General features: G+C 35.8%; 45 protein-coding genes (1 of these 45 running past the window's edge). 14 read left to right on the top strand and 31 right to left on the bottom strand.

Annotated elements, in window-relative coordinates; all coding sequences use genetic code 11:
- Positions 1-3, top strand: the 3' end of a protein-coding gene (locus tag B0A67_RS22640; RefSeq protein ID WP_072961803.1) for a cytochrome-c peroxidase. 1779 nt of this gene lie to the left of the window's left edge; 3 of the gene's 1782 nt are visible here — the last part of the coding sequence; its start codon lies off the left edge, out of view; its stop codon occupies positions 1-3.
- 295 nt (positions 4-298) lie between these two features.
- On the opposite strand, the gene B0A67_RS22635 is transcribed toward B0A67_RS22640, so the two are convergent.
- Entirely contained in the window at positions 299-814 is a 516-nt protein-coding gene (locus B0A67_RS22635; protein ID WP_072961801.1) for a hypothetical protein, read from the bottom strand.
- 190 nt (positions 815-1004) lie between these two features.
- Here B0A67_RS22635 and B0A67_RS22630 point away from each other — a divergent pair, with 190 nt between their 5' ends.
- From B0A67_RS22630 to B0A67_RS22620, 3 genes are all read left to right on the top strand, one after another.
- The gene (locus tag B0A67_RS22630) at positions 1005-2390 is read left to right on the top strand and encodes an MATE family efflux transporter (protein ID WP_072961798.1); all 1386 of its coding nucleotides are present in this window, start codon (positions 1005-1007) and stop codon (positions 2388-2390) included.
- A 108-nt stretch (positions 2391-2498) separates the two neighbouring features.
- Complete coding sequence (locus B0A67_RS22625; RefSeq protein WP_072961795.1) at positions 2499-2726, top strand: hypothetical protein; 228 nt, start codon at positions 2499-2501, stop codon at positions 2724-2726.
- Between the two features lie 57 nt (positions 2727-2783).
- Positions 2784-4718, top strand: a complete 1935-nt coding sequence (locus B0A67_RS22620) for an LTA synthase family protein (RefSeq protein WP_072961790.1) — start codon at positions 2784-2786, stop codon at positions 4716-4718.
- A gap of 246 nt (positions 4719-4964) precedes the next feature.
- Here the strand turns inward: B0A67_RS22620 and meaB are convergent, their stop codons facing one another.
- The 3 genes from meaB to B0A67_RS22605 all read right to left on the bottom strand — a co-directional run bounded on the left by meaB (position 4965) and on the right by B0A67_RS22605 (position 7544).
- Positions 4965-6062: a methylmalonyl Co-A mutase-associated GTPase MeaB gene (gene meaB, locus B0A67_RS22615; protein WP_072961787.1), complete on the bottom strand. Its 1098-nt coding sequence runs from the start codon at positions 6060-6062 to the stop codon at positions 4965-4967.
- A 375-nt stretch (positions 6063-6437) separates the two neighbouring features.
- On the bottom strand, positions 6438-7079 hold the full coding sequence (locus B0A67_RS22610; RefSeq protein WP_072961784.1) for an NAD(P)-dependent oxidoreductase: 642 nt from the start codon (positions 7077-7079) through the stop codon (positions 6438-6440).
- Between the two features lie 57 nt (positions 7080-7136).
- Positions 7137-7544, bottom strand: a complete 408-nt coding sequence (locus tag B0A67_RS22605) for an Rrf2 family transcriptional regulator (protein WP_072961780.1) — start codon at positions 7542-7544, stop codon at positions 7137-7139.
- A 179-nt stretch (positions 7545-7723) separates the two neighbouring features.
- Between B0A67_RS22605 and B0A67_RS22600 the strand changes: the two genes are divergently transcribed.
- The 4 genes from B0A67_RS22600 to B0A67_RS22585 all read left to right on the top strand — a co-directional run bounded on the left by B0A67_RS22600 (position 7724) and on the right by B0A67_RS22585 (position 11847).
- On the top strand, positions 7724-8806 hold the full coding sequence (locus tag B0A67_RS22600; protein ID WP_072961776.1) for a serine hydrolase domain-containing protein: 1083 nt from the start codon (positions 7724-7726) through the stop codon (positions 8804-8806).
- A gap of 62 nt (positions 8807-8868) precedes the next feature.
- A complete protein-coding gene (locus B0A67_RS22595) occupies positions 8869-9783 on the top strand; it encodes an AEC family transporter (RefSeq protein WP_072961773.1) in 915 nt (304 codons plus the stop codon).
- Positions 9784-9800: 17 nt separating this feature from the next.
- Entirely contained in the window at positions 9801-11018 is a 1218-nt protein-coding gene (locus B0A67_RS22590; RefSeq protein WP_072961770.1) for an MFS transporter, read from the top strand.
- Between the two features lie 190 nt (positions 11019-11208).
- Positions 11209-11847: a peroxiredoxin gene (locus B0A67_RS22585; RefSeq protein WP_072961767.1), complete on the top strand. Its 639-nt coding sequence runs from the start codon at positions 11209-11211 to the stop codon at positions 11845-11847.
- Positions 11848-11946: 99 nt separating this feature from the next.
- Here the strand turns inward: B0A67_RS22585 and B0A67_RS22580 are convergent, their stop codons facing one another.
- The 4 genes from B0A67_RS22580 to B0A67_RS22565 form a co-directional block, all read right to left on the bottom strand.
- Positions 11947-14196, bottom strand: a complete 2250-nt coding sequence (locus B0A67_RS22580; RefSeq protein WP_072961764.1) for a cation:proton antiporter domain-containing protein — start codon at positions 14194-14196, stop codon at positions 11947-11949.
- Between the two features lie 233 nt (positions 14197-14429).
- Entirely contained in the window at positions 14430-15776 is a 1347-nt protein-coding gene (gene purB, locus B0A67_RS22575; RefSeq protein WP_072961761.1) for an adenylosuccinate lyase, read from the bottom strand.
- An 89-nt stretch (positions 15777-15865) separates the two neighbouring features.
- Entirely contained in the window at positions 15866-16474 is a 609-nt protein-coding gene (locus tag B0A67_RS22570; RefSeq protein ID WP_242671011.1) for a sterol desaturase family protein, read from the bottom strand.
- Between the two features lie 80 nt (positions 16475-16554).
- On the bottom strand, positions 16555-17256 hold the full coding sequence (locus B0A67_RS22565) for an SIR2 family NAD-dependent protein deacylase (RefSeq protein WP_072961754.1): 702 nt from the start codon (positions 17254-17256) through the stop codon (positions 16555-16557).
- A 404-nt stretch (positions 17257-17660) separates the two neighbouring features.
- Here B0A67_RS22565 and cysC point away from each other — a divergent pair, with 404 nt between their 5' ends.
- The 4 genes from cysC to B0A67_RS22545 all read left to right on the top strand — a co-directional run bounded on the left by cysC (position 17661) and on the right by B0A67_RS22545 (position 20594).
- Positions 17661-18188: an adenylyl-sulfate kinase gene (cysC, locus tag B0A67_RS22560; protein WP_072961752.1), complete on the top strand. Its 528-nt coding sequence runs from the start codon at positions 17661-17663 to the stop codon at positions 18186-18188.
- Between the two features lie 18 nt (positions 18189-18206).
- Positions 18207-18890: an aspartyl/asparaginyl beta-hydroxylase domain-containing protein gene (locus tag B0A67_RS22555; RefSeq protein ID WP_072961749.1), complete on the top strand. Its 684-nt coding sequence runs from the start codon at positions 18207-18209 to the stop codon at positions 18888-18890.
- Positions 18891-18899: 9 nt separating this feature from the next.
- Positions 18900-19859 carry a sulfotransferase family protein gene (locus B0A67_RS22550; protein WP_072961746.1) on the top strand — a complete coding sequence of 320 codons (960 nt, stop codon included), beginning with the start codon at positions 18900-18902 and terminating at the stop codon, positions 19857-19859.
- A 72-nt stretch (positions 19860-19931) separates the two neighbouring features.
- Positions 19932-20594 (top strand): TrmH family RNA methyltransferase, encoded by a 663-nt coding sequence (locus B0A67_RS22545; protein ID WP_072961743.1) that lies wholly within the window; start codon positions 19932-19934, stop codon positions 20592-20594.
- A gap of 172 nt (positions 20595-20766) precedes the next feature.
- On the opposite strand, the gene B0A67_RS22540 is transcribed toward B0A67_RS22545, so the two are convergent.
- The 13 genes from B0A67_RS22540 to B0A67_RS22480 form a co-directional block, all read right to left on the bottom strand.
- A complete protein-coding gene (locus B0A67_RS22540; RefSeq protein ID WP_207557379.1) occupies positions 20767-21630 on the bottom strand; it encodes a YARHG domain-containing protein in 864 nt (287 codons plus the stop codon).
- Entirely contained in the window at positions 21627-22193 is a 567-nt protein-coding gene (locus B0A67_RS22535; protein ID WP_084074575.1) for a DUF2306 domain-containing protein, read from the bottom strand. The genes B0A67_RS22540 and B0A67_RS22535 overlap by 4 nt, the downstream gene beginning before the upstream one ends.
- Before the next feature lie 154 nt (positions 22194-22347).
- Positions 22348-23946 (bottom strand): PepSY-associated TM helix domain-containing protein, encoded by a 1599-nt coding sequence (locus B0A67_RS22530; RefSeq protein WP_072961735.1) that lies wholly within the window; start codon positions 23944-23946, stop codon positions 22348-22350.
- A 118-nt stretch (positions 23947-24064) separates the two neighbouring features.
- On the bottom strand, positions 24065-26224 hold the full coding sequence (locus B0A67_RS22525) for a TonB-dependent receptor (protein WP_072961733.1): 2160 nt from the start codon (positions 26222-26224) through the stop codon (positions 24065-24067).
- A gap of 93 nt (positions 26225-26317) precedes the next feature.
- Positions 26318-26695, bottom strand: a complete 378-nt coding sequence (locus B0A67_RS22520; protein WP_242671010.1) for a hypothetical protein — start codon at positions 26693-26695, stop codon at positions 26318-26320.
- 33 nt (positions 26696-26728) lie between these two features.
- Positions 26729-27688, bottom strand: a complete 960-nt coding sequence (locus B0A67_RS22515; RefSeq protein WP_072961730.1) for a transporter family protein — start codon at positions 27686-27688, stop codon at positions 26729-26731.
- Between the two features lie 207 nt (positions 27689-27895).
- Positions 27896-28936 (bottom strand): cytochrome-c peroxidase, encoded by a 1041-nt coding sequence (locus tag B0A67_RS22510; RefSeq protein ID WP_072961978.1) that lies wholly within the window; start codon positions 28934-28936, stop codon positions 27896-27898.
- Between the two features lie 245 nt (positions 28937-29181).
- The gene (locus tag B0A67_RS22505) at positions 29182-29985 is read right to left on the bottom strand and encodes an MbnP family protein (protein ID WP_072961727.1); all 804 of its coding nucleotides are present in this window, start codon (positions 29983-29985) and stop codon (positions 29182-29184) included.
- Positions 29986-30096: 111 nt separating this feature from the next.
- Positions 30097-30474, bottom strand: a complete 378-nt coding sequence (locus tag B0A67_RS22500; RefSeq protein WP_242671009.1) for a hypothetical protein — start codon at positions 30472-30474, stop codon at positions 30097-30099.
- 183 nt (positions 30475-30657) lie between these two features.
- Entirely contained in the window at positions 30658-33999 is a 3342-nt protein-coding gene (gene secA, locus B0A67_RS22495) for a preprotein translocase subunit SecA (protein ID WP_072961723.1), read from the bottom strand.
- An 88-nt stretch (positions 34000-34087) separates the two neighbouring features.
- Positions 34088-34309, bottom strand: coding sequence for a DUF2795 domain-containing protein (locus B0A67_RS22490; protein ID WP_007138072.1), 222 nt, complete (start codon positions 34307-34309; stop codon positions 34088-34090).
- Between the two features lie 170 nt (positions 34310-34479).
- Positions 34480-35049, bottom strand: coding sequence for a cob(I)yrinic acid a,c-diamide adenosyltransferase (locus B0A67_RS22485; protein ID WP_072961720.1), 570 nt, complete (start codon positions 35047-35049; stop codon positions 34480-34482).
- Between the two features lie 106 nt (positions 35050-35155).
- Positions 35156-35842, bottom strand: a complete 687-nt coding sequence (locus tag B0A67_RS22480; protein WP_072961717.1) for an ABC transporter ATP-binding protein — start codon at positions 35840-35842, stop codon at positions 35156-35158.
- Between the two features lie 314 nt (positions 35843-36156).
- Between B0A67_RS22480 and B0A67_RS22475 the strand changes: the two genes are divergently transcribed.
- Complete coding sequence (locus tag B0A67_RS22475; RefSeq protein ID WP_072961714.1) at positions 36157-36816, top strand: DUF6565 domain-containing protein; 660 nt, start codon at positions 36157-36159, stop codon at positions 36814-36816.
- A gap of 52 nt (positions 36817-36868) precedes the next feature.
- Here B0A67_RS22475 and B0A67_RS22470 read toward each other — a convergent pair whose 3' ends face one another.
- Positions 36869-37648 carry an O-methyltransferase gene (locus tag B0A67_RS22470; RefSeq protein WP_072961711.1) on the bottom strand — a complete coding sequence of 260 codons (780 nt, stop codon included), beginning with the start codon at positions 37646-37648 and terminating at the stop codon, positions 36869-36871.
- Positions 37649-37816: 168 nt separating this feature from the next.
- Between B0A67_RS22470 and B0A67_RS22465 the strand changes: the two genes are divergently transcribed.
- Entirely contained in the window at positions 37817-39370 is a 1554-nt protein-coding gene (locus B0A67_RS22465; RefSeq protein ID WP_394364377.1) for an SDR family NAD(P)-dependent oxidoreductase, read from the top strand.
- 108 nt (positions 39371-39478) lie between these two features.
- Here the strand turns inward: B0A67_RS22465 and B0A67_RS22460 are convergent, their stop codons facing one another.
- The 9 genes from B0A67_RS22460 to B0A67_RS22420 all read right to left on the bottom strand — a co-directional run.
- Positions 39479-39940 carry an FKBP-type peptidyl-prolyl cis-trans isomerase gene (locus tag B0A67_RS22460; RefSeq protein ID WP_072961703.1) on the bottom strand — a complete coding sequence of 154 codons (462 nt, stop codon included), beginning with the start codon at positions 39938-39940 and terminating at the stop codon, positions 39479-39481.
- A gap of 145 nt (positions 39941-40085) precedes the next feature.
- Positions 40086-41948: an ABC-F family ATP-binding cassette domain-containing protein gene (locus B0A67_RS22455; protein WP_072961700.1), complete on the bottom strand. Its 1863-nt coding sequence runs from the start codon at positions 41946-41948 to the stop codon at positions 40086-40088.
- A 224-nt stretch (positions 41949-42172) separates the two neighbouring features.
- On the bottom strand, positions 42173-45124 hold the full coding sequence (locus tag B0A67_RS22450; RefSeq protein ID WP_072961696.1) for an FAD-binding and (Fe-S)-binding domain-containing protein: 2952 nt from the start codon (positions 45122-45124) through the stop codon (positions 42173-42175).
- Between the two features lie 98 nt (positions 45125-45222).
- Entirely contained in the window at positions 45223-47520 is a 2298-nt protein-coding gene (locus B0A67_RS22445) for an aminotransferase class III-fold pyridoxal phosphate-dependent enzyme (RefSeq protein ID WP_072961693.1), read from the bottom strand.
- Between the two features lie 161 nt (positions 47521-47681).
- Positions 47682-49817 (bottom strand): beta-galactosidase, encoded by a 2136-nt coding sequence (locus B0A67_RS22440; protein WP_072961690.1) that lies wholly within the window; start codon positions 49815-49817, stop codon positions 47682-47684.
- A gap of 203 nt (positions 49818-50020) precedes the next feature.
- Entirely contained in the window at positions 50021-52027 is a 2007-nt protein-coding gene (locus B0A67_RS22435) for an MGH1-like glycoside hydrolase domain-containing protein (protein WP_072961686.1), read from the bottom strand.
- Positions 52028-52243: 216 nt separating this feature from the next.
- Positions 52244-53743: a RagB/SusD family nutrient uptake outer membrane protein gene (locus tag B0A67_RS22430; protein WP_072961683.1), complete on the bottom strand. Its 1500-nt coding sequence runs from the start codon at positions 53741-53743 to the stop codon at positions 52244-52246.
- Between the two features lie 24 nt (positions 53744-53767).
- Positions 53768-56890 carry a SusC/RagA family TonB-linked outer membrane protein gene (locus B0A67_RS22425; protein WP_072961679.1) on the bottom strand — a complete coding sequence of 1041 codons (3123 nt, stop codon included), beginning with the start codon at positions 56888-56890 and terminating at the stop codon, positions 53768-53770.
- Positions 56891-57047: 157 nt separating this feature from the next.
- On the bottom strand, positions 57048-57671 hold a 624-nt coding region (locus B0A67_RS22420; RefSeq protein ID WP_123887468.1), incomplete at its 5' end, for an aldehyde dehydrogenase family protein.

Below are 57671 nucleotides of genomic sequence, written 5' to 3'. Positions count from 1 at the left end.
TAGAGTAAAGAGAATAGAGTAAAGAGAAAAGAAGAAAGAGAAAAGAAGAAAGAGAAAAGAGAGTAGAATATAGAGGAAAGAGAAGTTTGTAATGAATAATAATTAGCATGAATTTTTGATCTACTGCTTTCTAAAATGTCACTTTGCGAATTTTATATTGTTTCGATAATTGAAATTTTTGCGGTCTTTGCGGTTATATTTTTTAGCAACAAATCGTATATAAACAACTAAACCCGAGAGACTATGCGATCTCTCGGGTTTATACCAAAAACAAAAAAATAAAATAAACCTTTTCTTTTTATAATTTAAAACCATAGGCCAAACGTAACGCAACCTGATTGGTATTAAATTTATTATAGTCCTCGTAGCGGACACTAATGTCAATGTATTTGTTGGCATACCCAATTCCCGGTGCCCATAAAAAAGTAGTTTGGTTATAATCGTTTGTCACGGCAAAACCAGCACCAACTTCTCCTAAAACATAAAATTGATCTTCCCAGATAAAGGCTTTAAAACCAGCTTTTGCCGGAATAAATCCAAGATCTTTTGCTTCAACTCCATCTTTATCTTTCATAAACAAGTTTGTAAAACCTGTAGTTAATGTCAACGATGTTTTCTTTGTCAAATCATATTGCAAGCGTACATCTCCACCAAGCGACCATCTGTAGTCATTGTCCGTTGGTATACCGCCATTTACACCAAATCCTAATCTAAAGCCCTGATCATAATTTTTAATTTCACTGCTTTGAGCGAAAATAGTATTGGCGTATAATAAAGCGAAGGCAGATAAACATAATATTTGTAATTTTTTCATGGCTAATATTTTTGAATTATTAATACTGTAAAAGTAAAAGAGAGGCCTCAGGGCGTTGTTATATAATTTTTTGAAATTGTTATATAATCTCATGGTTCGTTAAAAATAAAGGTAATGTTTGCTTATGTTTTTAATAATATCAAAGAATCCAAAGCTTCTGATTATCTTTGCCGATTAAAAAGAAATAGAATTGAATTTAAAGCAGTATACCAAAGAATTTTCATATAATTTAAGATTGGCATATCCTATTATATTAGGAATGGTGGGGCATACCTTAATAGGTATCGTAGATAATATAATGGTTGGAAAGTTAGGAAGTACAGAACTTGCAGCCGTTTCGTTAGGAAACAGTATGATTTTTATCGCAATGTCGTTAGGAATTGGTTTCTCTACTGCCATTACTCCGATTGTAGCTGAGGGTGATGCTGAGAAAAATGATGGTAAAATTCGTTCTGCCTTTCATCACGGTTTATTTTTATGTACTGTTTTAGGACTGGTCCTTTTTGGCGTAATTGTTTTGGCAAAGCCAATAATGGAATTGCTGCAGCAGCCTGCAGATGTAATTGCGCTTGCAAAACCCTATCTTGACTGGGTAGCTTTTTCGTTGATTCCGCTAATTATGTATCAGGGATACAAACAATTTGCTGACGGATTATCGTTGACAAAATATTCGATGTATGCTATGATTATGGCCAATGTCCTGCATGTTGGGATCAACTATATGTTGATTTATGGTATTTGGATTTTTCCAAAAATGGGAATTATCGGTGCAGCACTCGGAACCGTGATTTCAAGAATATTCCTTGTGATGTTTATGCATATTATGTTGTCAAGAAGAGATGATTTAAAACGTTTCTTTAAAAACTTCAGTTTTGACGAGATTAAAAAAGAAACCATAAAGAAAATAATAAGCATAGGATTTCCATCAGCGATGCAAATGCTTTTCGAAGTGGTATTGTTTACAGCATCTATCTGGTTATGCGGTAATATTGGCAAAACCAGTCAGGCAGCTAATCAAATTGCGTTGAGTCTGGCTTCGCTTACTTTTATGTTTGCAATGGGACTAAGCGTTACTTCGATGATTCGTGTAAGTAATCAAAGAGGATTACAGGATTTTAAAAACTTAATTGTGGTAGCCCGTTCTATTTTTTTACTGGCTATTATAATCGAAACTTTTTTTGCCATTCTGTTCGTAGCTTTCCATAATTTCCTGCCTCATATCTTTTTGAATATGGAAAACGGAGGTCAGGTGCTGGATAATACAGAAGTTATAAGTATTGCATCAAAATTACTTTTGATTGCAGCAGTTTTTCAAATTTCTGACGGAATTCAGGTGGTAGTTCTTGGCGCATTACGCGGATTGCAGGATGTAAAAATACCTATGTATATTACTTTTGTCGCGTATTGGGTTATAGGTTTTCCTATTTCGTACTACCTGGCTGAATATACTGATTTAAAGGCGCAAGGGGTTTGGATTGGCCTTTTGGCAGGATTAACGGCTGCCGCCATATTTTTGTATATCCGTTTTCATTACCTGACGAAAAAATTAATCCAAAATTCACTTTCAAATAGTTAAATTTGAAGCTTGAATAAAGTTGCAACAGATTTTACAGATTATTTTATAAAATCTTTTTAATCTGTGAAATCTGTGGCAAAAAAATATAAAAACAAAAAATAAATAAAAATGGAATTACCTAAATTTTTACTCGGAGATAATACTGATTTCGCAGATGATATTTTCATCATTCACCTTGATTATCCAAGATTTATAATCAACTTAAAAGACGATGAGGTTGAGTTTATGGAAGAAGCGGAAGATCTTGACGAAGCAGAACTAAATGCTGAAATGGAAGGTTTGATTGTTCAGGCTAATGAGTTTTACGACAGAGAAATAAAACGTTACGAAGAGTAGGGATACGCTGCTGTTTTCGCGTTATGCTTCAACAAAAAAAATATTTAAATCTTTCTAATGAAAAAATTAAGTTTTTTAAAACCCATTTTTAATTTCATAGCAATCGGATTGCTAATTACTACTTTAAGCCGGATCTTTTTGTTTTTTCTTTTTAAAGAGAGAGTAGTAGAAACACCAAATTTCTGGTATATTTTTCCAATCGGTCTTCGAATGGATTTGATACTATTATGTTATTTGTCATTTCTGCCGGCCGTTTTAATTACTTTCCTGCCTAATAAATGGTTGAAGTTTACCAATAATTTTTTGGTGATTTATAGCTTTTTATTCCTGTTTCTGATATTATTTGTAGAATTGGCAACACCGGATTTTGTCAAACAATACGATACACGTCCCAATAAGATTTTCTTAGATTATCTGATTTATCCTAAAGAAGTAGTAGGAATGCTGCTAAAAAGTTATTTGACCTCTATTATTGTGACTTTTTTAATTCTTGGAGTGGTCTTGTATTTTGCATTCAAAAAAGGAAAGAAATATTTTTATACAACAAGTACGGAGTATAAATTCAAATTGATGGTATTTCCATTAGTGGCTTTTTTATTGTTTTTTGGAGCACGATCAAGTCTTACCTCAAAACGACCTATAAATGCCAGTAATGCTGTTTTCTCAACAGATCAGTTGACAAATACCTTAGGATTAAATTCATTTTATACCGTAGCCTTTGCTGCTTATTCGATTAAAAACGAAGGCAACACAAAAATGTATGGTAAAATGGACGAAGCTGAAGCAATCGCCCGTGTAAAAAAATACATGATTGCCGGACCAAATGATTTTACAGATGCCGAAATTCCGTTTCTGCATGTACAACAACCCGATACAATCCTGAAGAAACCCTATAACCTGGTGATTTTTCTACAGGAAAGTTTGGGAGCTGAATATGTTGGGATTTTAGGTGGAAAACCACTAACGCCGGAATTTGATAAATTGTCTAAAGAAGGTTTATTGTTTACCAATTTATATTGCACGGGAACTAGAAGTGTTCGCGGAATCGAAGCTGTGGTAACCGGATTTTTGCCTTCACCGTCAGAAAGTGTGGTGAAATTAGGAAACTCGCAACAAGGGTTTTTCACTTTGGCAGAAGCTTTAAAACAAAAAGGGTACGATACCAGTTTTATTTATGGCGGAATGGCCAATTTCGATAATATGGCATCGTTTTTTAACGGAAATGGTTTTGAAGATATTGTAGATCAGGAAGATTTTGATTCTGATGGAAACAAATATGCTTTCAAAGGAACCTGGGGTTATTCAGATGAAGATTTAGTAACCAAAGCCAATAATTATTTCAAGGCAAAAGGAGATAAACCTTTCTTTTCATTGATGTTTTCAACTTCAAATCATGAACCTTTTGAATATCCTGCCGGAAGAATCAAACCTTATGACGCGAAACCTGCAACGGTAAACAATGCCATGAAATACGCCGATTTCTCTATTGGGAAATTCTTCGAAATGGCGAAGAAAGAACCTTATTTCAAAAACACGGTTTTTATTGTAATTGCAGATCACAACACCAGAACGTACGGAAAAAATTTAGTGCCAATAAATAAATTCCATATCCCGGCTTTAATTATAGGACCCGGAGTTCAAAAGGGAGCTTCGTACAATAAATTGGCAAGTCAGATTGATATTCCGCCAACGTTATTGAGTTATTTAGGACTTCCGTTTGAAACACCAATGGTAGGTAGAAATCTAAACAAACTAGATCCTAAAACGCAGGGAAGAGCAATCATGCAGTTTAATGATATCAATGCATTCAGAGTAGAAAATCAGGTTGTGATTATGCAGCCTAATTTGAAACCCCTGCAATTTGAAATCAAAAATGATACAACTTTGATTCCGGTAAAATTAAATGAAGAATTAGCAAAAGATGCTTTGGCGCATGTAATTACAGCAGGGAATTTGTATAAAGAGAATAAGTATAAGTTAAGAAAGAAATAGGTTCAGAGGAACAAAGGGACAAAGGTTCAAAGAAACAGAGTGTAAAATCTTTGTCGCTTTGAACCTTTGCTACTTTGGGCCTTTATTGGAAAAATAGGTTCAGAGGAACAAAGGGACAAAGGTTCAAAGAAACAGAGTGCAAAACCTTTGCTACTTTGAACCTTTATTAAAAAATAGGTTCAGAGGAATAAAGGGACAAAGGTTCAAAGAAACAGAGTGTAAAACCTTTGTCGCTTTGAACCTTTGCTACTTTGTACCTTTGTTAAAATACAATTTTAATAAAGCCTGAGCAGCTGCAAAAGGTGATATTTCATCATTTTGCACTGCTTTTTTGTTTTGTTCTAATTGCGAAATGATTTCGGGCTCATTATAAAAGTTCAGTTTGAGCTGTTCGTTTATCGTTTCCATCATCCAGAAATGATTTTGTTCTTTTCGCTTTTCCGGAAAGAAACCCGATTCATTAGTTTGTTCAAAATAATTAGAGATCGTGTCCCATATTTCAGAAATGCCGTCTTTTGTGATGGCGCTGCAAGTCGTAACTTTGGGTTGCCAGTTTGATTTTTTGGGAGGAAATAAATGCAGAGCACGGTTGAATTCCAGTTTCGCCTGATTCGCTTTTTTGATATTATCGCCGTCTGCTTTGTTGATTACAATGGCATCGGCCATTTCCATAATACCACGTTTGATACCCTGAAGTTCATCGCCTGCACCCGAAATTTTCAATAATAAGAAAAAGTCAACCATACTGTGAACTGCAGTTTCACTTTGCCCAACCCCAACAGTTTCGATAATAATCGTATCAAAACCTGCAGCCTCGCATAAAATAATGGATTCTCTTGTTTTTCGGGCAACACCGCCCAAAGTATCTCCGGAAGCACTGGGTCTTATAAAAGCGTTTTCGTCTTTTACGAGTTCTTCCATGCGCGTTTTATCCCCAAGAATACTTCCGTGCGAAAGTGAACTGCTTGGATCAACTGCCAGAACAGCCACTTTTTTCCCTAATTGTGTCAGGTAACTTCCAAAAGCTTCAATAAAAGTACTTTTTCCAACTCCGGGAACTCCCGTAATACCTATTCGGATCGATTTATTAGCATGAGGCAAACATCCATTAATAACTTCGTTTGCTTTTGCCTCATGTTCCGGATTTGTGCTTTCGACTAAAGTAATTGCGCGGCTTAATGCCGTTCTGTTTCCATCTAAAATTCCATCAATCAATTCAGCAGAGGAGGGTTGTTGTCTTCTGTTCTTTTTAATTTGATTGATTGCAGCAACGTTCGTGATTTCAGGAGGTGAAATTCCGGCTTTTTCTTGTAAGCTGCCCGATTGTTTTTTTGAACTTGACAAAGTATAATTTTTGGTACTGTAAAAGTACAGAAAACAAAAACAGTTTCAAAAAAGGATTTTCCTTGAAACTGTTTTGTGAATAGAACACTAATTTGCTTCGCCTATTCGCTTTCAGTCGGGTCACGAATTAGCACAAATTTTCATCTCTCGTTCGAAAAGACAAACTAAACAAAAATATCATTATGAAAACGAATGCTTAGCCCCGATAGAAGTAGAAATCCTTTTGTGCCGGGGTTCGGCACAAAAGATTGGAACGGATAGCGGGATTAGCTCCTGAAAAAAAAGATTTGTTTTTTGCCATTGAAATCGGCAAGAGAAACAGCTCTTGATTTTATCCTTAAAAGTTTAATTCGTGAAAATTCGTGAAATTTGTGTTTAATAAGCCGCAGTAAAACGAACCTGATGGTGTTTTGGAGTTTCAGCTTCATCGGCAATAACAACCGCCAAGTCTTCTACAGAAAGAATACTTCTTTGTTCGTCATTAAAAACGGGATTGTCCAGACCTAAACGGTATTTTCCGGTTCTTCCTGTTGTAATTCCCTGATGCATTTCGAAAGCCGGACTAAAAAATGCCCAATCCAGTTCTTTTTCTTCTTTTAAGATATTCAGATAATCTCTTGCTGCAGTGGCTCCGGCGTAATATTCTTTTGGAAAATCAGGAGTGTCAACCGCTTGTAAACCCGGCGCAACAAATAAGCTTCCGCCACCACCAATTGTGATGAAACGTTTTACTCCGGATTTTTTAACCGCTTCCTGAATTGCTTTAGAGCCTGTAATAAAATCATCGTAAATGTTTGGATTCGTCCAACCGGAATTATAAGCATTAATAACAACATCATTTCCTTTTAAAATTTCAGCCAAAGCGTCTACATTAAAAATATCAGCACTTTTCCAGGTTGCATTTGTATTGTCTTTCGGGTTTCTTGCAATAGCAGTAATATCGTGATTTCTGTTTGCTAATTCGTTTAAAATGGCTGAGCCAACAAAGCCTGTTGCTCCAATGATTGCAATTTTCATAATATATAAATTTAATTAGTAATAAAAAATGTTACAGTTTTGTGTAAAAAAATACTTTTAGAATTGATTAGAAAAATCTTCGAGCGAAATCCCTTCTAATTGCAGACTAACTTTTTGATTCATATCTGTATACAAAGAGCTTAGGTTTTGATTGATTTTCTTGCCAACCGGACAATCGGGATTAGGCTGATTTTTTGCATAACCTAAATTAATCGTTTCAAACGTCATTTCAAATATTTCTTTTAATGTAATTTTGGCCGGATCAACAGACAATTTTGTTCCGCCATTTTTACCTTCTTTACTTTCTACAATATGATGTGCTTTTAGGTTGGCAATTTCTTTTCTAACCAATACTGGGTTCAAATTGATACTACCCGCAATATACTCAGATGACAAAAAATCATTTGGGTATTTGGTGAGCAAAGTCAAAATGTGAATCGTTATGGCAAATTTACCTGAAATCATACTGTAATAAAATATATTACAAATGTAGTAGGTTTTGTGAAATAAAAAAAAGTTTTAACTAAAAATTAATTTTTCTGTAAATCAGAAGGAGCCTATTAAAATAAATAGATTTCAAAACGTTCTGTTTTTTTATAAACATTAGATTTGTATTGGTTTAGTAACACATTCAATTTATTAGTATGAAATTTAAAAGAATATTTATCTTTTTTTATTGTTTGTCGTCTTTCATGTACGGACAAAATCATTCGCAATATGCAGATTCAATCAGGATATCAAGCGCTATTCCTGAATTGAACTATGCCGTGATTTCTGGAAATAAAGTTTTAGAAACAGAAGCTTTAGGATTACATTCAGTTGATCTAAAAGATGTTGCGAGTTTAAATGATCGATTTCATATTGGTTCAAATACCAAAGCAATGACTGCTTTTATAATTGCTAAATATGTTGAAAAAGGAAAACTGAAATGGAATACGAGGTTCTTTGCTATATTCCCGGATTTAAAGAAAACATCAAAAAAGGAATATTACAATATCACGCTCGAAAAGTTACTGTCGCATCAAGCCCTAATTCAGCCTTTTCAAGGTGAAAATGATCCTGCAGTTCCGGATTTTAAAGGAAATAGTCAGGAAAAAAGAAATCAGTTTGGCCAATTTGTATTGACTTTAGATCCGGTTAAAATAGATCCGGATCATCAATATGTATATTCGAATGCGGGGTATACTTTAGCAACTATGATGATAGAAAAAGTTACGGGAAAAAGTTGGGAACAATTAGTTGATCAAGTCTTTAATAAAGATTTAAAATTAGACGTTAAGCTGTCCTGGCCGGAAAACCAAATTGACAAAGATACCTGGGGACATTCATTTGAAAACAATAAATTAATTCCGGTTCCTTCAAATACAGATTATCATTTAGATTATACAGAACCTGCAGGTGATCTTAATATCAAACTTACTGACTATATCAAATTTATTCAGCTTAATATTCAGGGACTTCAGGGACATGATAATTATTTAAAAGCAAGTACTTACAATTTTATTCATAAAGGAATCGAAGGTTATTCTTTAGGATGGTTTAATAGTTACGAAAACAATCAGGATTTCTCTACGCATTCAGGAACTGCAGGAACTTACTATACCATTGCTGCTATCGACAGGAAAAAGTTCATCGCGTATATCATTTTTACTAATTCCTTTAATGAGGCTACTGTAAATGGTGTCAGAATGTTAATGCGAAAATTAAAAAAAGATTATGGAAGCTAAAATGTTTTAAGCTTATTTAAAATCTACATTCATACTAATCTATTTTTGATGCTTTTAGTGCCATGAACAATTTTATTCTTATCTTTTTCTTTCTTGCCTTAGGTTTGGTTTTACAGCATATTAAGCAATTTCCAACCCGTATATATAAGGTGTTGAATAAGATTGTGATTTATATCTGTTTGCCGGCGATCACCTTATATCACATTCCGAAGATAAAATGGAGTAATGAATTGCTTTTTCCGATAGCTTCAGGCTGGATTAGTTTTATATTGGCTTTTGTATTTTTTCATTTTCTGGGCAAAAGACTGGGATGGTCGAATAAACTCATTGGCTGTTTGATTCTGACCGCGGGATTAAGTAATTCATCTTTTCTGGGATATCCTATAATAGAAGCTTTGTTTGGAAAAAAAGGCTTAGAGACGGCCATTCTGGTTGATCAGCCCGGAACATTTGTGGTGGTTTCAACTTTAGGTGTTTTTGTAGCCGCTTTTTATTCAAAAGGAAGTCCGGATACTTTTAGCATTTTCAAAAAGATAGTGTTTTTTCCGCCTTTCATTACTTTTGTTGTGGCTTGTTTGATGAATGTTTTTCAATATGATTTAGCGTCAAATCTTCAATTTGGTTTACTGAAAATTGGAAGTCTGGTAACACCTTTAGCATTGCTTTCTGTAGGATTGCAGCTTACTTTTGATCGAAAGAGCCAGCATTGGCGTTTTCTGAGACTGGGACTTTTCTTTAGGCTTATTGTAACTCCGTTTGTTATTTTGGTTTTATATGTTTTTATTTTGAAGCAGCATTCTGAAGCCATTAAAATAACAATTATAGAAATAGCAATGGCACCCATGATTACAGGTGCGATTTTAGCTTCGACTTATGGACTAAAGCCAAAATTAAGCAGTATGATGATTGGTTTTGGAATTCCAATTTCGTTTATAACGCTCGCTATATGGTATTTTATCCTTAGTTTTGCCGTTTAATTTTGTTTACTACGAATATGAATTCATCTACACAAAAGGCCACAATTGACAGTGGGGCTTTGGTTCAAAAAACAGTTTATTCTGTTTTATTCTCAATTGCATTTGCACATCTTTTAAATGATTTAATGCAGGCCGTAATCCCGGCAGCATATCCAATTTTAAAAGAAAATTTTAGTCTGAGTTTTACCCAAATCGGATTAATCACCTTTGTTTTTCAACTAACGGCTTCATTGCTTCAGCCTTTTATAGGTTTTTATACAGATAAAAAGCCAAAACCCTATTCACTTGTCATCTCTATGCTTTTTACTATTGTGGGATTGGGATTGTTATCGATTGCCAGTTCTTTCTGGATGATATTAGTTTCTGTAGCTTTTGTAGGGATTGGTTCTTCTATATTTCATCCGGAAGCTTCCCGTGTTGCCTTTTTAGGTTCGGGTGGTAAACGTGGTTTGGCACAATCTATTTTTCAATTAGGAGGAAATGCAGGAAGTGCGATTGGGCCTTTATTGGTTGCCTTAATAGTGGCGCCACACGGACAATCGTATGTCATCTGGTTTGTGATTGCTGGTTTTATAGGGATTTTGATTTTATCCAGAATTGCAGTCTGGTATCAGGATCATATGGCTTTGAGAGCGGCTAAAAAAGTAAGTTTAGAAGAAGAAACGGTTCCTTTATCTAATAGAAAAATTACAATTTCGATCATCGTTTTATTGTTTCTGATCTTTTCGAAATTCTTTTATATGGCGAGTATGTCAAGTTATTTTACTTTTTATTTAATGAGTAAATTTTCGATGACCGTACAGGATTCTCAATTGTACTTATTCATTTTTCTGGCTTCGGTAGCAGCGGGAACGTTGATAGGTGGCCCGTTAGGAGATCATTTTGGAAGAAAATATATTATTTGGTTTTCTATTTTAGGAGCTGCACCGTTTACATTGCTTTTGCCTTATGCCAATTTATTCTGGACCGGTATTCTGGCTGTGGTTATTGGGGTTATTATTGCCTCTGCATTTTCGGCTATTTTGGTTTTTGCGCAAGAATTGAAACCCGGAAAAGTGGGAATGATTTCAGGTCTTTTCTTTGGGTTCGCTTTCGGAATGGGAGGTTTAGGATCTGCTATTTTGGGTTATGTTGCTGATAAAACAAGCATCGAATATGTATTTACAATAAGTTCTTATTTACCATTAATTGGTATTTTATGTTACTTTTTACCCAATATTCAGAAGAAGAAATAAACGCGATAATGATTCGTCCGGTACCTTATTTTTGCTTGTAATACTTGTCATTTGGTATTTTGCAATACGTTATATTTTATGTTAAATACTAACTTGATAGAAAAAATAGAATTTTAACTTATTTTTAAAAAATTGATGTTTTCCTTGTTCTTTTTTTGACTAATTTTAGATGAACTAAAAAAATATAATTATGTCAACATTAAGATTAGGGGATATTGCTCCGGATTTTCATGCAGAAACAACCGAAGGACCGATCAATTTTCATGAGTGGTTAGGAGATTCCTGGGGTGTTTTATTTTCGCATCCTGCAGATTTTACTCCTGTTTGTACAACTGAATTAGGGACTGTTGCCAACTATGTTCCGGAATTTAAAAAAAGAAATACTAAAGTAATAGCTTTAAGTGTGGATGGTCTTGAATCTCACAAAGAGTGGATCAAAGACATCAACGAAACTCAAAATACAGTAGTTAACTTTCCGATAATTGCTGACGAAGACAAAAAGATAGCGACTTTATACGATATGCTGCATCCAAATGCAAGTGAAAAATTTACAGTGCGTTCGGTTTTTGTAATTGGCCCTGATAAAAAAATAAAGCTGACATTGACTTATCCGGCCTCTACAGGAAGAAATTTTGATGAATTGCTTCGTGTTATTGATAGTTTGCAGCTAACCGCAGATTATAGCGTAGCAACACCCGCAAACTGGAAAGACGGACAAGATGTAGTAATTACGCCAGCTGTTCCTGATAGTGAGATTCCGGCGAAATTCCCAAAAGGGCATACGCCAATCAAGCCTTACTTGCGAATGACACCGCAACCTAATAAATAAGCTTTTTTTAGCTTCTAAGGTGCTAAGTTTTTAAGTTACTAAGAGTTTAACTCTTTCTCATCTTAGAAACTTAGCACCTTAGTAACTTATATAAAAATGTTATAGAGCGACATGTACACTGTCTTTCATTAAATCGTTCATTCGTTTTTTATCTCCAACGACCCATATAATATCATTTTTTTCTAAGATCAGATGCGATTCCGGATTTAAAATTCGGTTCCCGTTTCTTTCAATCCCAACTACAAGTCCACCGGTTTTTTCCCTAAACTGTCCAATACTTTTTTGAATAAAATCTTCATTAGAAATCTCTAACTGACGTAAAACAATATCTGATTCTTCGTGGTTTTTGGTGGCTTCTACTTCATTCTGTAAATAATTGGTAAACTCTGCGATTTGCTCATCAGTACCAATGACACAAATTTCATCACCCGGAAACAAACGTTCGTTTTTAGTTGGGATTGGGATTGTGATTTCACCACGCCTGATAAAGGCAATATTAATTCCCATATTCTCACGGATGCGCAATTCCTGCAGCGTTTTACCGGCAAGGTTAGATTCTTTTCCAATATCAAAAATAGACATGTGACCATCCCAAGGCATTAAATTGGCATATCTTCTGTCTATTTTTTTGTTTTCACGATCGTTAAGGTTTTTCAAAAAGTGATTTTCAATTTTATGATATTGTTCGTTCAGTTTTTTAGGAAACAGTTGATAAGCCCCAATCGCAATTATCAACGCAACGAAAGCTACTAAAGGAGAAAAGAAAATATTAAGTAAGAAACCAACAAAAAATAAACCAAGGCTCATTCTTATTAAAATAAGCATCAAAAGGGCTCCACGATATTTGCGTTCTTCCCACAAGGTTTCTACTTCATTTACTTTTACGCGTCGCAATGAAAGTGCCCATAAAAACGGAGCAATAATAACTAGTGTGATCAATGCAGCCAACGTATTGCCAAATCGTGTATCTGCTACTAAAGGTGCAACAAATTTAGCCGACAATAAAATAATGGCCGTAATAATAATAGTATGCAATATGATTTGTGTGATCGAAGCACGAAGGACAATCTGCCAGGTACTTACAGATTTAATTGCCTGTGCATTCACACTATATCGATTAATGTTTTTGATCCATTTTTTAGGGAGTTTTCGTTCCAGATATCCTGAAAAAGGATCTGAATATTTAATTAAAAATGGAGTTGTAAATGTTGTGATAGCGGACACGGCAACGATTATAGGGTATAAAAAGTCGCTGGTTACTTTAAGTGTCATACCTAAAGTCGCAATAATAAAGGAAAACTCACCAATTTGCGCCAGACTCATTCCGGTTTGCACGGATTGTTTCAGAGGCTGTCCTGATAATAAAGCTCCTATAGACGAACTAATTGCTTTTCCGAAAATAGTAATAAGCGTAATAAGTGCCACTGGTAAGGCGTAAGTAATTAAGGTTTCAGGATTGATCAACATTCCGACCGATACGAAGAAAACAGCACCAAACAAGTCTTTTACAGGCTGAATCAAATGTTCGATTTTTTCTGCCTGAGTTGTTTCTGCAATAATAGACCCCATAATAAAAGCACCAAGGGCAGGAGAGAAGCCAACATTTGCAGCAAACATAACCATCATTAAACAAAGCGCCAGGGAGATAATCAGCAACATTTCGTCTGTCAGAAGATGTTTTGCTTTTTTCAGGATTGTTGGAATAATAAAAATTCCGCCCAAAAACCAGATGATTAAAAAGAACACTAATTTTAAAACAGATTGCAGCAGCTCAGTGCCCGAAACCTGATCGCTTACAGCAATTGTCGATAGTAAAACCAACATCAAAATGGCCACGATATCTTCGACAATTAAAGCACCAAAGACAATGCCCACAAACTTTTTTCCTTTTACTCCCAGCTCGTCAAATGCACGAATAATAATGGTTGTAGATGAAATCGAGAGTGTTGCCCCAAGAAAAATACTATCCATTTTTCCCCAGCCCATCCATTGTCCCACACAGTAACCAATGAGGGTCATGGATAAAATTTGGGTTATGGCAGTGATTGAGGATGTTCCTCCGACTTTCATTAATTTCTTAAAACTAAATTCGAGCCCCAGACTAAAAAGTAAAAAGATTACCCCAATTTCAGCCCAGACTTCAACACTTTTCATGTCAGTAATGGAAGGAAAAAAGTCAAAGTGGTTTCCAGCTAAAAATCCGGCAATCAAATAGCCTAAAACCAGAGGCTGTTTCATTTTTTTAAATATCAAAACGGCAATTCCGGCGGTCATCAGGATTAATCCCAAGTCGCTAATAAGGGGTTGTAAATGGTGTGTAGTTTCTGCAGCGGCGCTTAAGGCAATCATAAAGTGGTATTTATATTAGGGAGCTAATCCAGCTTTCCATTTCAAGCTTTTGCTCAAAAAAAATATTTTTAACGCAGCTACAGGAGCTTCCGTTGGTCGCTCTGTTTCTGCAAAAAAATAGATTTTTTTTAGCAAAAGGCTTTTCATTTCAATCCGGGCTATTTCATGGTTTAAACAAAAAAAAGCTATCTCGATAAAGATAGCTTTTTTTGATAAAATATTTTAAATTTTATTTATATTCCCACATAATTACTAGGAGTTATAGCCATTAATTCGGCTCTAACTGAGTCAGAAACTTCTAGGGTTGCTATAAAATTGTGAATTGCTTTCTTATCAATAGCTTCGTTGGTTCTTGTTAAACCTTTCAACGCTTCATACGGATTTGGGTACGCTTCACGACGTAAAATCGTTTGAATAGCCTCAGCTACAACAGCCCAGTTTTTCTCTAAATCTTCGGCAAACTTAGCTTCATTCAGAAGCAATTTGTTTAAACCTTTTAGCGAAGCTTCAAAAGCAATAATAGTATGTCCGATTGGCACACCAATATTACGTAAAACAGTACTGTCCGTTAGATCGCGCTGTAATCTTGATACCGGTAATTTAGCCGATAAATGTTCAAAAATAGCATTTGCGATTCCTAAATTTCCTTCTGAGTTTTCAAAATCAATAGGGTTTACTTTATGAGGCATTGCAGAAGATCCAATTTCTCCTGCTTTGATTCTTTGTTTGAAATAATCCATCGAGACATACGTCCAGATATCGCGATCTAAATCGATAACGATAGTGTTGATTCTTTTTAAAGCATCAAAAAATGCAGCAAAATGATCGTAATGCTCTATTTGTGTTGTTGGAAAAGAATGGTGTAAACCAAGATCTGTTTCAACAAATTTGTTACCAAATTTTTTCCAGTCGATCTGAGGATACGCTACGTGATGTGCATTGTAGTTTCCTGTTGCACCGCCAAATTTAGCGGCAAACGGAATGTTGAACAATAAACGCATCTGCTCTTCAAGACGTTCTACAAAAACTAAGATCTCTTTTCCTAAACGAGTAGGAGAAGCCGGTTGTCCGTGTGTACGTGCTAACATTGGAATGTCCTTCCATTCTACGCTTAATTCTTTTAATTTAGAAATTAAAGCAATTAAAGAAGGCATGTATACTTGCTCAAAAGCATCTTTTGTAGAAAGAGGAATTGCGGTATTGTTGATATCCTGAGAAGTTAATCCGAAGTGAATGAACTCTTTGTGTTGAGATAAGCCTAATTTTTCAAAAGCATCTTTGATAAAGTATTCCACCGCTTTTACGTCGTGATTGGTTACTTTCTCCGTTTCTTTTATCCAAAGAGCATCTTCAGTAGAGAAATTTTTATAAATATCACGTAAACTGTCAAATAAATCTGGGTTTACGTCTGCAAGTTGTGGCAAAGGTACTTCGCACAAGGCAATAAAGTATTCAATTTCAACTAATACACGGTATTTGATTAAAGCTTCTTCTGAGAAAAATGGTGCTAATGAAAGGGTCTTACTTCTATATCGTCCGTCAATTGGTGATATAGCATTCAATTCGTTTAAAGTAGTCATTGTTATGTTGTTTTTCGAAAGGCACAAATATAAGCTATTGTTAAAACTTCTGAAAATTACCGAAGCGTTATTATGGCAGAACTTGCAAATTAAATGTTTGTTTTGAAGATTTTATCCCAAATCGTAAAATAAAAACCAAAATTATGTGATTCATTTTTATGATGATTGGAGTGAAATTTTGTTGTTGATATCCATTTTGTAAAATATCCTTTGTACCAGAAATCGGGAAAAATATCTGTTTTTAGATGCCCGAAAATCCCGTATAAGAGATTTAAAATTAAATAAATAATAATACTGAGATAATTGAAACTCAATAACGTAATTGAAAACAACCAGATGATCCCAAATCCAAGCGTTTCTACAGGATGAAGTACATAAAGACTATAAACGCTTGTTTCGACATGTGTATGATGCAGTTTATGAATAGGGTAAAACCATTTTAGGTAATGCGCCAGAAAATGAAAACAAAACGTGAAAAAATCCATTAGTATGATCAGTAAAAAAGTATCTGTAATAATTGATAAAAGCGATGGTGAAAAATCGATTTTGATCATCCCGTAATTATATAACTCAAAGCCCAGCAACGTTATAAATGTGTTGCAAATTAAGGTCGTGATTACCCATTTACGATCAGTTTTGTTCAGCCTGGTGTTGTCGTATTCGATGACTTTTGCAAGCACAACGGAGAGTACTATCAAAATTAAGTTTTCAATCAGAAAGAAAAAAAATAAACTAAGTAAATTATACTGAGATAATTCTTGTAACCGGCTTTGGAATATCATAGGTTTTTTTCGATTTCTAAAAGTTTTTGTCTTAAAATGGCAACACCTTCAGAAGCAGGTTTTGCAATGACTTCGACTTTATTCTGAATATTAGGGATTGCAATTGGTTTAGGATCAATGTAGAAAACCGGCGTAATACTATAGGTATACGAAATCAATCCTGCTGCCGGATAAACTTGCAATGAAGTCCCGATTACGGCAAAATAATCAGCGGTTTCCGTAATTTCGATCGCTTCTTCAAGGGCAGGAACGTCCTCGCCAAACCAAACAATATGTGGTCGTAGCTGATGTCCGTTTTCATCAAGATTGCCGGTATATAAATCATCTTTCCAGTCTAAAATTAAATTGCGGTTTTGTGTACTTCGCACTTTTAATAATTCTCCGTGCAGGTGCAATACTTTTTTACTTCCGGCGCGTTCATGCAGATCATCTACATTTTGAGTGATGATATGAACATCGAAATCCTTTTCTAACTCGGCTAGAATTTTATGACCTAAATTGGGCTCAACTTCTTTAAGCTGCTGACGTCTTTTATTGTAAAAGTCCAAAACCAGTTCCTGGTTTTTTCGCCAGCCTTCAGGAGTTGCGACTTCCATTACATCGTGACCTTCCCATAAACCATCACTGTCGCGAAATGTTTTTATTCCGCTCTCGGCACTAATTCCTGCTCCGGTTAAAACAACCAATTTCTTTTTCATTTTATTCAATTGAAGGATAAAAATAGTGATTTATGGGAATAAAAAAGTTAAAGTCTGTATTTTGTGCCTTTAGGCAGTAAATGGTAGTAGAAAAAAAGAATTAAAATAAATTTAGCTTCCTGTAGGCCAATGTCATTAAGTTAAGTTTTTAGAAAATAAAATTATTGCAAATTAAATCTGTTTTATCCGCGTCAAAATTAGACGCTGATTTTACTGAGTCGCTAAAGCGAAAACGCTGATAAAAACGGATTTTTCTAATTACTTTCCTAATTAAACGGTTAAATAATTTTGTAGATTTCCCCTTAACTTTGATTTTTCACAGTAAAAAAAGCGTAATTATACTTATTGTAAGAGTCTTACAAAATGTTTATTTTTATTATCAGGTAAAGTAAAATAAACTTTTAATGATTTTAATACAGTTTACAGGATTGTCAGGTTCAGGCAAAACAACATTGGCTCAGAATGTGCGTCATTTGTTAGCAGATAAAAGTTACAAAGTCGAAATCGTTGATGGAGATGTTTACCGTAAAACCATTTGCAGTGATTTAGGGTTTTCAAGAGAAGACAGATGCGAAAATATCAAGCGTTTGTTTCAGGTAGGACAAAACTTTGTGAAAGAAAATACAATTGTTTTAATGTCAGTCATTAATCCTTATGAAAATCTGCGTAACGAGTTAAGAAGCTATGAGTTTGTGAGAACCGTATATTTAGATTGTTCGATAGCCAACCTTATTAAAAGAGATCCAAAAGGATTGTATCAAAAAGCTTTGCTGCCGGATCACGACCTTAATAAAATAAATAATTTTACCGGAATAAGCGATGTTTTCGAAATTCCATCCAATGCAGATTTAGTTTTAAAAACAGATCTGGAAACGGAAATTTTTTCCACTAATAAATTATATGATTTCATCATTAAAAATTTATCTGAATAATTTAATTCTTTACAGTATATGAATCCTTCATCAAGTCAACTTCCCATTTCGTTTTCGATAGATAAATTGCAAGAAGATCTTGTAATATGTGAAAATGATTTATGGACACCACATTTTAATACCAATAGATACGAGGGAAACTGGACAAGTATTTCTTTAAGATCGCAATCTGGTTTGTCAAACGATATTATGTCTTTTGCAAATGCAACGTATAAAAATACGAGTTTATTAGATCGCTGTGATTATTTTAAAGAAATTATGGATTGGTTTGAATGTGATAAAGAAGCAGTCAGATTGCTTCGATTAGATCCTCAAAGCGAAATTAAAGAGCATGTTGATAATGATACCTCTTATGAAGATGGTTTTTTTAGAATTCATATTCCTATTGTAACGAACGATGATGTATTTTTTTATGTCGATAAAAAACGTGTTCCCATGAAAAGGGGAGAGTGCTGGTACGCCAATTTTCAGCTTCCGCATAGCGTAGAAAACAAAAGTGCTGAACCACGTATACATTTCACACTCGATTGCATAAGAAACGATTGGTCTGATGAATTGTTTACTAAAATGGGTTTTAATATAAATGAATCATCCAAAGAGAATCAGTATTCAGATGAACTAAAACAGCAGATTATTGCGGAGCTTTCCCGAAATCCGTCAGAAGCCGGAGCTAAAATCATTGCAGATCTACAATCAAAATAAAATCATAAAATGGAAAATATAAATCATCCACTTTTCAACTGGATTCCTGTTAAGTTAATCGAAAAAGACAATGAGATTTATTTCGAATGGATTTATTTGGCAAACTTAAAATTGGCCGATCCGTTTTTTGATGAAAGTATAGCAAAATGCAAAAGCCATGCTTATAATTCGAAGCAATGTAAAGTAGTAAGTACGGTAGAAAATCTTATAGATTGGTCTAATGAACTGATTTCAGTTGAATTAAAATCTTTGGTTTTTCATGTGTCCAGATGCGGTTCTACCATGTTGAGCCAATCTTTAGCAACTTCTTCAGAAAATATAATGATTTCTGAAGCGCCAATTATCGATCAAATTTTGAGAAGTGATCTTTTTAGCTTGGAGAAAAAAACGTCGCTAATACAATCAGTATTAAAATTACTGGGACAAAAAAGATTTCCTGAACAAAAGCATTTAATTATAAAACTCGATGCCTGGCATATTTTTAAGTCGGCATATTTAAGATCAATTTTTACTGATATACCTTTTGCTTTACTGTACAGAAACCCAACAGAAGTTTTAAAATCACATCAGAAAATGATGGGAATGCACATGGTTCCTAATCTATTGCCTTCTCAAATTTTTGGGATTTCGGTAAAAGAAGTTCACGACTTAAGTTTTCAGCAATATGGCGGATTAGTTCTAGAGAAATATTTTCAGGGGTTTCTTGATTTTTACGAAATGGATCAAAATGTTGTAATGCTCAATTATAATGAAGGAATGAGAGCCGTTGTTGAGAAGTTTGTATCATTTATAAATGTTCAGTATTCGAATGGCGAACTTGAAAAAATGTACGATCGCTTAAAAAGACATTCTAAAAATGAAAGTGCTGTTTTTGCCGGAGATCAGTTTAAAGAAGAAACTTTGAAGATCGATTTTTCGAAGCTCGAAATTTTGCATGAAAAACTGAATAACAGCTTAGTTAACTATTAAGACAGTTGAAAATTGAGGTGAAATTTCTTTCTGTTTTAATTATGGTGTATTTTTGCGGCAAACACGAATAAAATGATTGATTTAGATTACCTCGCTTTTCTTGAAAATATATTAACTGACAACCGTAAAGAAAGATTCTTAAAAGTACTCGGAAATCGTACAAAGCATTTTACAGTTGTTGTAGAAGATGTTTTTCAGATGCACAATACAAGCGCTGTTATGCGTAGTTGTGAGGTTTTTGGGATTCAGGAACTGAATGTTATCGAACAACGTTACGGAAAAAAGATCGATAAAGAAATTGCAATGGGTGCCCAAAAATGGGTAGACATCAATCAGTTCGATTCTGTTACCAATTGTATTTCGACTTTAAAGGAGCAGGGATATCAAATTATTGCCACAACACCTCACGAAAATGATTGCTTGCTGGAGGATTTTGATATTACAAAACCAAGTGCCTTGTTTTTTGGAACAGAAAGAGACGGTTTGTCAGAAGAGATTCTGGAAAAAGCAGATGGTTTTCTTAAAATACCAATGGTTGGTTTTACAGAGAGTCTAAATATTTCTGTTTCTGCTGCCATCATCATTCAGAACCTGACAAACAGATTGCAAAAATCAGCTATCAACTGGCATTTATCAGAAGATGAAATTCTGGAGAAACGTTTAGCGTGGGCTAAGAATTCGATTAAAGATATTAAACGAATTGAGGCGCGCTATTTTGAAGAGAATCCCAAATAAGTTGCTAAGAAAAAAAACTTAGAACCTTAATATTATTGTCAGTTGAGCGGAGTCGAAACCCTTATAAATTCAAAAGAATCTCGACTCTGCCCGATTTGACAATATTGTTGCTTCTTCAAAAAACACGATAAATAATTAGTAGAAAACTCTTGCAGTTCTTGGCTAAAAAGATTTATCTCCCAAAGGTGTCATAGTTGTCTTCGGCATATTTTTCAAAACGTTTTAGTAAAACTATGTTTTGTTGTTCTGTTGATGTAAGTTCACTACTTACATCACTTGAAATTGGAATGTACCAATCGACACGATCAAAAAACTGACGTACTTTTTTTGCTTTAAAAGTAAGTCCATGTCTTGCATAAATAGTATTTCTAAGGATTTCTAAGTCCAGTTTTTTTAGGTTTTTAACGTCTGATTCGTCTAGTTTTTGTGTTGATGAATTTATGGTATGTACAGCAGGAGATGCTATCCTGTAAGTATCTTCACTGTATTCTTCACCTTCTTCTTCGTTTTTTTGTGTTTTAGGATTTAAATAATCAACATACATTTCTCCTTCCGAGAGCATTACATCAGGATCGTACTTAAAATCTTTTTTAGTAAGTTCAAAACTCCTTTCAGAAACTTCTTTTTTAGGATTATTGGCTACCCATATTCCTTTCATTAGCGTGTTGTCTTCTATTTCAAAATCAAAAACACCATCGTTTTTATCATCTCCGGGTTCCTTTAGTATAAAATGAACTTTATTTCCGGTTTTAGTCATTTTTCCTTCGAGAGGCCTGTTATTACCCGCTACAATACTTTGTCCAATAACTTTATTTTCCGTTATCTTTTTTATTACAATATTGATTTTATTGCTGTACATTTCCTTCTCTTCTTTGCTTTTATCGCGTTCTTTTACAATAAACTCGCCCACCCAGGAACCGTATAATTCTGTTAAGATTTCTTTTTCTTCGGGCGCTTTAGCTTTATTTTTGGTGGTTTTATTTTCTTTACAGGAAAAAAGCACTACAAGAAGTGATAAACAAAAAAGTTTTTTCATTTTTTTAATTGGTTATAAATATAGTATTCAACGATTAGTAAATTCGGAATCCAGCCAAGCCACGCTATTATCTGATAAACGTCCATTGGTGGCGGGTGAAACAAATATACAAGAATAATCTTCCAAAAACGCAATGTGATGGCCGAAAAGGTCAAGGCAAAACTTCGTAACATAAATGCCTTATGGTTGGTGACTTTTCTGTTTTTTATAGCGGTAAAACCTTTAATGGTAAAGTAAAACCACAAAATCGACAAGCTAATAAAAGAAACTTTAGAGTAAATTCCCCCGTTTGCAAAAAGACCGATAAATAAACCCGAAGGTGCACTTAAAAAAAGCACTGTAAAAACATAAAACTTTCCAATATTTCGATGTGTTACGGGAAACTTTTTTAAGAGTGTACTGCTAAATTGAAAAAATCCGGCAAGCAAAACAAAGATCGACGAATATACATGCACATAAAATATAGGATAATAAAACGGAATTTGAGTAATCTCGGTTTGTTTGATTTGAAGAAAAGCAACATTATTATCAATTGGAATATATTGCCAGGTAATCTTAATCATTAATATGAAAAAATAGCTGAAACACAGAATCCATAAAATAGGTAATAAAAGGCTTAGATTTCTTTTCAATTTTAATTAAAATAAATTGGAAGCAAATATAAGAAAAATCCCTCGGCATAAAATTGCAAAGGGATGAATTGAGTTGAATTCTTTTCTATTTCTTCAAAAACAAAATAAATCCCAGAACACTAACAATCAAAATGGTTAATGCAGCTACAACCATTGTCAGATCCCGAATGTTTTTTCCTGCCCAATCCATAAATAAAAATTTATGTAAAATGGCAAAAGAATATCCTTCGATCATATCTGAGCCTTTAACTATGGCGGCCAATCTTGAAGTGGCAGTTTCGATAAAATAAGTCGTTTTTTCCGGGGTGTCATAAGCCAGTTTTATAACAGGTAATCTTTTGTTTACAAAGCCATATTCGCGACTATTAAAATCAGTTAAGAGTTTAGAATCTAATAATTTTACGTTTTCTAAAGAAGTATGAGGTTCATCTGAACCCTCATCCATTTCGCAACAAGCAAGTTTAGGCGCTCCGTCTGTAAAATAATAAGCGAGAAATTCAGCATAATGGAAGTCCAGATTTGGTGCAGCTTTGTTAGTTGCAGCATTAATGTAAATTACTTCAGATTTTGGATCGTCTTTTTTATTCCATTTCGAATTTGAATCTGATTTCGATGTTTTGAATTTCTTCTTTTCAAGCAATTCACAACGATAATATGTAGTATCATTTAAAGTAATAATACTCGCGTTTTGAAAACGGCTCCAGTCTAAATCCAGCTTATTGTTGGCAACCGGAATTTCTTTGGTTTCGAATGTGGGTTCATAAACCATTTGCGATAAAGTGTAGGGACTCCATTTTGTTGTGGCGTGATACGCACCACTAAAAGCAAATGTCAGAGTAAAAAGCGAAACCCAGATCCCAATTTGGCGATGGTATTTTCTAAGGCCTTTTTTAGGTTGTAAGCTATCTGTCTTTTTGAACTGTTTCCAAAGCAGTCCATAAATTAAAATTCCGCTCAGGGCCGAAAATCCAATGATGGATAATAAAAATATCATTGTGATAATGCGGACACTATTGTTTGATATTGCGTCGATAAACGACCAGTTATGAAACGTATCAAAAAACCAAATAAATGCTTGTCGTGATGTTGGATTATAAGTTGCCAGTTTGCCGGAAGAGGTTTCTACATAAACCTGCATGGCATCGGTACGATTGAAACTTAATTTATAAACGGGTAAATAGCGATTGACATATTTGTACTGAGAAGTAAATTCAGTTACGACTTCGCTCTTTTTTACGGCACTTTTTTGATCATCGAGGAAATAACGCGAAAGCCATTCGGCATATTTCTGATCTCCATTTTCCAGTTTTTCAGCTGTCGAGGCATCAAAATACCGTAATTCACCAATTATAGTTTTTAGCTGATAATAGGTTTTATTGTTGAAGCTAACGATTCTGAAATTTTTGAATTGCGTTAGTTCGTTTTTCTCTAAAACTTCCTGAATCGAAAAGTGCAGCTGACTTTTATCAATTACTTGCGCTTCGAGTTTTTCGTGTGCGATTTCAGGTTTAAAAAAATGCGCCATAAACGGATGCATCAATCCTGAAAGTGTCCAGAATATCACCGGAATAATGGTAACTAACCCAATCGCACGATGCCATTTGTACATGTGCTGTTTGATTTTCTTGACCAACTTAGAGTCTTTTTTTCTGGACTTTTTGGCTTTGTTTATTTCTTTGCTCATATTCTTGTTCTTATGATTTATTGATGTTTTTTTCCACAGATTACAGGATTAGAATGATTTTTTTTAAATAATCTGTGTTAATCTTTTTAATCTGTGGCAAAAAAATATTGGCAGAAACTTATTTTTTTAATGAAAAATTATACTGTATTCCAAAGACAAAAGTTCTTGGCGCCGCTGCTGTATAAGTGGGCTGAGCATTTGTTGTATTCGCTCTCGAAACATTATAAGCGTATAATTTATCGGTTAGGTTTAGTACATTTCCGTATACTTCAATTTTTTTCCATTGGTAACCCACTCTGGCGTTGAATATATTATAACCGCTATATTTTATCGTGTTGATCTGATCCTGATAATAACTTCCCACGAGCTGCCATTCTACAGATGTTCTAAAATTCGGGAGCCAGTTGGGGTAGTAACTTACCTCAGAATTTCCGGACCATTTGGGTGCCGCCGGCATTTCTTTTCCGTTTAAATCCTGAACAGGATCGCTTGGTTTGTCCGAAAGTTTAAAATCGATATAAGTGTGTTGCGCATAAGTTCCGCCAAGACGAATATTGAATTGTTTCGACGGACGGTACGAAGCGCCAAACTCAACTCCTTTATGACGTGTTTCTCCGGCCGAACGATAATCAGTTGAATTGTCTGCCAGTTTGATGTTTAGTAATTCGTTTTTACCTTCCATATAATACAAAGCATAGTCAAAATTTAGTTTGTTTTGAAGAAAGGAAAACCATCCGCCGACCTCGTAATTGTTGAAAGTAGCGGGTTCGAGATTATAATAAAAATCAGCAGGAATGCCTGTTGTTCCGCCAGTTCCGGGTTTTGTTCTAAAAATAGAGGTAATTCCGGGAGGCGCAAAACCTTGTGAATAATTGCCATAAAAACCTGCAAATTCAAACGGATTGTAATTGGCACCGGCTTTAAAAGTCATTTTGTCATAAAGTTTACTTCCGGTAGAATTGTCTAAGGCATTTTCGTAATTCACTTTCATATTATCGTAACGGCCTCCAATTGTGACAATCAACTTCTCTATCGGATTAAAACTCAACTGCGCATAACCCGCACTATTAAAAATATCAGCAGAATAATCGGCTAGTTTTGAGTCCGGATGTTCTGCAACAATCTCATAAGAATTTACGGTTTGTTTGCCGGTTTCTCCTGGATTTAGATTGGCTTTCAGATCAATAATATACGACCAATAGGTTACGGGAGAATAATCGTATAAAGCTCCTGCAACCAATTTCGCATTTAGAAAATTGAATTTTTGAGTGTGCTGCCCAATAGCGCCATAACTTTTAAAGTTATTCGAATTTACTTCGCCTTTTGCCGTTGCAGGATTTACAGTTGGACTCCATCTGATTCCGTACGAAGGATTTTGACCTAATTTGTTGTCGCGTAAATAGCCGGTAATATAGCTGCTCGAATTACTGTTCCAGTCATGTTCCAGTGTTAGTCGGGTGCGTAAAGCCTGAGATTTTCTATAAGTAAAATCAGAAGTACTTTGATAGGTTCTGTTATTAAAAGCGTCTTCGTTGACTGTTCCGCTCATATCAGAATAATATTTGCCGTACATCGTATTACTGATCAATCGGGTAGAAGAGGAGATGTTATAATCGATTCGGGCATTCAGGTTGTCTTTATTATAATCAGAATACGTCATCCAGCCATTTTCCTGCAGACTCGAAATTCCGGCAATATGAAAACCAACTTTCCCGATCGTTGCGCCACCTGCGGCCTGAAATCTTCTGTAGCCATAATTATCAGCCTGAACTCCAAATTTAAATTCCGGATCAACAGGTGGTTTTAGCGAAATTAAATTGATCGTTCCGCCAACCGCTTCCGGGCCGTACAAAGAAGAAACCGGACCTTTGACCACCTCAATACTTTGTATGTTAAACTGATTAATTTCTAATAAAGCATTGTGATTAAAGATTCCCATTGGGCGAATTGGCAGGCCATCTTCGAGATACAAATAATAAGCATTGGTGGTCATAGGCTGGCGAATCGACATCATGTGCTGTTCGTTTCCTAAATTGACCATTAAAACCCCCGGTGTTTTATTGATGATCTCGTAAACCGCTGTGGCTTTGGTTTCATTAATTGTTTTAGCGGTTATTTTGCTAATGGCAACCGGAGTTTCTTTGCGTAAAGTAGCGGTTCTGTTGGCTGTTATAAAAACATTATCCAGTTCCTGAGATTTTGTGGTGTCTTTTTCTGTTTTATTTTGTGCTAAGACGCATTGCCCAATAATTAAAAGGGCGAAATATATTTTCTTCATTTTAAATGATATAAATTTTAAAAAGTAACCGGTATTCTTTGGGTAGAATACGAGTAAAAGCGTTTCAAAAGAATTGAAAAGCGGGACTAAAATTTATATGAAACAGGAGGGAGGATGAAAAGTAGCATTTGAAACCGAAATTGGTTTTTTATCGAAATAAGCAAAAATGGCTTTTCGCGATTTTATTGGCGCGACTAATTTGAAAGGATTTAAAGCAATATTCTGAATATAAATTACTTCTGCTTTTTCTTTTAGATTGTCTTGCATTCTTTTCTCGTTGTCGGAATATTTCTTTAAACTTTTTTGAAGTTCGCATCGTCCGTTACAAGAATTAAAAACCATTTTTCGCTGTACACAAATGGTTTTCGAAATCTCTTCCTGATTTAATTTGAATGTAGTATAAACAAAGAAACTGCCAAATGATGGCACCAAAAGCATACAGGAAAGTAATATGATAATGATTTTTTTCAAAGTTTGTTTCGTTTTTTTATTCTGTTTTAAAAATTACAGTGTATAATTCAGATTTACACTCCATCTGTAATTCGCCTCCATATTGCCGCTTGACAAGTTTTGATTGATTGGAAGCATCACATTTAACCCAACCGAAAATTTATCTTTTCCGGCTTCGACGCCAAATTTGCTAAACAGAATATCGCCCGCTGTATTGGGTAAATCCAGATTGTACTGTTTATTAGTTTGATAGACTTCGCCTGCTAATCCGGCTTGTGGAACAATCTGAATTGATTTTAAATCGAACAGATAAAAGAACGTTCCTGCATAATTAAACTGATCACCGTATTGATAGTTTTTGCTGTTTTCGGTTTTAAAGATGTAATTAAGCGTGGTGTTTAATCCCAGGTTTTTATGCTTTACCACATATTCAGAAACTACGGGAAAATCCCAGCTTCCGGTTCCCAACTGAAAACTCTGGTTGACACTGCCTAAATTATTGGCTTCAGTAAATTTCCCTGTTGGAAGTTTTACACCACCGCCAAGATTTACTTTGTGCGTAAAAAACGTACTGTCTTTTTGAGTTTCAAAAACTGTATATAAAGCCATTACGGTAATATCACCCAAACCTTCGATATTTTCAGTTCCTGCAGTCAAAGCTCTTTTATTAAAATGATACGGAACCAATGCCGAAATCTGGATTTTATCCGTTACAGGAATTCTTGCCCAGGCCTGAATCGTATTAAAATCTTCAGCAATCCAGGGCGAATTGGCAAAGATTCCGTCGCGGCTCTTATAGCTTTGTTTAAGATATCTCAAACCGACAAAATTGTTATTTAGCATCGATCCAAAACCCATGCTTCCGCCACTTGCCGAACAGCCGCAGGCATCACAATCAAAATCTTCCATCATCGCCAAACGCTGAAACGTAAAGCCCGAAATACTATCTTTTACGGTAAAACTAAAGGCCGAAAATCCAGCCAAAAGTGCAAACATTACTATTATCTTTTTCATTTTGGTATTTTTTAGGAGCTGATCCCGCTTTCGGCTGTATCTTTTTTAAGGCGAAGAAAAATCGCCTCAAAAAAGGATGCCGCCTCTATCGGGGCTAGGACTCCGTTTTTTATTATACTTTTATTTTTTGCCACAGGTGAAAGTGATTTCAATTATATTTTAATCGGTGTCGATCAGTAAAATCCGTACAATCTCTGGGCTGTTTTTTTAATATTCTGAGAAACGTTTATCCGTTAAATATTGATTGTCCGTCAATGTTTTCAGGAAAGCTATGATTTGTTTTTTATCAGTATCAGAAAGCGAAATTCCAAATTTGCCGTTCTGTTTTAATATCGGATCCAGAGTTGCTGAGTTTTCGATTCCGCTTGCATAATGATCTAAAACACCTTCGAGAGTTCCGAACCTTCCGTCGTGCATATAAGGTCCTGAAACTTCTACATTTCGTAAACTAGGAACTTTGAATTTGTAATAATCACTGGCCAATTCAGTCAGTTTATAACGGCCAACATCATTGACCATTGGGTTTACAGCCAGACCATTGTTGCGAAATGAATTATCAGTTTGTAAATCTGTGGCGTGGCACGAAGCACATTTTGATTTAAACAGATCATAACCTGCCAATTCATCTGTTGTTAAAGTTCCGCCAGCTTCATTTCGTCTGTATTTGTCGAATTTAGAATTAGATGACGTAACCATCACCATAAACTGCGAAAGTGCTTTCAGCATATTTTCGGTTGTAATGGCGCCATCGTCAAAAGCTTGTCCAAATAGTTTTTGATAGACTTTGTCCGCTTTCATCATTTTTAAGATGTCGTTCAGGTTTCCGTTCATTTCTATAATACTCGTAATCGGAATTATAGGCTGTAAGTCGAGATGGTCTGCAGATCCGTCGTACATAAATGTAGTCTGATAGGCCAGATTCTGGATCGACGGTGTATTTCGGGTTCCTTGCGCATTGTCTACACCATGACTTACAGTGTGTCCGTGATGCGTAAAGGCGTTGGCTTGTATGTGACAAAACCCGCAGGAAACAACTCCATCCGACGCTAAACGCCCGTCGTAAAATAGTTTTTTACCCAGTTCAAATCCTTTTTCTGTTGGTGGATTCTGTGCAATATTGTAGGCCAGAGCAGGAAAGTTTGACGGAACAGTAAATTCTAAAGGCACATTTACATATTCGTCATCCTGATCAGAGCAGCTCCATAACAACGGAATCATCAGCCATAGAAAATGTTTTATTTTCACCATGATTTTTTTATTTATAAAGAACAGGCAGATTTTTTTTGCTACTAATTGCACGAATGGGCACAAATTATAATCGAGTAGTTCTTTGCCGCAATTGTTCTTTGGATGATTAGAAGTACAAAAAGTTCTGGTTTAGCCCCGATAGAGGCGATATCCTTTTTTGTCAGCCGTGGCTGATAAAAAAGATAAAGCCGATAGCGGGACGCTATTTCTGGTAAATCGAAACTTTTGTGCTCCTTAAAATAGAATTAGTCGTTATGTACGTGGTCTACCTTAAACATAGTCGAGATGTTTTGGGTGATCAGAGGCAAGTTTGCTCCGCCCATAATCATGGCGCCCATTCCGCCTGCATTGTTGTCAGACAGTTTGATTTTGTTGGCTCCGTCAATGATTTTAGACAAATCGATTTTGAAATGAATTGTTGGGGTAATGGTAGTACGAACCAATGCTTTTGTTGGTAAATCAAGTGTCACTTCAGTATAGTTATAATCTGTTCCGGTTTTCCCGGTATGAATCATAAAAGGCGTTGGAGTAGTAACTGTAGGCGAAGTAAAAGTTCCCTCGAAAGCAAGAAATTTATAACCAGCAGCCCAAGACCACAACATTCCCGCCTTGTCAGCCTGCGCAAGAAAATCTCCTTGTCCGGCAGCACCTAATTTCCATTGGTCTTCATCGACTCCAATCCCAAATTTTACTTTTACGTAATCTCCGGCAGGAATATCGGTAAGTTTAAATTCGTGTCCGTCTGCGGCACCTTCGTCAGCAATAAAGTAGCTTTTGCTTTTTGGGTAAACTAAGGTAGTTCCGTCAGCTTTTGTTAAAACTACATTGCTCACAATATATTTTACTAAGCTTATTTTTAATACTTCGTTGTTCGAAGTGGTATTGCCTTGCGTGTTTAGAATCAAATCGTTTGCGCCAAAACCGTTGTCATATTCTAACACTAAACTTCCTGATCCTGAAGTATCATTTTTATTATCGTCGTTCGAACATGAAGTCAGGGCTACAGCAATTGCTACAACAGCAAGTGCTTTGTATAAAGTATTTTTCATTTTATGAATTTTATATAATTTTAAAATTTAAGTGTGCGTGAGCACGATTTCATTGTTTTTGGAACAACGAAATAATGATCTCAATAAGAAATTGAAATGCAGTTTAAAAAATTATATAAAATAGGATGGAGGGCGAAAAGTAGCAATCGAAACCGAAATAGGTTTTGCATCCAGTGTAGCAAAAAGTTCTGCTTTGGATTCTATAGGAGTTGCTAATTTGAATTCGGTGGTAATTGTATTTTGAAGGTAAACAATCTCTACTTTTTCTTTTAGATTGTTTTGCATTTTCTTCTCGTTGTCGGCGTATTTTTTCAAACTTTTTTGAAGTTCGCATCGGCCGTTACAGGAATTAAAAAGCATTTTGCGCTGCACACAAATGGTTTTCGAAATTTCGTCCTGATTTAATTTGAATGAGGTATAAACAAAGAAACTGCCAAATGATGGCACCAGAAGCATACAAGAAAGTACTATGATAATAAACTTCTTCAAGATTTGATTTCGTTGTTTTGGGAGCAAAAATACATTTTATTCGTTTTATAACGAATGATTTTCAGTTTTTTCTAAAAAAAAATATCCCCAACTACATTTGTAATTGGAGATATTTTGGTGTTGAGTCTCTGCCACAGTTTTCAGTTTGTATAGCAACTGAAAACAGCGACTGTAAAATGTGACTTATTTAACAAGAACCCAAGCGCCGGAAGCGATTAAAGTTTCTGCTTTTTTAAATTTCATTTCTTCGGTTCTTCCTGTTGCAACTTCCTGAATTGTAACAGTATCATTACGATTGATTTTTGGATTATCTCTTACAATCGTTTCTGTAACCTGACGTTGTTGTGTTTCTCCAGCTTCGCGGTTCATGTCTTCGCTGTTAACAATTTCGTCTTTGCTTAATTTGAAGTTCTCTTTTTGTCGAACTTCTTTTGCTTCGTGAATTTCAGGTACGTTTTGAGCCGGTAAATCACCTTTGAACAAGAATGAAATAACTTCTTTGTTTACGTTGTCTAACATTCCTCTAAACAAATTAAAAGCTTCTAATTTGTAAATAAGCAATGGATCTTTTTGTTCGTGAACGGCCAATTGAACAGATTGTTTCAATTCGTCCATTTTACGTAAGTGTTTTTTCCAGGCTTCATCAACAATAGATAATGTGATGTTTTTCTCGAAATCAGCAATTAGCTGAGCACCTTCGCTATCGTATGCTTTTTTCAGGTCAGTAACAACATTCAAAGTTTTGATTCCGTCAGTAAATGGTACTACGATACGCTCAAACTGATTGTTTGGCTCTTCATAAACTCCTTTAATGATTGGGAAAGCTTCTCTTGCGCTGCGTTCTGTTTTTTCTGTATAGAAAGCTAAAGTTTCTTTGTATATTTTTCCTGTAATTTCGATATCTGTTAATTTTGCAAAATCAGCTTCAGAAATTGGAGACGTGATAGAGAAATAACGGATCAGGTCAAATTCGAAATTTTTGAAATCATTTGTTGGTTTAGTCTGGCTTACGATTAATTCGCAAGTATCATAAAGCATATTTGCAATATCCAGTTTCAAACGCTCACCAAATAAGGCGTGACGACGACGTTTGTATACTACTTCACGTTGAGAGTTCATAACGTCATCATATTCTAATAAACGTTTACGAACACCAAAGTTGTTTTCTTCTACTTTTTTCTGAGCACGCTCGATAGATTTAGTCATCATAGAATGCTGAATCACTTCACCTTCCTGAAGTCCCATTCTGTCCATTACTTTGGCTACTCTTTCAGAACCAAATAAACGCATTAAGTTGTCTTCTAGAGAAACATAGAACTGAGAACTTCCCGGATCTCCCTGACGTCCTGCACGACCACGTAACTGTCTGTCTACACGACGGGAATCATGACGTTCTGTACCAATAATTGCTAAACCTCCTGCAGCTTTTACTTCTGGAGTCAGTTTAATATCCGTACCACGACCAGCCATGTTTGTTGCAATAGTTACAACTCCGGCTTTACCTGCTTCTTCTACAATCTGAGCTTCCTGTTTGTGCATTTTAGCATTCAAAACGTTATGGTTAACGCCTCTCATTTTCAACATTCGGCTTAATAATTCTGAAATCTCTACAGAAGTTGTTCCAATCAATACTGGTCTTCCTGCATTTGATAATTCAGTTACATCATCAATTACGGCGTTGAATTTCTCACGTGTAGTTTTATAGATATAATCTTCTTTGTCTATTCTTGACATCGGACGGTTGGTTGGAATTTCAACAACGTCTAATTTATAAATCTGCCATAACTCTCCAGCTTCTGTAACCGCTGTACCCGTCATACCACCTAATTTACTGTACATTCTAAAGTAATTCTGTAATGTTACAGTGGCAAAAGTTTGTGTGGCAGCTTCGATTTTTACATTTTCTTTAGCTTCGATCGCCTGGTGTAGACCGTCAGAATAACGACGTCCATCCATGATACGGCCTGTTTGTTCATCGACAATCATAATTTTATTGTCCATGATCACGTATTCTACATCTTTTTCAAAAAGAGCATACGCTTTCAAAAGTTGAGTAAGGGTGTGGATACGCTCGCTTTTTACTCCAAAATCCTGGAATAATCTTTCTTTAGCTTCTGCTTCACCGTCTTTATCCAGTTTTTGTTTTTCGATCGCTGCAATTTCAGTTCCGATATCCGGAAGTACGAAAAAGTCCGGGTCTGTATCTCCTGAAAGGTATTGAATACCATTATCAGTCAATTCTACCTGATTGTTTTTTTCTTCAATTACAAAATACAAAGCCTCATCCACTTTATGCATTTCGCGATTGTTATCCTGCATGTATTGATTTTCAGTTTTTTGAAGCAATTGTTTGATTCCTTCTTCACTCAAAAATTTAATTAATGCTTTATTTTTAGGTAAACTTCTGTAAGCTCTCAATAATAAGAAACCACCTTCTTTTGTGTTTCCTTCTTTGATTAATTTTTTAGCTTCAGCTAAGAAACCATTTGCCAGTTGACGTTGAAGCGCAACTAAGTTTTCGATTTTTGGTTTCAGCTCATTAAATTCATGACGATCTCCCTGAGGAACCGGTCCGGAAATAATAAGTGGTGTTCTTGCATCATCAATCAATACAGAATCGACCTCATCGACAATAGCGTAGTTGTGTTTTCTTTGTACTAAATCTGCTGGCGAATGTGCCATGTTATCTCTTAAATAATCAAAACCAAATTCGTTGTTGGTTCCGTAAGTGATATCAGCGTCGTATGCTTTTTTTCTTTGTTCTGTACTTGGCTGGTGATTATCGATACAATCAACAGTTAAACCGTGAAATTCGAATAAAGGCGCTTTCCAGGTACTATCACGTTTTGCCAGGTAATCATTCACGGTTACTAAGTGTACACCGTTTCCTGTCAAAGCGTTTAAGTAAAGCGGAAGTGTTGCTACTAAAGTTTTACCTTCACCCGTTTGCATCTCGGCAACTTTACCTTCGTGCAATACCATACCACCAATTAACTGAACATCATAGTGAATCATGTCCCATGTAATTTCTTTACCGGCAGCATTCCATTTGTTTGCCCAAACAGCTTTATCACCATCGATAGTGATATATGTTTTGTTGGCTGAAAATTCGCGGTCTTTAGGAGTTGCAGTAACTTCTATAAAAGAATTGTCTTTAAAACGACGCGCTGTTTCTTTAACAACAGAAAAAGCTTCAGGAAGAATTTCCAATAAAGTTTTCTCAGAGATTTCATAAGCCTCTTTTTCAAGAGCGTCTATAGCATCATAAAGATCTTCTCTTTTGTCGATGTCTTCAATGTTTTCTACTTCTGCTTTAAGCGAAGCAATTTTAGCATCTTTATCAGCTCTGGCTTGTTTTATTTTTTCTTTAAAATAAACGGTTCTAGCTCTCAATTCGTCATGAGACAAACCCATAAGGCTGGTTTCGAATGTTTTAATTTTGTTTAAATAGGGCTGTAAAGCTTTGACATCTTTCTGTGATTTATCACCTACAAAGACTTTAATAATACTGTTTATGAAACTCATGATTTATGGTATTTCTATTTTTATGTAAATGTGTATTTGAACCAAAAAAAAAGCCTCGGTGATGAGACTTTTTCCTTTGGTTTATTTTTTAATATTCATCCTCATTCCAAAGATAATCTTCGTCTGTTGGATAATCAGGCCAAATTTCTTCCATTGATTCATATATCTCTCCTTCATCTTCGATTGATTGAAGGTTTTCTACTACTTCTAATGGAGCACCAGCTCTAATGGCGTAGTCAATAAGTTCATCCTTGTTAGCAGGCCATGGCGCATCACTTAAATAAGATGCTAATTCTAATGTCCAATACATCTGTTATCTGTTTAGTTTGTGCAAAAATAAATTTTTTACTGAAAAAGACAAGTAAATTTTGATTTATTTTAAGAAAATTTAAGAACGTCTCTATAAATTGCGGATTTTAGATTGTTGATTTTAGATTTTTAAGCTCTTAATCTAAAATCTTAACTCTGAAATCTAAAATTTCATTTTCTCGGAATCCATTTCACTTCATCCGCTTTTAAGTCTGACGACAACTTCCGTGCCAAGACAAAAAGATAGTCAGAAAGTCGGTTTAAGTACTTGATTGCGATTTCATGAACGTGCTCATTATGGCTTAAATGTACTGCCAAACGTTCTGCACGACGACAAATACAACGCGCAATATGACAATGTGACACGGTTGGATGACCTCCGGGCAAAACAAAATGAGTCATTGGCGGAAGGCTTTCTTCCATTTTATCTATTTCGTTCTCTAATAATTCAATGTCAGTTTCTATAATACCAAGGTTTTTCAAACGAAGTTCCCCGTTTTTTAAGACTTCTTTTTCTGCCGGAGTGGCTAAAATAGCACCAACGGTAAAAAGACGATCCTGAATTTCGATTAAAATAGTTTTATAATGTGCATCGATTTCCTGATCGCGAATGAGTCCTATATAAGAGTTCAATTCGTCGACAGTTCCGTAACTGTCAATCCTGATATGATCTTTGGGAACACGTGTGCCTCCAAAAAGAGCTGTCGTTCCTTTGTCTCCTGTTTTTGTATATACTTTCATTTTTTTTCTAAGCTGCTAAGTTGCTGAGATGCTAAGTGACTAAGTTTTTCCTTTTGCGATTAAACAATTAAACAAATAAACGGTTAAACTTATTTGAAATCTAAAATTATTTAGTAGTGTCGCTTTCGATTATGCCATCACGCAAACGAATTACACGATGTGCATAAGCGGCAATATCTTCTTCGTGTGTTACCAGGATTACAGTGTTTCCCTGAGCGTGAATATCGCTAAAAAGCTTCATGATTTCTACAGAGGTTTTACTGTCTAAGTTTCCGGTTGGTTCATCGGCCAATATAATTGAAGGTTTGTTGACCAAAGCGCGGGCAATGGCAACACGCTGACGCTGTCCTCCTGAAAGCTGATTGGGCTGATGGTCCATTCTGTCGGCAAGATTTACTTGTTTGAGTACCTCAATCGCACGTGCACTACGCTCAGATTTCGAATATCCGGCATAAATCATGGGTAAGGCTACATTGTCTAAAGCGGTAGTTCTGGGCAAAAGATTGAAGGTTTGAAATACAAATCCGATTTCTTTGTTTCGAATTTCGGCCAGTTCATCGTCTTTCATTTTACTGACATCTTTTCCGTTTAAAACATAATGTCCGGAAGTTGGCGTATCTAAACAACCTAATAAATTCATTAAAGTCGATTTTCCGGATCCCGAAGGTCCCATTAAAGCCACGTATTCTCCTTTGTTTATTTCTAAATCTATGCCTTTTAAAACATAAACAATTTCGTTACCTAATACAAAATCTCGTTTGATGTTGGTTATTTTAATTAATGGATTTGCCATTTCGATTTACAATTTTGGATTTAAAAGTACAAAACACTTTTCAATAAACGATAAGTAGCCTTAAATTGATTTTTGTTACAGAAACGGTTGTGTTTTAAGTAATCAGTTTAACCTGATTATTGGTCTGGATAAATTATAAATTAATCACAGAAAAAGATGTTATATCGTTTCGGATTGTTTTTGTATAATTACCATTTTTTTATGATTTTATTGAATTATAATGTTTTAAATATTGTAAAAGTGATAATTATGTAATATTAAGCGCGGTTTTGTAGCCTACATTTGTTAATATCTAATCTTAAATAATCAGAATTATGAAAAACATACAATTATTATCAGGAATTGCATTAGTTGCATTGGCTTTTACATCGTGTAAAGATGAGAAACAAGAGAAAGCTCAAAAAACAATCGACTCTTATGTAGCCTACGTCGATTCAGTTAAAAATGTAAAAGCAGACGATTTGAAAGCAGACTGGAAAGATGTTGAAGCAGAGTATGACAGAAAAGCTGCAGATGCTCAAATGGCACTTGCAGATATTAAAGACAACTCAGCTGCTACAGAAAAGATAAATGCGAGTAAAATCAAATACGAAGAATTCAAAAATGAAATGACCACCGTTTTTGCCCCTCCCGCTCCAAGCCCAAAACAACAATTGAGAAACGCCTTATTTGGTGAAGGAAAAATTGGAGATGATATGAATTTTGATTGGGTAAACGCTAAAAATATTCATAGTGTATACCAACAGTTCGTGCATACTGTAGAGAATAATAAAGATAAATATTCCCGTGAAGACTGGGATGAAGTTAAACTGATGTACGAAGCACTTGACAGCCGAAAAAATACGGTTGAAAAAGAAGGCCTAACATCTTCTGATAATAGAAAAATCGCAGGTCTGAAATTGAAATTTGCCCCAATGTATACTGTTAACAGAATGGGTGCTAAATCTGAAGAAACAGCAGCTGCAAAAAAATAATTGAATAAATTGAATTAGTATTAAAAGGCAATCAGAAATGGTTGTCTTTTTTTTATGCCCTGATGACAAAATGTTCTTTTTCCTGCTCATACCTAAAAAATACAAATCCCCATCGAAAGGTATCAATGGTTACGGTTACTTTTGGATGGTTTTTTATGATTTCCCACGCTTCTTCCATTTCTATAGACCAATGAATATCATCAAAAATCCAAACAGCATCATTTGTTATTGTTGGTAATAAAAGGTCAAAATAAGCGATAGTGGCTTTCTTTGAGTGGTTACCGTCGAAATATATTAGGTTCCAATCACAAATAGTAGCAGAATCTTTCAAGAATTCACCAAATTCTAAATTTAGAAACTCAAAGTTAAAATCTGGAAATTGTTCATTAAATAAATTTTCAGCAACTGAAAGTGTATTTTGGCAACCTTCAAGACTAAGTAAAAAAGAATCTTTATTGCCCAATGCCAGAGCAGAAGTTCCTAATCCCAATGAAGTTCCAATTTCAAGAATATTTTTTGGCTGAAAATAATTGGTTACCCGAAATAATAATTCGGCACGTTTTGGAGAAATTCCTGCTGTTGATGCAATTTTCGAAATCTGTCTTCTATTTGATTTAAATACTTTTGAACCGACACCAAAATCAGTTACTTCAATAAAGTTTTTGTTATGGAGTAATGATTTTCGATAGTTTTTCAGGATCGAATATTCGGGTTTTGGTTTCTTGTCGTAAAAACATTTTGTCAATAAACTAAACACAAACGGCGAATGAACTCCATGTTCATTTTTTGATTCCCAAAGGAATTTTAAATAAGATTTTATCTGAAATAGCATATCAATGTTTACAAGTAGGCGCGAAGATACAAAAAAGTCGAAAGTCGTAAAGTCGAAAGTTTTAAAGACATGGATGTTGCTTTATGACTTTTGATTTTGAACTTTTCCAACTTTTAAAAAGACTATATTTGCGAACTTTAATTTTAAGCTAATAGTAATACGTTTTTTATGATGTTGAAGCAAGAAATAGAGGATACAAGTAAGATATCTTCTGAAGAAATTAATCGATGCATTGCTGTTTTAGCACAATTGAATACGAATACAGATCTGATATTTGATATTCCGAAGGAACAACGAATCGCTTTGATCAGGGAAGCAGGAATGTTTTCGAGACCTGACAGAGATGAATTCTCAAGGCGAATTAAAGACGGCGTACAGGCAGCCAAACGTAAAAAAGAGAAGAAAGACAAAACGGCCCGTAAAGAAACCGGTATTCGTCATGCGCGTGAGGCGAGTGTATTTGTTGCTCCTAAATTATTAGCGTATACTGATCTTACCCATAAAGAACAATTAGAACTCGAAACACCCAGAAATTGTTACGTTTGCAAAACGGAATTTACCAAGATGCATCACTTTTATGACACAATGTGTACAGATTGCGGTGATTTTAATTATGCCAAACGTTTCCAGACCGCCGATGTAAAAGGGCAAGTGGCTATTATTACCGGTTCCCGGTTAAAAATTGGTTATCATATTACTTTGATGCTTTTGCGTGGCGGAGCAACTGTTATTGCTACAACCCGTTTTCCGGTAGATTCGGCTTTGCGTTTTGCCAAAGAAGATGATTTTATGGATTGGGGACATCGCTTAAAAATTCACGGTTTAGATTTAAGACACATACCAAGTGTGGAGATTTTTTGCAATTTTATTGAGCAAAAATACGAACGCTTAGATATTTTAATTAATAATGCGGCTCAAACGGTGAGACGTCCGGCAGGATTTTATTCGCATTTAATGCAAAATGAAGCATTACCAATACATGCCTTGCCTAAACAAGCACAGGAATTATTAGGGGATCATTTGAATTGTCTGGATGAATTAAAAATGCTGACATCCGGAGCTTCTTCAAACGAAAATATGCCGGTAACCTGGCACGGACCTGAACCCGGAATTGGTTTGCGCGCTTCGGCCCAATTGTCTCAAATTCCGTATTCTTTCGATAATGCATTGGTGGCCAATGAAGTTTTTCCGGAAGGAGAACTCGATGCCGATTTACAACAAGTCGATTTGCGTAAAACAAACAGCTGGCGTTTGCGTCTGGGACAAATTGAAACGACCGAAATGATCGAAGTGCAACTGGTAAATTCTGTTGCGCCTTTTGTATTGTGTAACCGACTTTCGGAAGTGATGAAAAAAGACAATACAGGAAAAAAACATATTATAAATGTATCGGCTATGGAAGGTAAGTTTCATCGTTTCTTTAAAGAAGACCGTCATCCGCATACGAATATGGCAAAAGCCGCTTTGAATATGTTAACGCATACATCATCCGGAACTTTGGCCAAACACGGTATTTTTATGAATGCTGTTGATACAGGTTGGGTAACCGATGAAGATCCTGCTGAATTGGCGAAAAAGAAACAGGAATTAGAAGATTTTCAACCACCATTGGATATTGTAGATGGAGCAGCACGTGTAATGGATCCTTTGTTTGACGGAATCAATACCGGAAAGCACTGGTGCGGAAAATTCCTGAAAGATTATAACCCGATTCCCTGGTAGGATTCGTTTTCAGTCGCGGTCGCAGTCTCTGTTTTTCTGCTTCATAAAAAAAAGCCACAACAAATAATTTTTCTGTTGTGGCTTTTTTTTAGATCTTTTGAGTTTTTATTAATTGACTTTAAGTAAATTAATATCAAAAATCAATACTGCGCCTCCCGGTATACCATTAGTGCCGGAATTTCCGTAACCTAAATGTGAAGGTATTAGTAAAGCTCCTTTACCTCCTTCTTTAAAAAGAGGAATACCTTCTGTCCAACCTTGAATTACTTTATTTAATGGAAAAGAAATTCCTTGTGCGCTTTGATCAAATATTTGACCATTGGTAAAATATCCTCTGTAAGCTACAGTTACATTTGAAGTTGCTGTGGGCTGAGCTCCTGTTCCAGGCTCGTTGATAATATAATACAAACCAGAAGCAGTTCTTGTTGCTGTTAGTTTGTTTTTGGCGATGTAATCAGTGATTTCTTTTTCGTTCTCGACAGTGTAGTCTGTTTTTTTTGAATCTTTGTCGCTAGAAGAACAAGAAACAAATAAAGTCATTGCAAAAATTGCTGATAATAAGTATTTCATATGTTTTTTTTTTTTTTAATGCAGGCAAATATAATAAAATTGAATTGTTTTTTGTTTCACAGAGATTCACAAAGAAAGCACAAAGCTTCACAAAAAAAAATCTTAGCGGGGCGTTGCGTTTTCTTTGTGAATACAAGTGTAGTATTTATCCCTCGATTTTAGCCGAAAGTTCAAACCAACGCTCTTCTTTCTGATCTATTTTATTGATGATGTTTTGCAATTCGTTTGCTTTTTTCTCAATATCAGCGTCTGCTACTTTTCCGTCAGAGAATAATTGTTCGATTTTAGTTTTGTCAATTTCTAAATCCTTGATTTCTCTTTCCAGTTTTTGATATTCTTTTTGCTCGTTAAAAGTCAGGTTTCCGGTTGGATTATTTTGCTTCCAGTCTTTTTTCTCTGCCTTGTTTTCTTCTTTTTGAGCTACATCGGCACTGTCTTCATACGCTCTGAAATCAGAGTAGTTTCCAGGGAAATCTTCAACAACACCTTGTCCTCTGAAAATGAATAAGTGATCTACGATTTTATCCATAAAGTACCTGTCGTGAGAAACAACTACTAAACATCCCGGATAATCCAAAAGAAAACTTTCCAGTACATTTAATGTTACGATATCCAAATCGTTTGTAGGTTCATCGAGAATAAGGAAGTTAGGATTCTGAATTAAAACAGTACATAAGTACAAACGTTTTAATTCTCCACCGCTTAATCGGTCAACGAAATCGTATTGTTTTTTGGCATCAAAAAGGAAACGCTCCAATAATTGTGAAGCCGAAATAATCTTTCCTTTCATTAACGGAATATATTCTCCGTATTCCTTTATAACATCGATAACACGCTGTCCCGGTTTTGGGTTGATTCCGCTTTGGGTATAATACCCAATTTTGATGGTTTCGCCAACAACAACTTTTCCGGAATCGAGTGGAAGAGTTCCCGTCAATAAATTAAGGAAAGTTGATTTTCCGGTACCATTTTTACCAATAATTCCGATACGTTCTCCACGTTGGAAGTCAAAACTGAAGTTATCTAAAATAACGTGGTCTTTGAATTTTTTTGAAATTTTGTGAAGCTCGATAATCTTACTTCCCATACGTTCCATATTGATTTCAAGCTCGACTTTATTTTCGCGACGGCGGCTTTGTGCTTTTTCTTTTATTACATAAAAGTCATCCTGACGTGATTTCGATTTTGTCGTTCTCGCTTTTGGCTGACGGCGCATCCATTCCAATTCCTTTACGAATAGGTTTTGGGCTTTGTCAACACTAGAGTTTTCAGAAGCAATTCGTTCTTCTTTTTTCTCTAAGTAGTACGAATAATTTCCTTTGTATTGGTATAGTTTTCCGTTGTCTAATTCTATGATTTCATTACATACACGTTCCAGGAAGAAACGGTCGTGCGTTACCATAAACAGTGTAATATTTTCTTTGGCAAAATAACTTTCCAGCCATTCGATCATTTCAAGATCCAGGTGATTGGTAGGTTCATCCAGAATTAATAAATCAGGACGATTGATCAGGATAATAGCCAATGACAAACGTTTTTTCTGACCACCGGAAAGACTTTTTACTTTTAGTTTAAAGTTTTCCAGTTTCAATTTAAACAGAATTTGCTTGTATTGTGTTTCAAAATCCCAGGCATTATGCTGGTCCATTCCGTCAAAAGCTTTTTGATAAGCTTCTTCGTCTTCTGGATTTTCAAGGGCTTTTTCGTAGGCTTCGATAACTTTCAGCGTTTCATTATCCGATGCAAATATGCTTTCTTCAATTGTCAGCTCTTCTTGTAAGTTATTGTTTTGTGAAAGAAAAGCCATTTTGATCCCTTTTCTTAAAACTACCTGACCTGTATCCGGTTCTTCCAAACCATTGATAATACTCATAATAGTTGTTTTTCCAGAGCCATTTTTGGCAATGAAAGCAATTTTTTGATCCTTATTGATTCCAAAAGAAATGTTATCAAATAAGGTTCTTTCGCCAAATGATTTGGAAATATTTTCTACAGATAAGTAATTCATGTTATTAAGTTGCTTAAAATTAAATAGTTGTAATGTTGTGAGACCTACAGCTCTCTAATTTAGTCTCTAGCTTTAAAAAGACTGATTTTCTTTATTTAAGCGGCAAAGATACCCTTTTGAACGTAACAAAAAAAGATAGCACTACGCTATCTTTTACTTCTTAAAAAACTATCACTGCTTTGTTGTGGCAAATTGTTTATTTTATACTGGTATTCCATTTCAACTTATGCTAAAGCCTCATAAAGTATCTCTACCGGATGTTGTGCTTTTCTGCCTGTACCATCTGATATTTGATGTCTGCAGCTTGTTCCGGATGCCGAAATTAATGTCGCCTCTTCTTCTGAACGAATGGTTGGGAATAAAACCAATTCGCCTATTTTCATAGAAATATCATAATGTTCTTTTTCGTAACCAAAAGATCCCGCCATACCGCAACAGCCACTTGGAATATTAAGAACAGTATAATTTTTTGGCAACATTAAAATTTTCTTTAACGGAACCAATGATGACAAAGCTTTCTGAAAACAATGTCCATGCATGCGAACCCGCTCTGTTTTATCAGTAAAACTGTCAGATGAAATTCGCCCTGCGTCAAGTTCTTTGGCTAAAAATTCTTCAATCAAAAAAGTTTTTTTAGCAAATACTTTCGCTTTTGTTTTTAAATCGCCACGGCATAAATCAGGATATTCATCCCGAAAACTCAATATTGCCGAAGGTTCGATTCCTATTAAAATACCGTTTTCAGGAATTGTCCTCTCAAAATCCCGGGTATTTTGTTCGGCAATTTCTCGTGCTTCTTTAAGCATTCCTTTCGAAAGATAAGTTCTTCCGCTGATTCCGATTTTAGGAATTTCAACCTGATAACCCAAACGATTCAGAAGCTTGACGGTTGTCTGACCAATTTCGACATCATAATAATTAAGGAATTCATCATTGTATAAATATACTTTGCCATTTGCAAAATTTCCTTGTTGAATGTGATTTTTCATCCATTTGGCAAAAGTGATTTTGTGCATCAAAGGCAGTTTTCTTTCTGTAGCAAAACCAGTTGCCTTTTTGATGGCATTTCCCAAAGCTCCTTTTGTAGAGAAATTATACATCCACGGAATTGCAGCAAACAATTGATTTATTTTTGGTGTATTTCCAATTAATCTCGAACGGAATTTGACTCCGTTTTTGTCATGATATTGTTGTAATGTTTCTGCTTTTAATTTTGCCATATCAACATTCGAAGGGCATTCAGATTTACAACCTTTGCAGCTTAAACATAAATCAAGTACATCGAGAAGATTCTCGTCGTCAAACTTATTCGCTTTTGTCGAGTTTGTAATGGTTTCTCTCAGCATGTTTGCCCTGGCGCGTGTCGTATGTTTTTCGTCGCGTGTCGCCATATAACTTGGGCACATTGTACCACCGCTTTTCTCTGTTTTTCTGCAATCACCGGATCCGTTGCACATTTCGGCAGCGCGCAGGATTCCGTTATGTTCAGAAAAATCAAAATACGTTTCCGGCATTGGTGTTTCCTGACCTGCCGTGTATCTTAAACTGGAATCCATTGGTGGTGTATTGACAATTTTACCCGGATTAAAAACGCCCCAAGGATCCCAAACTTGTTTTATTTGGATAAACAATTGATAGATTTTTTCGCCTAACATTAGCGGAATAAATTCTCCTCGAAGTCTTCCGTCACCATGTTCTCCGCTCAAAGAACCTTTGTATTTCTTTACTAAATGAGCAATGTCCGTGGCTATGGTTCTAAAGATTGCTGTGCCTTCTTTTGTTTTTAAATCTATAATAGGACGTAAATGTAATTCTCCCGTTGCCGCATGCGCATAATGCACACAGTTTAAGTTTCGCTCTTTTAATATGGCATTAAAATCTTCGATAAAATCCGGTAAATCATTCACATCTACAGCCGTATCTTCAATGACGGCAACGGCTTTTGCATCACCCGGAATGTTCGATAATAAACCCAACCCCGCTTTTCTTAATGCCCAGACTTTATTGGTGTCGTCACCGTACACAATCGGAAAATGATAGCCTAGATTTTTAGAACGCATTAAAGCTTCCATCTCTTTTGCAACTGTATCAATTTCTTCTTGTGAATTTCTTAAAAACTCAACTGCTAAAATGGCCTGAGGATCTCCTTTTACAAAAAAACGATTCTTGCTTTGCTCAATGTTTTCTTTGGTACATTCCAAAATATAATGGTCAATTAACTCGACACTATCGGGATTAAATTTCAGCGCTTCTATATTTGCTTTTAGCGCTTCATTGATACTGTCAAAATGAATGCATATTAAAGCGGCAAAAGGTTTCAGCGCCTCAACTAAATTTAGTTTTATAGCCGTAGAAAAAAATAAAGTTCCCTCAGATCCTGCAATTAATTTACAAAAATTGAATTTTTCATCAAAAGCTCCAAAAGGCATAGAATCTGCCAGTAAATCCAAAGCATAACCTGTATTTCTTCTCGGAATTGTTTTCTTGGGGAAATTATCTTCGAATAAAGTTCTGTTTTCAGCAGAGGATAATATTTCTTTTGCCTGAACATAAATCGCTTGTTCTAAAGGGCTTACAACATTGATTCCATTGCATTTGTCTTCAAACTCGGCGTTTGTTAACGAACCAAAAGTAACTTCATTGCCATCGGCCAAAAAACCTTTGATTTCGAGTAAATGTTCACGCGTAGATCCATAAATGACGGATCTTGCGCCACAAGCATTGTTCCCGACCATTCCGCCAATCATACAGCGATTACTTGTCGAAGTTTCAGGTCCAAAAAAGAGTTTGTACGGTTTCAAATGAAGATTCAGTTCATCTCGAATTACGCCAGGTTCTACCCAAGCCGATTTATTTACCTGATCTACTGAGATAATCTTGGTGAATTCCTGCGAGATATCAACTATGATCCCATTTCCAACTACCTGACCTGCAAGCGAAGTTCCCGCCGCACGCGGAATCACGCTGCTATTATTCTCTCTTGCAAAAGCAATAATTTTCTGAATGTCTTCTTTTGTTTTCGGAATCGCTACCGCCAAAGGCATTTCTTTATAAGCGCTGGCATCTGTTGCGTAAAGCAAACGCATGGTATGATCGTAAAATAATTTACCCTCTAATTGTTTTTCTAAACCTTCAAGATGAATAGAACTCTTGGAAAGGATATTATTATCATTCATTTTAATACTTATATATAATTCCCGCCACAAAGGCGCTAAGACGCAAAGTTTAAGCACAAAAACCTTGGCGAATTTGTGCCTTTGTGCCGAGATTTCTTTTACAATTCGCTTAATGCGATATCTAATAATCTTACCATTTCATCCGCATTTTGTTTACTAAACGGCATTGGTGGTTTTATTTTTAAGACATTGTGTAAAGGTCCGTCCGTACTTAATAAATAGCCGTTGGCTTTCAGTTTTTCGACTACGATATCTATTTCAGGAACTGCTGGTTCCATTGTTGTTCTGTCTTTTACCATTTCGGCACCAATGAACAATCCATGTCCGCGAACGTCACTGATGATTGGATATTTTGTCATTAAACCTTTAAGTCCGTTCATCAAATGATTTCCAACTTCTAAGGCATGTTGCTGCATTTCTTCTTCCTGAATAACATCTAAAACGGCTAATCCTGTTGTCATAGAAACGGGATTTCCGCCAAAGGTGTTGAAATATTCCAGTCCGTTATTAAAAGCATCTGCAATTTCTTCTGTTACAATTACAGCTGCCAAAGGATGACCGTTACCAATTGGTTTTCCTAAAACTACAATATCCGGAACTACATTTTGCAATTCAAATCCCCAGAAATGATCTCCAATTCTGCCAAAACCAACCTGAACTTCATCGGCAATACAAACACCTCCGGCTGCTCTGACATATTCGTAAGCCGTTTTTAGATAATTCTCCGGTAACGGAATCTGACCTCCAACGCCCAATAAAGTTTCACAAATAAATACGGCAGGCGCTTTGTTTTCCTTTTTTAGGTCTTCGATGATTCTTTGAACATCTGCCGCGTATTTTTCGCCTGCTTTTGCATCGCCATATTTATACGGACCACGATACAAATCCGGATTAATCGCTTTGTGGATCCACGGCATTTGACCAGAACCGCCTTTGCTGTCAAATTTATACGGACTCATTTCCATTGCTACCGTAGAAGTTCCGTGATAAGCATGATCTAATACAATAATATCTTTTTGTTTGGTAAAATGACGACTCATTCTGATTGCTAAATCGTTGGCTTCACTACCTGAATTTACGAAATAGCAAACGCTTAGTTTCTCCGGTAATGTTGCGGTTAATTTTTCGGCATATTCGGTTATGGCATCATTTAGATATCGGGTATTGGTATTTAAAGTGGCAATTTGCTTTTGCATTTTTCGAACTATAACCGGATGGCAATGCCCAACATGCGAAGGATTATTGACACAATCTACAAATGTTCTTCCTTTATCGTCGTATAAATATTGCAAAGCTCCTTTTACAATTTTCAATTTGTCTTTGTAACCAATGCTTAGATTTCGACCTATTTTCTTTTTACGCACTTCCAGTAAATCGCTATAATCGTCTTCATTGATTAATCCGGTAAAACCACACGCTTTTCTAAAAGTATCCTGTGCCTTGATTGGATTAATTTGGATTAACTTATACAACAAATCCCAAGCTGGTTTTTCAGTAATAAAATGATGCTCATTATTACTGTCTAATGACGCATTATACGCCGATTGTGTGACGCTAATACAAAGTCGTCCGGCAATTAAATAATACAATAAATCCAATTCCTGCTCTGTCAATGCGTACGCTTTATGATATCCTGCAACAATCGCAGCCGCAACTCCCAACGGATCTTCTTCGTCGAGCATTGCATAAGTACAGGCTATTGCCAAATTATTGATCAATGCGGTATAAACCATATCGCCAAAATCGATCAATCCGTTAATGCGATTTTCTTGAACCAGTACATTATAATCGTTGGCATCGTTATGAATATAAGCATGTCTTAAACGGTGTATTTGTGGCAAAACCTCAGTATCAAATTGCAGCAGAAAATATCCTGCAATACGTCTTTTTTCGTGATTTAAAATATATTTTAAGTTGTCACTTGCTTCGCTCGCACGGCTTATATCCCAAGTATAGCTGCGATGCATTGCCGGATGTGAAAAATCCTGTAACGCATGATCCATTTTGCCTAAAAAAGAACCTAAGTTGTGATGTAATTCGCTTGTTTTGTCTTTTTCGTCCACCCAGAAAGTACCTTCTAAAAAGTTTAGGATCCTGATGTAGTACACTTTAGAACCCTTAACTATTTTAGTTAATTCTTCTCCTTGTTTATTGATGCTAAAATGTTGAAAACAATCTGAAATACTGCTTTTTTTAAGATGCTGAATAATGCTAATCTGCGCTTCTAAAAAAGGAAACGGATGACTTTCATTGGATACTTTTAGAATGTATTTTTCGTTTTTCTCATTCGATAAAAGAAAATTTAATTCGTCATATCCATTTAATGCTTTTACGGACACATTTAATCCGTAATGTTCTTTTACTAAATCCTGAATAGTTGCTTCTGAAAAAGTCATTGTTATTTTTTTGTATGTTTAAGTAATCCTGCAAGGTCTTTTTCTGACCTTGCAGGTTATAATTATAGTTGTTTTTTTTCGCCACGAATTCACGAATTTATATGGATTTTGTTAAAAAAAATCGTGAATTCGTGGCTAACTTTTACTTCATTGTAAACTTTTTATTTCCAAATAACAGCCTGAGCCGGTTGCAACGGATTTTGTCCTACCAATATTTTGCTTCCTTTTGGAATTGGCAAGTTGATAGCCTCGTTTGTATAGTTTACACCTACATAAAAACCATCTCTCCATTCGATAAATACTCCTTTTGGCAAGTCTTCGATGGCAACTTTTGCACGTTCGTAAATTGTTCGAACTACTTGTCTTTCTAAGTTTCCGTCTTTACTTTCTGCACCAATATACGTGATTGTTCCTTTGCCTAATTTTCTGGTAACCGCCGCTGCTTTGCCTTTGTAAAACTGATCTGCATAAGTAGCCAAAATTTCTGTTCCTTGTTTCGGGTTTAAAACATCAGCCCAGGTATTCCATTTATAAGTATTTGTTCCGGCAGTTATTGTTCCGTTTACGTCTTCAACAAGCATGTCAAAGAATTCTACATCGGCACCAATTAAAGGTACGATTGGTGCATTCCATTTGGCTTCAAAGAAATGTCCGTTTCTATCCTTTTGACCCGTACGGCAGGAAAGAATTAAATTTCCTCCGTTCTCTACATATTTAGTCCATTTTTCGACTAATTTTTGATCGATCAGTTGGTAAGCCGGAGCTACAATAAACGGATAAGTCGAGAAATCGTCTTCTTCTGTAATAAAATCCATAGGTGCGCCAGTTGATTTTACAGCTGATGTATAAGTAGTTCTATGTCTCCACGTACTCCAGAATTCCGTTTGTTTTTGGTTTTCTAAATCCCAAAGATTTTCATGACTCCATAAAAAGCCTGTTTTTCTTTTCGAAAGATTCTCCGGAATTACCGCTTTTGGATTGTATTCTTTACGAAGCAATTTCATGTCTTCGATCGATTGTACAAACTCTTTCCCGCCTTCACTCAATGTTACACCATCTGTTCCTACGATTCCGTCATGATACATTTCGCTGCTTCCCAGTGGATGTCTGTATCTGTAGGTGCAGGTAAAAGAACAGCCTCCGCCAAAAGCCTGTGAGATCCACATGTGAACCGTTCCAGGAAGCAATTGCGGATTTATTCCTGCCCAGTTTACTTGTCCGGGCTGCAGTTCCATAACACCGGTAATACCAGTTATAGACCTGTAATAATCATTGGCTTCCGAAATTTTGTTAGGATGTCCCATTCTAAAATTCTGACCTCCTAATGAATTTCTCCCGCTTACAGGATACATTGTGTACGTAACAAAATCCATTTTGTCAGCACTTCTTGGATCGGCATCATAAATTACATTCGTAAAGTTGGTTGTAATCCATTGTTTTGGGTCAACGTATTTACGAAGAATTTCAGCTTGTCTGTTAAGATATTCTCCTTGTGCATCCGAAGTAAATCTTTTAAAATCTAAAACTGCATGAGGACTTAGTTTGTCTTCCACATAAATCTCTGCATTTGGCAGAACAATTTGATCGAAATTGTTGTACCTCGTACTCCAGAAATTCCCTACCCATTCTGTATTCAGTTTTTCGATTGTTCCGTATTTGGCTTTAAGCCAGGTTTGAAATGCTTTGCGGGCAGAAGGGCTAAAATCGGCAGTTCCCAAAGGTTCATTATCGATTTGCCAACCCATGATGTTTTTATTCTTACCGTATCTTTTTCCTAATTCTGTTACGATCTGATCTGTAAATTCACGGTATTTTTCATTCGTAATAGATACATTTGCTCTGTTGCCATGTTCTCTGCGGCGTCCGTTTGCATCGACCAAATAAATCTCAGGATATTTTTCTCCCATCCAGGCCGGCGGGGTAGGCGTTGGTGTACAAAGAATTACTTTTAAGCCTTGTTTTTCGGCTATAGCCAAAGCATCGTCCAGCCATTTAAAATCATATTTTCCTTCTTCAGGCTCCATATAAGTCCAGGCAAACTCAGCAAAATGCGTAAATTCGAATCCTAGTTTTTTAATATTTTTAAGATCACGTTCCCATTGTTCTCTTGGCCATTGTTCCGGATAATAATAAACCCCGATTTGCATTAAATCAGGCTTTGAGAAAAAACGCTGCGGATCTTTCTTTTCAGTAACTGTTGTTTTTTTACTTTGAGCAAAAACAGGCGTCGAATTGCAATTTGCAATAAACAACGCCGCTAATACTATTTTTGTGAACGATATATTTTGGTTGAACATACTTTGTAATATTGTTGTGTTAATCAAATTTAGATAGTTATTCTTAACTCATTGTCTGTAAATTATAAAACTTTGATTAAACACATAGAAACATGGTTTTAAAATCTATGTTTCTATGTGTTAAAAGTTTTCTCTCGCAGATTTAGCAGATTTTTTTTTTAATGTTTTTATCATTTAGATTTTAATTCATCAATTCTGACTCACTATTTATCTTCTAAAATCAGCATTAAATAATGAGAAGCTGACCAGCTAAAGTTAAAGGCTTCTAATCCTTTTCCTGTAACAGGCTGATAATTTTCTCTAATCGATGTGCCTTTGTCTAAAACTCCTTCGGCATTATAAATTAGTTTGTGCGCCAATTCGTTTGCTTCGTTTGTGTATCCGTATTTTTCTAATCCGTTTATTCCGAAATAACTTTGATCCAACCAAACGGGTCCTCTCCAATAGCCGCCTTCGGGTTTGAATTTAGGATGATTAGCTGCCAGTGTTGGTAACGGAACAAAAGTGTTTAAGGAATTGGTGTCCAGCATATTTCCTTTTGCTGCTTTTACTTGTTCAGCTGTCGCTGCTTCTGACCAAATTGGCGAATATCCTTCGCATCCCATTGCTTTTATCAATGTTTTTCCGTCGATTGTGGTGTCGTAAAACCAGCCTGTTGCTGCATCCCAAAACTGATTCTGAATTTTAGCTTTTAAGGTTACGTTTTCGTCTTTCCATTTTTTAGCTTCTTGGGGTAGTTTTAGCACCTCAGCCATTTTATTCAAATAGTTTTTCTCAGCATATAAAAATGAATTCAAATCAACACTTTCCTGATCTAATGAATAGGCTTTTTCTCCGTTTTTCAGGATTTTGCTGTCATCAAAACGAACGGCATTGTCCATTCCGCTTTCCCATTTTGCTGCTATTAAAGTTCCGTCTGTTGATCCAAATTCGCATAAACCATCCTGATCATGATCACGTTCTTTGTACCACCAATTATGATATGATTTTAGCTTTGGATAAAACTCTTTAATAAAATTGACGTCTTTCGTTTTTTCATAAATTTTCCAGATTGCCCAAGCGGCAAGCGGTGCTTTTGTATTTCGGTAATTGTTTTCTTCAAGAAGATTGTTTCTATAGATACAATCCGGAATAAATCCGTTTGGTTCCTGGTAATCGAACAAAGCACGCATTTGATTTTTTGCCAATTCACCGTCGTAATTGGCTACGGCTACGGCATGTTTCCAACTGTCCCAAGCCCAAAAACCATGAAACCATTCGTAATTGTAACTCGGAAAAAGTCCGCCGTGTTTTAAGCCTTCTGCGGCAATTCTTGTATTGTTTTGTAATGTCAATACTAGTTTTGCAACCAAATCAGAATAGACTCCGTCTTTGTAGATGCTTTTCTTTTTGGCAATTAATTGTCCTAATTGCTTTTCTTTTTCTTTTTGTGTGTTGTTCAATACGGTATTGAATGCTGTTTTTGCAATTGCTTCATTTTCATTCTTCCATGAATATTGTGCGAAAATAAATGTTTGGGCAATTACAATTTCTTTGGTTTCGTTTGGTTTCAAAACCAGTTTTTCTGTCTGAGCTTTATAGCCTTGTTTTGTAATTTCAATTTCAGGATTACTGTTCAAAAACTGAATATAACCTGTTGCAGTACTTTTCGTGGAAACGATTTTTAAAGTTTTGCCTTCTTTTGATAATTGTAAATCATCTAAAAAAATGTTCGAATCATACGAAGGAAAAAGCGTGATTACTTTGCCCGATTTATTGGTAATACTTGTTTTTTGTAATGCTGAATGTGCTGATAAAAACACCAATTGCTGTTTGATTTCTATTTTTTCGTTTTTAAATTCCTGCTCTAAATGGCTGTTGTAACTGTTTTGAGCAACCAATGCACTTTTCCAGTTGATGACTTCCTGTTTGTTTTCATCCTTTAGCTGAAGCGAAACAAACGATGGACTTAACCAAACCCCGTTTTGTTCTGTCATTAAAAAAGGTCCTGAAAATCCTGCCTGTACTTCTGATCCGTCTAAGAATCCGAATGCAAACCATGCGCCTTTATCTGAGAATGCCAATGATTTTCTGTCTGTAGCATTTGTTGGGTTTCCTTTGTAGTTGATACTGTTTTTGGCAGATTCTAAGATTGGAAAGCTCTTTTGTGACCAACCCAATTGGACTATAAAAAAGGATGCAAGAATAAAAAGTATTTTCTTTTTGCCCATGTTATTTTGTTTTTGTGGTGTTTCTATTTAGATATAATATACTAAATGTTTCTTTGCGTTACATATTTTTAGAAAAGAGTTCGCCACGACCCGAGCGATAGCGAACAGGCGAAGTAATTCCACAAATTATTTAAAAAATAATCAATTTGATTAATTAGTGATAATTTGTGGAATTTGTGGTGAAAAAAAACTTTAATCGAATTCTTTGCTAAATGATTAATTCGCTTGTAATTCTGTCAAAGGAATTGGGTAAAAGTTGTTTTTTGATGCATCAAAACCAGTTCTTCCTACGGCATCAAGTGCGGCTTTTGTTTTTCTCCAACGGCGTAAATCATAAAAACGATAGTTCTCGAGTGGGAATTCTAAAATTCTTTCGTGCTCGATCTGTGCTTTTACCTCAGCTGTGGTTGTACCTGTCATTGCCGGCATATCTGCTCTGTTACGAACTTTGTTGATATACGGAATAGCTTCTCCGGTGCGCCCTAATTCATTCAAGACTTCGGCTTGCATCAATAATACATTTGAATACCTCATAAGCGGAATATTGATTGCTGTAAATTCCTGATTCATTTTGTCCTGCGTACTTGGGATGTATTTACGATATACGGGTTTGTCTGTACCTCCAAATTTTTCATCATAAGTAGTTCCTAATACCAAAGGATTGTTCGGATCATTGAAGTAAGGATCTTTGAAGAAAATGGTTCCGTAAAAACGGGAATCATAATTTCCTGTAGTCGCAATTTTTCCTTCTTTTTTGAATTCGCTTACAAGCATTGCACTCGGAATAATTTCATCCCATCCGCCAAGTTCAGCTGCTGCCATCCAATAGTGAAGTGCATTACGGTAGAAAGCTCCGTTTGCTGTAGTTTCTGAGAATTGCAGTTCGAAAATCGATTCTTTAGTGTTTTTGGTAGTTCCGTCAAACATAGAAACATAATCTTTTACCAACTCATATCCCTGCACTTTATTAAGTGCTGTAAGAGCTTCGTTTAAGAATGCTTGCTTTTGAGCCGTTTCTTCGTAAGCTCTGGTCATATAGGCAAATCCTAAATAACTATTTGCGGCACCGCTTGTAGCACGACCGGTTTTATCCTGAGATTGTTTTGCAGGAAGTACATCGGCTGCAGCCTTAAATTCACTTGTAATAAAATCCCAGGCTTGTGCACGTGTTGATAACGGAATGTTGAGATCGCTTTCTTTAGTAATGTATTTGTTTCTAATATAAATCTGATCCCAGTTCAAAAGCAATTTCATGTGATAATAAGCACGTAAAAAACGGGCTTCTGCTTCAATTTGCCTGCGATCCGCATCACTTAATGTGGATGCCGGAACTTGTGGCAATTTATCAATAACCTGATTGGCATTACTGATTCCTCTGTAATTGATTTTCCAATAACTCGTGAACTGGCTATTTCCGTTAGTATAAGTAAATGTCGAAAGTTCTACCCAGTTTTGGTAGTTTAAAGCGTCGCTTCCTAATTCATTTATGTCTTCACGGTAAGCCTCAACCGGCCATTTTACTTCGGCGAAAGCCCATACATCAACAGCACATTCTAATTGCGCATAAGTGGCGCCTAAGGCAGATTCGGCATCGGCTTTGTTTCTCCAGAAATTTTCTGAAGTAAGTTCGTCCGGAGATTTTTGGTCCAGATAATCACTACAGCTTGTGATAGTGAACAGACCTATAGTGGATAATACTAAAAATATCTTTTTCATGATAATGTCTTTTTTAAAATAGAATTAAAATATATACTGAACACCAGATACAAATGATCTTGTAAATGGATAAACAAAACGGTCAACACCAGTGTCAATTATTTTTTCGCGTGAGAATTCCGGATCAATACCTGAATAATTGGTGATGGTAAACAAGTTTTCAGCACTTATATAAAATCTAAGTTTGTCTATTTTTGCTTTCCCTAAAATTTTGGTCGGAATAGTATATCCTAATTGTATCTGGCGCATTCTGATAAAATCGCCACTCTCAAGGAAACGATCAGATTCGCGGCTGTTTCCGTTAGGATCCTGTAATACGGCACGAGGAATGTTACTGTGATTTTCCGGTGTCCATGAATTCAATGTCGAAGCCAGCATATTGGTTCCTGAGTTCATAGATTCGTAGAAATACCTGTTTCCGTTGTATAATTTATTACCCCAGCCGCTTCCAATCAAAGCAGAAAAATCAAAACCTTTATAACTTGCGCCTAAGCTAAGGTTTACTTCTAATTTTGGTAATCCTGTTCCTGCGTATGCTTTGTCATTTTCATCTATAACACCATCTCCGTTCAAATCTTTGAAACGAATATCTCCGGGCTGCGCATTTGGCTGTAATAAAACACCATTTTTGCTATGAGCGTTTACTTCTTCTGCAGATTGGAAAATTCCGTCTGTTTTGTACAAATAAAATCCACTAATTGGGCTTCCTACGCGTGCTTGGGTTGGAAAATGCTCGTCTCCATATTTTAATCCTTCTCCGTAGATTGTTTGTCCTTCGTTTGCCAGTTCTACAACTTTGTTTTTAAGAGTAGAAAAATTTAAACCTGCGTTGTATTTGAATTCATTAACCTGATCGCGGTAATTGACTTCAAATTCAAATCCGCTGTTACTGATTTTACCTACGTTAAGAACCGGGTCGTCAATTCCCGCAGATGGAGCCAGTTTTTTTGTAATCAGTAAATTGTCTGTTACATTATGGTAGTAGTTCATCGAACCGCTGATTTTTCCTTTCAAAAGGGTATAATCAATACCTATATTCTTAGAATCTGTCGTTTCCCATTGCAGGTTTCTGTTTTCTAATGCCATTGCAATACTTCCCGGCCATGGGTTGCTTCCGTTTCCTTGTACATAACCTGAACCTAAAGTATTTCCGGTTTTAATCAATGTATTTGCAGAGTAATATCCTAAAGCAGCTTCGTTACCTAATTGTCCCCAGCTTGCACGTAGTTTTAAAGTTGAAAGAACCATATCCTTTGGGAAAAAATCTTCCTGCTCAATTTTCCATCCTAAGGCAATAGAGGGGAAAGTTCCCCAACGGCTGTCTTCTCCAAATTTAGACGAACCATCTTTTCTAATTGTCATTTGAAGTAAGTAACGGTCTTTGAAAGAATAGTTTAATCTGCTAAAGAAAGAAAGACGGTTGTATTGGTATTTTGAACCATCTGCAGCATACGTTCCACCTCTTCCTGCACCAATAGTTTCAAAACCAGGATCTAAAAACCCGGACGGACGGTCGATAGAAACCAACTGTCCGTCTTCTACAGAATAATCGGTTGTTTTTCCTTCCACACTAACCTGATTCCAGTTTGATGATTGGCTGTTGATGGTATTACCAAGCATTAAACCAAAAACATGTTTACCGAAAGTTTTATCAATTGTAATAATATTATCTAAAATTTGCTCATCCCAGGTTGTTCTCAATTCCGTTTGCATCGGATAAAGGTGCACCTCTTTTGGATTTGCAATATAAGGAGGGAAATGTGCCGTTTGCTGGCTGTTTTTTACGCGGTAAGAATAACCCAGTTTATATTTTATCCACGACGCTATATTTGCCGTTACCGAAATATTTGCTGTTATATCCTGTCCTTTTTCGTTGCTTTTCTTAAAATGTTCTTCGGCAACAGGATTTGTTCCTGCCGGAAGACCATTTTTGTTCGACAAACCGTAACCGTATTGCTCATTTTCATCATAAACCGGAACTAGCGGAGACATGGTGTATACCTCTTTTAATTGAAAATTAGGCAAAGCATTTTGCGTTGCCTGATACGCCATTTTTCCGTCAATATCAAAAATTGATTTCTTGAAACTAATTCTTGCGCTGGCCATTTGCTGACCATATTCATTGTCAATTATGATACCTTTTTGCTTTACGTAATTACCATACAAAGCAAATTTAAAATCGCCCTGTCTGCCCTGAACTCCCAAACCGTAGTTTTGAGTAAGCCCTGAACGGAAAACTTCATCCTGCCAATCTGTATTGGTATCTGATGGAGCCGTTATATAAGCCGGAAGCGGTTTTGGCGAAGTTGCATATTTGTTGTATTCATCATACATTCTTTTATTTACAGTACGATATCCGTCAGCATCTAATAAATCTAAAGTTTTTGATGGATTTGTGATGCTTAAAAATGAACTGAAATCTACTTTTACGCCTTCTTTCTGACCGTTTTTAGTAGTAACGATAATTACACCGTTGGCAGCCACAGATCCGTAAATTGCCGCCGCAGCACCATCTTTAAGCACCTCTATAGATTCTATATTTGTTGGGTTTACGGTATTGATGTTTCCTTGAAATCCGTCAATAATATAAAGTGGTTCTGTTGCTCCAAAGGTATTTACCCCACGAATTTTTACTTTTACATCTGCTCCTGCAACACCACCGCTTTTTTGCACATTTACTCCGGCAACTAAGCCTTGAAGTGCTTCGGCCGGATTTGTTGTGGCTCTGGTTTCGAGGCTTTCTTTTTTAACGGTAGCAATAGCTCCGGTAACATTGCTCTTTTTCTGAGAACCGTAACCAATAATAACCACTTCGTTCAGTTTATTGGTTTCTTCCTGCATCACCACATTAAATTCTGTGCGGTTGTTTACAGCTTCGCTTTTTCCTATGAATCCCATATAAGAAAAAACGATAATCGGATCTGTAAGACTTGACGAATATACCAGTGTATAATTTCCGTCAATGTCTGTTGCGGCATTGTACTTAGAATCTTTAATAGAAATACTTACGCCTGGCAGCGTATTGTTTTTCTCGTCTGTAATTTTTCCTGAAATTGTTTTTTGCGCTTGTGCAAAATTGAGGTTTGGTAACCACAAGCATAACAGTAGAGGAATAAAATTTAGCTTCCTAACTAGTAGTTTTTTCATTTTGGTAATGTTTTGGTTAATTAAAATTTCGCTTTTTAGTTTTTTTTTTTTTTTTTCATTGTAACGCAAACATTTTATTTAGGCAATGGTGGAAGGACTGCTTTATAAAATGCGGTATTCTCTTTGTTGGGATTTTTGTTTTTGGTTTGTAATCAGTTTATAAATCAAATTTTATTCCTTGTGCCAATGGCAGGCTAGTAGTGTAGTTAATGGTATTCGTTTGTCTTCGCATGTAAACTTTCCAGGCATCAGAGCCTGATTCTCTTCCTCCGCCTGTTTCTTTTTCGCCGCCAAAAGCACCACCAATTTCAGCACCGGATGTTCCGATATTTACATTGGCAATACCGCAGTCAGATCCTGTAACAGATAAGAACAATTCGGCTTCTCTTAAATTATTGGTCATAATAGCCGAAGACAATCCTTGGGCTACGCCATTCTGTATTGCAATGGCATCGACAACCGTTCCTGAATATTTTAATAAGTACAATACGGGGGCAAAAGTTTCGTGTTGTACAATTTCAAATGTGTTCTCGGCTTCAGCAATTGCAGGTTTTACATAACAGCCGCTTTCATATCCTTCTCCTGAAAGTACGCCGCCTTCTACCAGGATTTTCCCGCCTTCGGCTACCACTTTTTCCAGGGCCTGATGGTACATTTCGACTGCATGTTTGTCTATTAGCGGACCAACATGGTTCGTTTCGTCTAATGGATTCCCGATACGCAATTGTTTGTAGGCAGAAACGATTGCATCTTTTACTTTGTCATAAATACTTTCGTGAAT

This window comes from Flavobacterium aquidurense (assembly GCF_002217195.1).
GTDB classification, from domain to species: domain Bacteria; phylum Bacteroidota; class Bacteroidia; order Flavobacteriales; family Flavobacteriaceae; genus Flavobacterium; species Flavobacterium frigidimaris.
Note: the sequence above shows the minus strand (reverse complement) of the source record. Positions and strands in the feature narration are given on the sequence as shown.

What these genes read in the sequence shown, in the direction of transcription:
- B0A67_RS22635 (WP_072961801.1), bottom strand. Translation starts at nt 814, where the DNA reads ATGAAAAAATTACAAATATTATGTTTATCTGCCTTCGCTTTATTATAC.
- B0A67_RS22625 (WP_072961795.1), top strand. Translation starts at nt 2,499, where the DNA reads ATGGAATTACCTAAATTTTTACTCGGAGATAATACTGATTTCGCAGAT.
- B0A67_RS22620 (WP_072961790.1), top strand. Translation starts at nt 2,784, where the DNA reads ATGAAAAAATTAAGTTTTTTAAAACCCATTTTTAATTTCATAGCAATC.
- B0A67_RS22610 (WP_072961784.1), bottom strand. Translation starts at nt 7,079, where the DNA reads ATGAAAATTGCAATCATTGGAGCAACAGGCTTTGTTGGCTCAGCCATT.
- B0A67_RS22605 (WP_072961780.1), bottom strand. Translation starts at nt 7,544, where the DNA reads ATGATTTCAGGTAAATTTGCCATAACGATTCACATTTTGACTTTGCTC.
- B0A67_RS22600 (WP_072961776.1), top strand. Translation starts at nt 7,724, where the DNA reads ATGAAATTTAAAAGAATATTTATCTTTTTTTATTGTTTGTCGTCTTTC.
- B0A67_RS22595 (WP_072961773.1), top strand. Translation starts at nt 8,869, where the DNA reads ATGAACAATTTTATTCTTATCTTTTTCTTTCTTGCCTTAGGTTTGGTT.
- B0A67_RS22590 (WP_072961770.1), top strand. Translation starts at nt 9,801, where the DNA reads ATGAATTCATCTACACAAAAGGCCACAATTGACAGTGGGGCTTTGGTT.
- B0A67_RS22585 (WP_072961767.1), top strand. Translation starts at nt 11,209, where the DNA reads ATGTCAACATTAAGATTAGGGGATATTGCTCCGGATTTTCATGCAGAA.
- B0A67_RS22580 (WP_072961764.1), bottom strand. Translation starts at nt 14,196, where the DNA reads ATGATTGCCTTAAGCGCCGCTGCAGAAACTACACACCATTTACAACCC.
- purB (WP_072961761.1), bottom strand. Translation starts at nt 15,776, where the DNA reads ATGACTACTTTAAACGAATTGAATGCTATATCACCAATTGACGGACGA.
- B0A67_RS22565 (WP_072961754.1), bottom strand. Translation starts at nt 17,256, where the DNA reads ATGAAAAAGAAATTGGTTGTTTTAACCGGAGCAGGAATTAGTGCCGAG.
- cysC (WP_072961752.1), top strand. Translation starts at nt 17,661, where the DNA reads ATGATTTTAATACAGTTTACAGGATTGTCAGGTTCAGGCAAAACAACA.
- B0A67_RS22555 (WP_072961749.1), top strand. Translation starts at nt 18,207, where the DNA reads ATGAATCCTTCATCAAGTCAACTTCCCATTTCGTTTTCGATAGATAAA.
- B0A67_RS22550 (WP_072961746.1), top strand. Translation starts at nt 18,900, where the DNA reads ATGGAAAATATAAATCATCCACTTTTCAACTGGATTCCTGTTAAGTTA.
- B0A67_RS22545 (WP_072961743.1), top strand. Translation starts at nt 19,932, where the DNA reads ATGATTGATTTAGATTACCTCGCTTTTCTTGAAAATATATTAACTGAC.
- B0A67_RS22540 (WP_207557379.1), bottom strand. Translation starts at nt 21,630, where the DNA reads ATGAAAAAACTTTTTTGTTTATCACTTCTTGTAGTGCTTTTTTCCTGT.
- B0A67_RS22535 (WP_084074575.1), bottom strand. Translation starts at nt 22,193, where the DNA reads ATGATTAAGATTACCTGGCAATATATTCCAATTGATAATAATGTTGCT.
- B0A67_RS22530 (WP_072961735.1), bottom strand. Translation starts at nt 23,946, where the DNA reads ATGAGCAAAGAAATAAACAAAGCCAAAAAGTCCAGAAAAAAAGACTCT.
- B0A67_RS22525 (WP_072961733.1), bottom strand. Translation starts at nt 26,224, where the DNA reads ATGAAGAAAATATATTTCGCCCTTTTAATTATTGGGCAATGCGTCTTA.
- B0A67_RS22515 (WP_072961730.1), bottom strand. Translation starts at nt 27,688, where the DNA reads ATGAAAAAGATAATAGTAATGTTTGCACTTTTGGCTGGATTTTCGGCC.
- B0A67_RS22510 (WP_072961978.1), bottom strand. Translation starts at nt 28,936, where the DNA reads ATGGTGAAAATAAAACATTTTCTATGGCTGATGATTCCGTTGTTATGG.
- B0A67_RS22505 (WP_072961727.1), bottom strand. Translation starts at nt 29,985, where the DNA reads ATGAAAAATACTTTATACAAAGCACTTGCTGTTGTAGCAATTGCTGTA.
- secA (WP_072961723.1), bottom strand. Translation starts at nt 33,999, where the DNA reads ATGAGTTTCATAAACAGTATTATTAAAGTCTTTGTAGGTGATAAATCA.
- B0A67_RS22490 (WP_007138072.1), bottom strand. Translation starts at nt 34,309, where the DNA reads ATGTATTGGACATTAGAATTAGCATCTTATTTAAGTGATGCGCCATGG.
- B0A67_RS22485 (WP_072961720.1), bottom strand. Translation starts at nt 35,049, where the DNA reads ATGAAAGTATATACAAAAACAGGAGACAAAGGAACGACAGCTCTTTTT.
- B0A67_RS22480 (WP_072961717.1), bottom strand. Translation starts at nt 35,842, where the DNA reads ATGGCAAATCCATTAATTAAAATAACCAACATCAAACGAGATTTTGTA.
- B0A67_RS22475 (WP_072961714.1), top strand. Translation starts at nt 36,157, where the DNA reads ATGAAAAACATACAATTATTATCAGGAATTGCATTAGTTGCATTGGCT.
- B0A67_RS22470 (WP_072961711.1), bottom strand. Translation starts at nt 37,648, where the DNA reads ATGCTATTTCAGATAAAATCTTATTTAAAATTCCTTTGGGAATCAAAA.
- B0A67_RS22465 (WP_394364377.1), top strand. Translation starts at nt 37,817, where the DNA reads ATGATGTTGAAGCAAGAAATAGAGGATACAAGTAAGATATCTTCTGAA.
- B0A67_RS22460 (WP_072961703.1), bottom strand. Translation starts at nt 39,940, where the DNA reads ATGAAATACTTATTATCAGCAATTTTTGCAATGACTTTATTTGTTTCT.
- B0A67_RS22455 (WP_072961700.1), bottom strand. Translation starts at nt 41,948, where the DNA reads ATGAATTACTTATCTGTAGAAAATATTTCCAAATCATTTGGCGAAAGA.
- B0A67_RS22450 (WP_072961696.1), bottom strand. Translation starts at nt 45,124, where the DNA reads ATGAATGATAATAATATCCTTTCCAAGAGTTCTATTCATCTTGAAGGT.
- B0A67_RS22445 (WP_072961693.1), bottom strand. Translation starts at nt 47,520, where the DNA reads ATGACTTTTTCAGAAGCAACTATTCAGGATTTAGTAAAAGAACATTAC.
- B0A67_RS22440 (WP_072961690.1), bottom strand. Translation starts at nt 49,817, where the DNA reads ATGTTCAACCAAAATATATCGTTCACAAAAATAGTATTAGCGGCGTTG.
- B0A67_RS22435 (WP_072961686.1), bottom strand. Translation starts at nt 52,027, where the DNA reads ATGGGCAAAAAGAAAATACTTTTTATTCTTGCATCCTTTTTTATAGTC.
- B0A67_RS22430 (WP_072961683.1), bottom strand. Translation starts at nt 53,743, where the DNA reads ATGAAAAAGATATTTTTAGTATTATCCACTATAGGTCTGTTCACTATC.
- B0A67_RS22425 (WP_072961679.1), bottom strand. Translation starts at nt 56,890, where the DNA reads ATGAAAAAACTACTAGTTAGGAAGCTAAATTTTATTCCTCTACTGTTA.